Origin of the sequence: Enterobacter cloacae complex sp. P40C2 (genome assembly GCF_014930695.1) — a bacterium.
GTDB classification, from domain to species: domain Bacteria; phylum Pseudomonadota; class Gammaproteobacteria; order Enterobacterales; family Enterobacteriaceae; genus Enterobacter; species Enterobacter pasteurii.
Genome location: NZ_JADBRP010000003.1, coordinates 171,521 through 227,857, shown reverse-complemented (window position 1 = coordinate 227,857; position 56,337 = coordinate 171,521). Strand labels below are relative to the sequence as shown.

57 protein-coding genes (2 of these 57 only partly in view) are annotated in these 56,337 nt (G+C 57.4%); 15 read left to right on the top strand and 42 right to left on the bottom strand.

Annotated features, from left to right (window positions below; genetic code table 11):
* Window positions 1-944, bottom strand: partial view of a murein DD-endopeptidase MepM gene (mepM, locus tag IM304_RS08790; protein ID WP_148418070.1) — the 5' portion only. Its footprint begins 376 nt before the window's first position; only the first 944 of its 1,320 coding nucleotides appear in the window; its start codon is at window positions 942-944; its stop codon lies beyond the left edge, outside the window.
* Window positions 945-959: 15 nt separating this feature from the next.
* Window positions 960-1,904: a zinc ABC transporter substrate-binding protein ZnuA gene (gene znuA / locus IM304_RS08785; RefSeq protein ID WP_148418071.1), complete on the bottom strand. Its 945-nt coding sequence runs from the start codon at window positions 1,902-1,904 to the stop codon at window positions 960-962.
* 77 nt (window positions 1,905-1,981) lie between these two features.
* Here znuA and znuC point away from each other — a divergent pair, with 77 nt between their 5' ends.
* Together znuC and znuB are read left to right on the top strand one after the other, a co-directional pair.
* Window positions 1,982-2,737, top strand: coding sequence for a zinc ABC transporter ATP-binding protein ZnuC (znuC, locus tag IM304_RS08780; RefSeq protein ID WP_148418072.1), 756 nt, complete (start codon window positions 1,982-1,984; stop codon window positions 2,735-2,737).
* Window positions 2,734-3,519 carry a zinc ABC transporter permease subunit ZnuB gene (gene znuB / locus IM304_RS08775; RefSeq protein ID WP_148418073.1) on the top strand — a complete coding sequence of 262 codons (786 nt, stop codon included), beginning with the start codon at window positions 2,734-2,736 and terminating at the stop codon, window positions 3,517-3,519. The genes znuC and znuB overlap by 4 nt, the downstream gene beginning before the upstream one ends.
* 58 nt (window positions 3,520-3,577) lie before the next feature.
* Here znuB and ruvB read toward each other — a convergent pair whose 3' ends face one another.
* From ruvB to aspS, 6 genes are all read right to left on the bottom strand, one after another.
* Entirely contained in the window at window positions 3,578-4,588 is a 1,011-nt protein-coding gene (gene ruvB, locus IM304_RS08770) for a Holliday junction branch migration DNA helicase RuvB (protein WP_003859753.1), read from the bottom strand.
* Between the two features lie 8 nt (window positions 4,589-4,596).
* On the bottom strand, window positions 4,597-5,211 hold the full coding sequence (gene ruvA / locus IM304_RS08765) for a Holliday junction branch migration protein RuvA (RefSeq protein ID WP_193354647.1): 615 nt from the start codon (window positions 5,209-5,211) through the stop codon (window positions 4,597-4,599).
* Window positions 5,212-5,292: 81 nt separating this feature from the next.
* On the bottom strand, window positions 5,293-5,814 hold the full coding sequence (gene ruvC, locus IM304_RS08760; RefSeq protein ID WP_003859749.1) for a crossover junction endodeoxyribonuclease RuvC: 522 nt from the start codon (window positions 5,812-5,814) through the stop codon (window positions 5,293-5,295).
* A gap of 34 nt (window positions 5,815-5,848) precedes the next feature.
* A complete protein-coding gene (locus IM304_RS08755; protein ID WP_006176049.1) occupies window positions 5,849-6,589 on the bottom strand; it encodes a YebC/PmpR family DNA-binding transcriptional regulator in 741 nt (246 codons plus the stop codon).
* A gap of 27 nt (window positions 6,590-6,616) precedes the next feature.
* On the bottom strand, window positions 6,617-7,060 hold the full coding sequence (gene nudB / locus IM304_RS08750) for a dihydroneopterin triphosphate diphosphatase (protein ID WP_148418076.1): 444 nt from the start codon (window positions 7,058-7,060) through the stop codon (window positions 6,617-6,619).
* 1 nt (window position 7,061) lies between these two features.
* Window positions 7,062-8,834, bottom strand: coding sequence for an aspartate--tRNA ligase (gene aspS / locus IM304_RS08745; RefSeq protein WP_176610037.1), 1,773 nt, complete (start codon window positions 8,832-8,834; stop codon window positions 7,062-7,064).
* A gap of 264 nt (window positions 8,835-9,098) precedes the next feature.
* Here aspS and IM304_RS08740 point away from each other — a divergent pair, with 264 nt between their 5' ends.
* The 5 genes from IM304_RS08740 to cmoB are packed head-to-tail and all read left to right on the top strand — an operon-like array spanning window position 9,099 to window position 12,679.
* Entirely contained in the window at window positions 9,099-9,665 is a 567-nt protein-coding gene (locus IM304_RS08740) for a hydrolase (protein ID WP_193354648.1), read from the top strand.
* The gene (locus IM304_RS08735; RefSeq protein ID WP_193354649.1) at window positions 9,662-10,480 is read left to right on the top strand and encodes a DUF72 domain-containing protein; all 819 of its coding nucleotides are present in this window, start codon (window positions 9,662-9,664) and stop codon (window positions 10,478-10,480) included. The genes IM304_RS08740 and IM304_RS08735 overlap by 4 nt, the downstream gene beginning before the upstream one ends.
* A gap of 51 nt (window positions 10,481-10,531) precedes the next feature.
* Window positions 10,532-10,927 carry an MAPEG family protein gene (locus IM304_RS08730; RefSeq protein WP_148418080.1) on the top strand — a complete coding sequence of 132 codons (396 nt, stop codon included), beginning with the start codon at window positions 10,532-10,534 and terminating at the stop codon, window positions 10,925-10,927.
* 40 nt (window positions 10,928-10,967) lie between these two features.
* Window positions 10,968-11,711, top strand: a complete 744-nt coding sequence (gene cmoA, locus IM304_RS08725; protein WP_148418081.1) for a carboxy-S-adenosyl-L-methionine synthase CmoA — start codon at window positions 10,968-10,970, stop codon at window positions 11,709-11,711.
* Window positions 11,708-12,679: a tRNA 5-methoxyuridine(34)/uridine 5-oxyacetic acid(34) synthase CmoB gene (gene cmoB, locus IM304_RS08720; RefSeq protein ID WP_193354650.1), complete on the top strand. Its 972-nt coding sequence runs from the start codon at window positions 11,708-11,710 to the stop codon at window positions 12,677-12,679. The genes cmoA and cmoB overlap by 4 nt, the downstream gene beginning before the upstream one ends.
* 198 nt (window positions 12,680-12,877) lie before the next feature.
* Here cmoB and cutC read toward each other — a convergent pair whose 3' ends face one another.
* Together cutC and IM304_RS08710 are read right to left on the bottom strand one after the other, a co-directional pair.
* Window positions 12,878-13,621: a copper homeostasis protein CutC gene (gene cutC, locus IM304_RS08715; protein ID WP_193354651.1), complete on the bottom strand. Its 744-nt coding sequence runs from the start codon at window positions 13,619-13,621 to the stop codon at window positions 12,878-12,880.
* Window positions 13,622-13,699: 78 nt separating this feature from the next.
* Window positions 13,700-14,260, bottom strand: coding sequence for a VOC family protein (locus IM304_RS08710; RefSeq protein ID WP_193354652.1), 561 nt, complete (start codon window positions 14,258-14,260; stop codon window positions 13,700-13,702).
* A gap of 238 nt (window positions 14,261-14,498) precedes the next feature.
* Between IM304_RS08710 and argS the strand changes: the two genes are divergently transcribed.
* A complete protein-coding gene (gene argS / locus IM304_RS08705; protein WP_176610032.1) occupies window positions 14,499-16,232 on the top strand; it encodes an arginine--tRNA ligase in 1,734 nt (577 codons plus the stop codon).
* 33 nt (window positions 16,233-16,265) lie between these two features.
* Here the strand turns inward: argS and IM304_RS08700 are convergent, their stop codons facing one another.
* The 16 genes from IM304_RS08700 to IM304_RS08625 all read right to left on the bottom strand — a co-directional run bounded on the left by IM304_RS08700 (window position 16,266) and on the right by IM304_RS08625 (window position 34,635).
* Window positions 16,266-17,405: a glycoside hydrolase family 105 protein gene (locus tag IM304_RS08700; RefSeq protein ID WP_148418086.1), complete on the bottom strand. Its 1,140-nt coding sequence runs from the start codon at window positions 17,403-17,405 to the stop codon at window positions 16,266-16,268.
* Between the two features lie 4 nt (window positions 17,406-17,409).
* Entirely contained in the window at window positions 17,410-18,993 is a 1,584-nt protein-coding gene (locus IM304_RS08695) for an MFS transporter (protein WP_193354653.1), read from the bottom strand.
* Between the two features lie 260 nt (window positions 18,994-19,253).
* On the bottom strand, window positions 19,254-19,646 hold the full coding sequence (locus IM304_RS08690; protein ID WP_193354654.1) for a flagellar protein FlhE: 393 nt from the start codon (window positions 19,644-19,646) through the stop codon (window positions 19,254-19,256).
* Window positions 19,646-21,724 (bottom strand): flagellar biosynthesis protein FlhA, encoded by a 2,079-nt coding sequence (gene flhA, locus IM304_RS08685; RefSeq protein WP_148418089.1) that lies wholly within the window; start codon window positions 21,722-21,724, stop codon window positions 19,646-19,648. The genes IM304_RS08690 and flhA overlap by 1 nt, the downstream gene beginning before the upstream one ends.
* The gene (flhB, locus tag IM304_RS08680; RefSeq protein WP_148418090.1) at window positions 21,717-22,865 is read right to left on the bottom strand and encodes a flagellar biosynthesis protein FlhB; all 1,149 of its coding nucleotides are present in this window, start codon (window positions 22,863-22,865) and stop codon (window positions 21,717-21,719) included. Before flhB ends, flhA begins: the two co-directional genes overlap by 8 nt.
* 150 nt (window positions 22,866-23,015) lie before the next feature.
* A complete protein-coding gene (cheZ, locus tag IM304_RS08675; protein WP_148418091.1) occupies window positions 23,016-23,660 on the bottom strand; it encodes a protein phosphatase CheZ in 645 nt (214 codons plus the stop codon).
* A gap of 10 nt (window positions 23,661-23,670) precedes the next feature.
* Window positions 23,671-24,060 carry a chemotaxis response regulator CheY gene (gene cheY / locus IM304_RS08670; protein WP_008500431.1) on the bottom strand — a complete coding sequence of 130 codons (390 nt, stop codon included), beginning with the start codon at window positions 24,058-24,060 and terminating at the stop codon, window positions 23,671-23,673.
* A 17-nt stretch (window positions 24,061-24,077) separates the two neighbouring features.
* Complete coding sequence (locus IM304_RS08665) at window positions 24,078-25,127, bottom strand: chemotaxis response regulator protein-glutamate methylesterase (RefSeq protein WP_148418092.1); 1,050 nt, start codon at window positions 25,125-25,127, stop codon at window positions 24,078-24,080.
* Entirely contained in the window at window positions 25,124-25,990 is an 867-nt protein-coding gene (gene cheR, locus IM304_RS08660) for a protein-glutamate O-methyltransferase CheR (protein ID WP_017384409.1), read from the bottom strand. Before cheR ends, IM304_RS08665 begins: the two co-directional genes overlap by 4 nt.
* Window positions 25,991-26,009: 19 nt before the next feature.
* The gene (gene tap, locus IM304_RS08655; protein ID WP_193354655.1) at window positions 26,010-27,611 is read right to left on the bottom strand and encodes a methyl-accepting chemotaxis protein IV; all 1,602 of its coding nucleotides are present in this window, start codon (window positions 27,609-27,611) and stop codon (window positions 26,010-26,012) included.
* Between the two features lie 44 nt (window positions 27,612-27,655).
* Complete coding sequence (gene tar, locus IM304_RS08650; RefSeq protein WP_193354656.1) at window positions 27,656-29,323, bottom strand: methyl-accepting chemotaxis protein II; 1,668 nt, start codon at window positions 29,321-29,323, stop codon at window positions 27,656-27,658.
* An 86-nt stretch (window positions 29,324-29,409) separates the two neighbouring features.
* A complete protein-coding gene (locus tag IM304_RS08645; RefSeq protein ID WP_193354657.1) occupies window positions 29,410-30,372 on the bottom strand; it encodes a spore coat U domain-containing protein in 963 nt (320 codons plus the stop codon).
* On the bottom strand, window positions 30,369-32,753 hold the full coding sequence (locus IM304_RS08640; RefSeq protein ID WP_193354658.1) for a fimbria/pilus outer membrane usher protein: 2,385 nt from the start codon (window positions 32,751-32,753) through the stop codon (window positions 30,369-30,371). The genes IM304_RS08645 and IM304_RS08640 overlap by 4 nt, the downstream gene beginning before the upstream one ends.
* Window positions 32,729-33,490 (bottom strand): molecular chaperone, encoded by a 762-nt coding sequence (locus IM304_RS08635; RefSeq protein ID WP_148418097.1) that lies wholly within the window; start codon window positions 33,488-33,490, stop codon window positions 32,729-32,731. The genes IM304_RS08640 and IM304_RS08635 overlap by 25 nt, the downstream gene beginning before the upstream one ends.
* A 16-nt stretch (window positions 33,491-33,506) precedes the next feature.
* A complete protein-coding gene (locus IM304_RS08630; RefSeq protein ID WP_176610023.1) occupies window positions 33,507-34,055 on the bottom strand; it encodes a spore coat U domain-containing protein in 549 nt (182 codons plus the stop codon).
* A gap of 7 nt (window positions 34,056-34,062) precedes the next feature.
* Complete coding sequence (locus tag IM304_RS08625) at window positions 34,063-34,635, bottom strand: spore coat protein U domain-containing protein (RefSeq protein ID WP_148418099.1); 573 nt, start codon at window positions 34,633-34,635, stop codon at window positions 34,063-34,065.
* Window positions 34,636-35,061: 426 nt separating this feature from the next.
* Between IM304_RS08625 and IM304_RS08620 the strand changes: the two genes are divergently transcribed.
* Complete coding sequence (locus IM304_RS08620; RefSeq protein WP_148418100.1) at window positions 35,062-36,321, top strand: dicarboxylate/amino acid:cation symporter; 1,260 nt, start codon at window positions 35,062-35,064, stop codon at window positions 36,319-36,321.
* A gap of 103 nt (window positions 36,322-36,424) precedes the next feature.
* Here IM304_RS08620 and cheW read toward each other — a convergent pair whose 3' ends face one another.
* The 6 genes from cheW to flhD all read right to left on the bottom strand — a co-directional run bounded on the left by cheW (window position 36,425) and on the right by flhD (window position 41,830).
* Entirely contained in the window at window positions 36,425-36,928 is a 504-nt protein-coding gene (gene cheW, locus IM304_RS08615; protein WP_003859699.1) for a chemotaxis protein CheW, read from the bottom strand.
* A gap of 19 nt (window positions 36,929-36,947) precedes the next feature.
* Window positions 36,948-38,957: a chemotaxis protein CheA gene (gene cheA, locus IM304_RS08610; protein WP_193354659.1), complete on the bottom strand. Its 2,010-nt coding sequence runs from the start codon at window positions 38,955-38,957 to the stop codon at window positions 36,948-36,950.
* 4 nt (window positions 38,958-38,961) lie between these two features.
* A complete protein-coding gene (gene motB, locus IM304_RS08605; RefSeq protein WP_148418102.1) occupies window positions 38,962-39,891 on the bottom strand; it encodes a flagellar motor protein MotB in 930 nt (309 codons plus the stop codon).
* A complete protein-coding gene (gene motA, locus IM304_RS08600) occupies window positions 39,888-40,775 on the bottom strand; it encodes a flagellar motor stator protein MotA (protein ID WP_003859696.1) in 888 nt (295 codons plus the stop codon). Before motA ends, motB begins: the two co-directional genes overlap by 4 nt.
* A gap of 123 nt (window positions 40,776-40,898) precedes the next feature.
* Window positions 40,899-41,477, bottom strand: a complete 579-nt coding sequence (flhC, locus tag IM304_RS08595; RefSeq protein WP_193354660.1) for a flagellar transcriptional regulator FlhC — start codon at window positions 41,475-41,477, stop codon at window positions 40,899-40,901.
* A 2-nt stretch (window positions 41,478-41,479) separates the two neighbouring features.
* The gene (flhD, locus tag IM304_RS08590; protein WP_209007143.1) at window positions 41,480-41,830 is read right to left on the bottom strand and encodes a flagellar transcriptional regulator FlhD; all 351 of its coding nucleotides are present in this window, start codon (window positions 41,828-41,830) and stop codon (window positions 41,480-41,482) included.
* A 794-nt stretch (window positions 41,831-42,624) separates the two neighbouring features.
* Between flhD and uspC the strand changes: the two genes are divergently transcribed.
* On the top strand, window positions 42,625-43,053 hold the full coding sequence (gene uspC / locus IM304_RS08585; RefSeq protein ID WP_193354661.1) for a universal stress protein UspC: 429 nt from the start codon (window positions 42,625-42,627) through the stop codon (window positions 43,051-43,053).
* 15 nt (window positions 43,054-43,068) lie between these two features.
* On the opposite strand, the gene otsA is transcribed toward uspC, so the two are convergent.
* The 6 genes from otsA to IM304_RS08555 all read right to left on the bottom strand — a co-directional run bounded on the left by otsA (window position 43,069) and on the right by IM304_RS08555 (window position 49,869).
* Window positions 43,069-44,493 carry an alpha,alpha-trehalose-phosphate synthase gene (otsA, locus tag IM304_RS08580; protein WP_193354662.1) on the bottom strand — a complete coding sequence of 475 codons (1,425 nt, stop codon included), beginning with the start codon at window positions 44,491-44,493 and terminating at the stop codon, window positions 43,069-43,071.
* Entirely contained in the window at window positions 44,468-45,271 is an 804-nt protein-coding gene (gene otsB, locus IM304_RS08575) for a trehalose-phosphatase (protein WP_176610019.1), read from the bottom strand. Before otsB ends, otsA begins: the two co-directional genes overlap by 26 nt.
* 153 nt (window positions 45,272-45,424) lie before the next feature.
* Complete coding sequence (gene araH / locus IM304_RS08570) at window positions 45,425-46,405, bottom strand: arabinose ABC transporter permease AraH (RefSeq protein ID WP_176611195.1); 981 nt, start codon at window positions 46,403-46,405, stop codon at window positions 45,425-45,427.
* A gap of 14 nt (window positions 46,406-46,419) precedes the next feature.
* The gene (gene araG, locus IM304_RS08565; RefSeq protein ID WP_193354663.1) at window positions 46,420-47,934 is read right to left on the bottom strand and encodes an L-arabinose ABC transporter ATP-binding protein AraG; all 1,515 of its coding nucleotides are present in this window, start codon (window positions 47,932-47,934) and stop codon (window positions 46,420-46,422) included.
* A 71-nt stretch (window positions 47,935-48,005) separates the two neighbouring features.
* Window positions 48,006-48,995 carry an arabinose ABC transporter substrate-binding protein AraF gene (gene araF / locus IM304_RS08560; RefSeq protein ID WP_017384422.1) on the bottom strand — a complete coding sequence of 330 codons (990 nt, stop codon included), beginning with the start codon at window positions 48,993-48,995 and terminating at the stop codon, window positions 48,006-48,008.
* Window positions 48,996-49,311: 316 nt separating this feature from the next.
* A complete protein-coding gene (locus IM304_RS08555) occupies window positions 49,312-49,869 on the bottom strand; it encodes a DJ-1/PfpI family protein (protein WP_193354664.1) in 558 nt (185 codons plus the stop codon).
* A 504-nt stretch (window positions 49,870-50,373) separates the two neighbouring features.
* Here IM304_RS08555 and IM304_RS08550 point away from each other — a divergent pair.
* Together IM304_RS08550 and IM304_RS08545 are read left to right on the top strand one after the other, a co-directional pair.
* Window positions 50,374-50,877, top strand: coding sequence for a non-heme ferritin-like protein (locus IM304_RS08550; protein ID WP_148418110.1), 504 nt, complete (start codon window positions 50,374-50,376; stop codon window positions 50,875-50,877).
* Between the two features lie 141 nt (window positions 50,878-51,018).
* Window positions 51,019-52,362, top strand: coding sequence for an anaerobic C4-dicarboxylate transporter (locus IM304_RS08545; RefSeq protein ID WP_193354665.1), 1,344 nt, complete (start codon window positions 51,019-51,021; stop codon window positions 52,360-52,362).
* Between the two features lie 70 nt (window positions 52,363-52,432).
* Here IM304_RS08545 and IM304_RS08540 read toward each other — a convergent pair whose 3' ends face one another.
* From IM304_RS08540 to IM304_RS08530, 3 genes are all read right to left on the bottom strand, one after another.
* A complete protein-coding gene (locus IM304_RS08540; RefSeq protein ID WP_003859683.1) occupies window positions 52,433-52,684 on the bottom strand; it encodes a DUF2766 family protein in 252 nt (83 codons plus the stop codon).
* A 107-nt stretch (window positions 52,685-52,791) separates the two neighbouring features.
* The gene (gene azuC, locus IM304_RS08535; protein ID WP_003859682.1) at window positions 52,792-52,875 is read right to left on the bottom strand and encodes a stress response protein AzuC; all 84 of its coding nucleotides are present in this window, start codon (window positions 52,873-52,875) and stop codon (window positions 52,792-52,794) included.
* A 353-nt stretch (window positions 52,876-53,228) separates the two neighbouring features.
* Window positions 53,229-53,867 (bottom strand): RpiB/LacA/LacB family sugar-phosphate isomerase, encoded by a 639-nt coding sequence (locus IM304_RS08530; protein WP_148418112.1) that lies wholly within the window; start codon window positions 53,865-53,867, stop codon window positions 53,229-53,231.
* 245 nt (window positions 53,868-54,112) lie between these two features.
* On the opposite strand from IM304_RS08530, the gene yecR reads away from it, so the two are divergent.
* Both yecR and ftnA read left to right on the top strand, forming a co-directional pair.
* Complete coding sequence (gene yecR, locus IM304_RS08525) at window positions 54,113-54,451, top strand: YecR family lipoprotein (protein WP_193354666.1); 339 nt, start codon at window positions 54,113-54,115, stop codon at window positions 54,449-54,451.
* A gap of 200 nt (window positions 54,452-54,651) precedes the next feature.
* On the top strand, window positions 54,652-55,149 hold the full coding sequence (gene ftnA, locus IM304_RS08520; protein ID WP_148418114.1) for a non-heme ferritin: 498 nt from the start codon (window positions 54,652-54,654) through the stop codon (window positions 55,147-55,149).
* A gap of 36 nt (window positions 55,150-55,185) precedes the next feature.
* Here ftnA and IM304_RS08515 read toward each other — a convergent pair whose 3' ends face one another.
* Window positions 55,186-55,422 (bottom strand): YecH family metal-binding protein, encoded by a 237-nt coding sequence (locus IM304_RS08515; RefSeq protein ID WP_193354667.1) that lies wholly within the window; start codon window positions 55,420-55,422, stop codon window positions 55,186-55,188.
* A 191-nt stretch (window positions 55,423-55,613) separates the two neighbouring features.
* On the opposite strand from IM304_RS08515, the gene tyrP reads away from it, so the two are divergent.
* Window positions 55,614-56,337: the 5' portion of a tyrosine transporter TyrP gene (tyrP, locus tag IM304_RS08510; protein ID WP_148418116.1), read on the top strand. 488 nt of this gene lie beyond the right edge of the window; 724 of the gene's 1,212 nt are visible here — the first part of the coding sequence; its start codon is at window positions 55,614-55,616; its stop codon lies beyond the right edge, outside the window.

Sequence of the window (56,337 nt, the reverse complement as noted above, 5' to 3'; positions counted from 1 at the left end):
CCACGGTGCGGCGCAACGCGTCCGGTGACCGGGTTCAGACGACGCGGATTGAAGTTGGAGGAGACACGGAACTGTTTAGCCGTCGGGAAACGCAGGAAGCCTTTTGCCAGACCGGTACCGCTGCGGTCATAGAACTTGCCGTCTTCCGCGCGGATCGCGTAGTAGTCTTTGCCATCGGAACGCAGGCGCACGCCCACCAGCTGGCTCTGTTCACGCTTACCGTCCAGCATTTCGCGAGACATCAGCACGGAGAAGCGATCGCCTTTCTTCAGCTTGCGGAAATCCATCTGCCACTGCATGGCTTTAATTACCGAGCTGATTTCAGCGCTGGTCAGGCCGGCGTCGCGGGCGCTGGAAACAAAGCTGCCGCCAACGGTTCCGCTCATCACGCTGTTAACCCAGTCGCCCTGCTGCATTTCGCTGGTCATTTTGAAACCGTTTGCGGTGCGATCGTAGGTGCGGGTTTCGCGACGGGACATTTCCCAGGTGAGGCGCTGCAGGTCGCCGTCAGGGGTTAAGGTCCAGGAAAGCTGCTGACCGATTTTCAGGTTACGCAGCTCTTTGTCAGATGCAGCAAGCTGGCTGATGTTGCCCATGTCGATACCGTACTGGTTCAGAACGCTGCTCAGCGTATCGCCAGTAGAAACAACATATTCATGAATGCCGGCTTCGTTCTGGATTTTGTCGTCCAGCTCGTCCTGAGGAATGGCTTCATCTTCCTGAGCAGCCTGGTCGATAGGCTCGCTGGCCTCAGGCAGCAGAGAGCGAATTTCGCTCTTTTCCAGTTCGATGGTTTTGATGATAGGGGCAGAACTCGGGTGGTAAACATAGGGTCGCCATACGGCGACCGCTAATGTGAGAACGGTAAGTGACCCCAGCATAACGCGGTGGGGTCGAGGCAGATTGTTAAATGCCAGGGCGACAGAGCGGGCTATCTGTTGCACGTATTCACTTCCTCGTTAATCTCCTTTCAGGCAGCTCGCATACTGATTCGCCAGTTGGCTGAGGAACTGCGAATAGCTCGCTTTGCTCAACTGGATGTTCGTACCTAGCGGGTCAAGGGTTCCCATGCGCACGGATGTTCCCCTGGCCACGGCTTCTACGACCGCTGGCCTGAACTGTGGCTCAGCAAAAACGCACGTCGCTTTTTGCTCAACCAGCTGTGTTCTGATTTCATGTAAACGCTGCGCACCAGGCTGAATTTCGGGGTTGACGGTAAAGTGTCCCAGCGGGGTCAGACCGTAATGTTTCTCGTAATAGCCGTAAGCATCATGAAAAACGAAATACCCTTTTCCTTTAAGCGGTGCGAGCTCGTTACCCACCTGTTTGTCGGTTGCGGCTAGCTGAGCCTCAAAATCCTTCAGGTTGGCGTCGAGTTGGACTCGACTTTGCGGCATAAGTTCCACTAATTTGTCGTGGATTGCAACCGCTGAAAGCCGCGCTATCTCTGGGGAAAGCCAGAGATGCATGTTGTACTCACCGTGATGGTGATGGTCGTCACCTTTTTCGTCGTGAGCATGCCCGTGGTCGTGTTCGTCACCGTCGTCATCGGCCCCTTTCATGAGCAGCGGTTTTACACCGGACAACCCGGCAATGGCGACCTGTTTATTTGCCGGGACCTTACTGGCCGACTTTTGCATGAAGGCTTCCATCTCCGGACCAATCCAGACGACTAAGTCCGCGTTCTGTAAGCGTTTTACATCCGACGGGCGCAGGGAGTAATCATGCTCCGAGGCGCCGTCAGGCAGCAGCACCTGCGTTTCCGTTACCCCATCAGCGATGGCAGCGGCGATAAAGCCAAGCGGTTTAAGCGAAGCGACAACGGCAGCGTTAACATCTTGTGCGGTTGTCCCCCAAAGTGCAGCGGATAAAGCTGCGAAAAGAAGCGTATTTTTCTGTAACATAATGCGACTAATCATCGTAATGAATGCGTGGAATGTGATATTATAACATTCGATAACTTCTGCAAGCTTAAATTGACATGACGACTTTAGTTTCTCTTGAAAATGTTTCGGTCTCGTTCGGCCAGCGCCGCGTCCTTTCTGACGTGTCGCTGAATCTGAAGCCCGGCAAAATACTGACGCTGCTCGGCCCTAACGGGGCGGGTAAATCAACGCTGGTGCGCGTCGTGTTAGGCCTGGTTGCGCCTGATGAAGGGGTGATTGTCCGCGAAGATAAATTGCGTATCGGCTATGTGCCGCAAAAGCTGCATCTCGACGCCACGCTGCCGCTGACGGTAAGCCGCTTCCTGCGCCTGCGTCCCGGCACCCGTAAAGCGGATATCCTTCCGGCACTGAAGCGCGTTCAGGCGGGCCATCTCGTCGATGCCCCTTTGCAAAAACTCTCGGGGGGTGAAACCCAGCGCGTCCTGCTTGCCCGCGCCCTGCTCAGCAGCCCTCAGCTGCTGGTGCTGGACGAACCCACCCAGGGTGTTGACGTTAACGGCCAGGTGGCGCTGTACGATTTGATCGACCAGCTGCGCCGGGAGCTTAACTGTGCGGTGCTGATGGTTTCCCATGACCTGCACCTGGTGATGGCCAAAACCGACGAAGTGCTGTGCCTGAACCATCACATTTGCTGTTCCGGCACGCCGGAAGTGGTTTCTATGCATCCGGAATTTATCTCCATGTTTGGCCATCGCGGCGCCGAACAGCTGGGCATCTATCGTCATAATCACAATCACCGCCATGATTTACAGGGACGAATTGTCCTGCGTCGGGGAAATGGACACTCATGATTGAACTGTTACTGCCCGGCTGGCTGGCCGGGATTATGCTCGCGTGCGCCGCAGGTCCGCTCGGGTCGTTTGTGGTATGGCGCAGAATGTCCTACTTTGGCGACACGCTGGCCCACGCCTCGCTGCTGGGCGTCGCGTTTGGACTGCTGCTGGACGTGAATCCGTTTTATGCCGTCATTGTCGTCACGCTCCTGCTGGCCGGCGGCCTGGTCTGGCTGGAAAAGCGCCCTCACCTCGCCATCGATACCCTGCTCGGGATTATGGCACACAGCGCCCTGTCGCTGGGGCTGGTGGTGGTGAGCCTGATGGCCAACATCCGCGTTGACCTGATGGCCTACCTGTTCGGCGATCTGCTGGCCGTCACGCCAGAGGATCTGATGTCGATAGCCATCGGCGTGGTGGTGGTGCTGGGTATTCTGCTGTGGCAGTGGCGAAACCTGCTGGCGATGACCGTCAGCCCGGATCTGGCCTTTGTCGACGGCGTGAAGCTTCAGCGCGTGAAGCTCCTGCTGATGCTGGTCACGGCGTTAACCATCGGCGTGGCGATGAAGTTTGTCGGCGCGCTAATCATTACGTCGCTGCTGATCATCCCTGCCGCCACGGCGCGTCGTTTTGCCCGTACGCCGGAACAGATGGCGGGGATTGCGGTGATTATCGGGATGATTGCGGTGACGGGGGGGTTAACCTTCTCGGCGTTTTACGACACGCCCGCGGGGCCGTCGGTGGTGCTCTGCGCGGCGGTGCTGTTCATTTTCAGCATGATGAAGAAGACGGCAAGCTGACCTCGAGGGCGCTGATGCCTTCACCCTGCCCCTCTCCCACGGGAGAGGGAACAGAACGCTACGGCATTGCCGGTGGCGTAATCCCGAAGTGATTCCACGCCCGCACCGTCGCCATACGCCCACGCGGCGTACGCTGCAGGAAGCCCTGCTGGATCAGATAGGGCTCCAGCACATCTTCAATTGTCTCACGCTCTTCGCCAATCGCCGCCGCGAGGTTATCCAGCCCCACCGGCCCGCCAAAGAACTTGTCCAGCACCGCCAGCAGCAGCTTACGGTCCATATAGTCAAAGCCTTCAGCATCCACGTTCAGCATATCCAGCGCCTGGGCGGCAATCTCGGCCGAGATGGTGCCATCGTGCTTCACCTCGGCAAAGTCACGTACGCGACGCAGCAGACGGTTGGCGATACGCGGGGTACCGCGGGAACGCTTCGCCACTTCAAACGCCCCCTCTTCGCTCATATCCAGCCCCATGTAGCGCGCGCTGCGGCCCACAATATGCTGAAGATCGGGTACCTGATAAAACTCCAGGCGCTGCACGATACCAAAACGGTCGCGCAGCGGAGAGGTCAGCGATCCGGCGCGCGTCGTGGCGCCAATCAGGGTAAACGGCGGCAGATCGATTTTAATAGAGCGCGCGGCCGGCCCTTCTCCAATCATGATATCCAGCTGGTAATCTTCCATCGCCGGATAGAGCACTTCCTCCACCACCGGCGACAGGCGGTGGATTTCATCGATGAACAGCACGTCGTGCGGCTCGAGGTTGGTCAGCATCGCCGCCAGATCCCCTGCTTTCTCAAGCACCGGGCCGGAAGTGGTGCGCAGATTTACGCCCATTTCGTTGGCGACGATATTCGCGAGGGTTGTTTTACCTAACCCCGGCGGACCGAAAATCAGCAGGTGATCGAGCGCATCGCCGCGCAGCTTTGCCGCCTGGATGAAAATCTCCATCTGAGAGCGTACCTGCGGCTGGCCGATGTACTCATCCAGCAGCTTCGGGCGGATCGCCCGATCCACCACGTCATCTGGCTGAATGGTGCCTGCCGATACCAGGCGGTCTGCTTCAATCATCCTTTACCTCACAATGCAGCGCGCAGCGCTTCACGAATCAGGGTTTCACTGCTGGCATCCGGTTTAGCGATTTTGCTCACCATCCGGCTGGCCTCCTGAGGTTTATAGCCCAGCGCCACCAGCGCGGCAACCGCTTCCTGCTCGGCATCGTCGTCAGTCGCAGGCGCGCCTGGAGAGGTGAGCACCAGGTCGGCGGCCGGGGTGAACAGATCGCCATGCAGCCCCTTAAAGCGGTCTTTCATCTCGACGATCAGGCGCTCGGCGGTTTTCTTGCCGATGCCCGGGAGCTTAATCAGCGCCGCGGGATCTTCACGCTCAACGGCCTTCACAAACTGCGGGGCCGACATGCCGGATAAAATCGCCAGCGCCAGCTTCGGCCCGACGCCGTTGGTTTTAATCAGCTCGCGGAACAGGGTGCGTTCCTGTTTGTTGTTGAAGCCGTACAGCAGCTGAGCGTCTTCACGCACCACAAACTGGGTAAAGACGGTAGCCTCTTTGCCCGCGTCCGGCAGCTCGTAGAAGCAGGTCATCGGCATATGGACTTCATAGCCCACGCCGCCCACTTCCAGCAGCACTAACGGGGGTTGTTTTTCAATGATGATGCCTCTGAGTCTGCCTATCACGTGACGCTCCTGCGTTCTGGAAAATTTTTGATTTACGACATAATAAAAAAAGGCTGGATAAACATCCAGCCTGATTTCTGATTATCGTAACCTGCCTCGCGCCAGATTGAGCCGCGACTCGCTCATCTGCATCGCGTTCTGGCTGACGTGGCAGTGGGTAATCGCAATTGCCAGCGCGTCGGCGGCATCGGCCTGCGGGTTCGCGGGGAGCTTCAGCAGGGTACGCACCATGTGCTGAACCTGACTTTTCTCCGCGCTGCCAATCCCTACCACCGTCTGCTTAACCTGACGGGCCGCGTACTCGAACACGGGCAGATCCTGGTTTACGGCGGCAACAATCGCCACGCCGCGAGCCTGGCCGAGCTTTAAGGCCGAGTCCGCGTTTTTCGCCATAAAGACCTGCTCGATGGCGAAATAGTCGGGCTGAAACTGCGTGATAATCTCCGACACGCCCGCATAAATGAGCTTCAGACGTGACGGCAAATCGTCCACTTTGGTGCGAATACAGCCGCTGCCGAGATAGGTTAGCTGGCGTCCCACCTGACGAATAACGCCATAACCGGTGACGCGTGAGCCGGGGTCAATCCCGAGGATAATCGACATCACGCGTCTCCTTTAACGGATTTAAACGCTCTCATCAGAGAGTCGCTGCAACCTCATCAGAGATTTCACCGTTGTGATACACTTCCTGCACGTCGTCGCAGTCTTCGAGCATGTCGATCAGACGCAGCAGCTTCGGTGCGGTTTCCGCATCCATATCCGCTTTGGTGGACGGGATCATGGACACTTCAGCGTTATCCGCCTTCAGGCCAGCCGCTTCCAGCGCATCGCGCACGGCACCCATCTCTTCCCACGCGGTGTAAACATCAATCGCACCGTCGTCGTAGGTCACCACGTCTTCCGCGCCCGCTTCCAGCGCCGCTTCCATGATGACGTCTTCGTCGCCTTTCTCGAAGGAGATGACGCCTTTTTTGCTGAACAGGTAGGCTACGGAGCCGTCAGTGCCCAGGTTACCGCCGGTTTTGGTGAACGCGTGGCGCACTTCCGCAACGGTACGGTTGCGGTTGTCTGACAGGCATTCAACCATGACCGCCGTACCGCCAGGGCCGTAACCTTCATAAATGATGGTTTCCATGTTCGCGTCTTCATCACCGCCCACGCCGCGCGCGATGGCACGGTTAAGGGTGTCGCGCGTCATGTTGTTGGACAGAGCTTTATCAACCGCCGCACGCAGGCGCGGGTTAGAGGCCGGATCGCCGCCGCCCAGACGCGCCGCTGTTACCAGCTCACGAATGATTTTGGTAAAGATTTTACCGCGTTTGGCATCCTGCGCCGCTTTACGGTGTTTGGTGTTGGCCCACTTACTATGACCTGCCATAAAAAGTTCTCCAAAAATCGCGCCTTCTCAGGCAGCGTTAATTACAAATTCTTCAATCGCCTGCCGGTTGCTCCATGACTTGGTCAGTGCGGCGGCATCCGCCGCATCCACCCAGCGGTAGGTCAGGTGTTCAGTGAACACGATCTCCCGCTCATGGGGAAGCGCAAGGCAGAACCACGATTCCGTGTTGCGCTCAATTCCCGGCGCGTAGCGATGACGTAAATGGCTAAAAATTTCAAACTCCACCGTGCGCTGACAGTCCTTCAGGGTCAGTTGCTCGCGAGCAACGTCAATGGTGACCTCTTCCTTTACTTCGCGCGCGGCGGCCTGCGGCGCGGTCTCCCCGTCCTCCAGGCTGCCGGTAACCGACTGCCAGAAATCAGGATCGTCGCGCCGCTGCAACATCAGCACCCGCTTCGTATCTTCTGCATAAATGACCACCAGAACCGAAACGGGACGCTTATATGCCATATCAGTTTTTCTCTTCCTTCTTCACCACCTCAATGCCCAGTTCGGCCAGCGCGGCCGGGTTGGCAAAGCTTGGTGCTTCGGTCATCAGACACGCCGCTGCGGTGGTTTTCGGGAAGGCGATAACGTCACGGATGTTATCGGTGCCGGTCAGCAGCATGGTCAGACGGTCAAGACCGAAGGCCAGACCCGCGTGCGGAGGCGTACCGTACTTCAGCGCGTCCAGCAGGAAGCCAAACTTCTCGCGCTGCTCCTGCTCGTTAATGCCCAGAATACCGAACACGGTCTGCTGCATTTCACCGCTGTGAATACGCACGGAACCACCGCCCACTTCGTAGCCGTTGATAACCATATCGTAGGCATTAGCCACTGCATCTTCCGGTGCCGCTTTCAGCTCCGCCGCCGTCATGTCTTTTGGCGAGGTGAACGGGTGGTGCATCGCGGTCAGGCCGCCTTCACCGTCGTCTTCAAACATCGGGAAGTCGATAACCCACAGCGGTGCCCATTTGCTTTCATCGGTCAGGTTCAGGTCTTTGCCAAGCTTCAGACGCAGCGCGCCCATCGCATCGGCAACAATTTTCCTGTTGTCTGCGCCGAAGAAGATCATGTCGCCGTCCTGCGCGCCGGTGCGCTCAAGGATCGCTTCCACGATGTCCGCGTTCAGGAACTTCGCCACCGGGCTGGTGATGCCTTCCAGACCTTTTGCACGCTCGGTTACTTTAATATAGGCCAGACCTTTCGCGCCGTAGATCTTGATGAAGCTGCCGTAGTCGTCAATCTGCTTACGGCTAAGCGCTGCGCCACCTGGGACGCGAAGGGCTGCCACGCGGCCTTTCGGATCGTTAGCCGGGCCTGCAAACACCGCGAACTCAACGGCTTTCACCAGATCGGCCACGTCCACCAGCTCCATCGGGTTACGCAGGTCCGGTTTGTCGGAGCCGTAGCGGCGCTCGGCTTCGGCGAAGGTCATGATAGGGAAATCGCCCAGCTCAACGCCCTTCACGTCGTTCCACAGGCTACGCACCAGCGCTTCCATCACTTCACGCACCTGCTCGGCGGTCATGAAGGAGGTTTCCACGTCGATCTGGGTAAATTCTGGCTGACGGTCAGCGCGCAGATCTTCGTCGCGGAAGCATTTAACGATCTGATAGTAACGGTCGAAGCCGGACATCATCAGCAGCTGTTTGAACAGCTGTGGTGACTGCGGCAGCGCGTAGAATTTGCCTTTATGAACGCGGGATGGCACCAGGTAGTCGCGCGCGCCTTCCGGCGTGGCTTTGGTCAGCATCGGGGTTTCGATATCGAGGAAACCGTGGTCATCCATAAAGCGGCGCACCAGGCTGGTGATTTTCGCACGGGTTTTCAGGCGCTGAGCCATCTCCGGACGACGCAGATCCAGGTAACGGTATTTCAGACGCGCTTCTTCAGTGTTGACGTGGTTGGAGTCCAGCGGCAACGCTTCCGCGCGGTTGATGATCGTCAGATCGGACGCCAGCACTTCAATTGCACCGGTCGCCATCTCGGCGTTGATGTTTTTCTCGTCACGCGCGCGTACCGTGCCCGTAACCTGAATGCAGAACTCATTACGCAGCTCAGAAGCCAGCTTCAGCGCATCAGCGCGATCCGGATCGAAGAACACCTGAACGATACCTTCGCGGTCACGCATATCAATAAAGATAAGGCTACCAAGATCGCGACGACGATTGACCCAACCACACAGGGTGACCTGCTGCCCGACGTGGGACTGACGCAGCTGCCCGCAATATTCTGTACGCATGAGATATCCCTTAATTAGCCGCAGGCTGATTGTCGCCTGTCTCGCAGGCTACGATGTCGCAGCTTTCTGTATGTCACAACTGGATGAAAAAAGGCGGCTATTATACTGGAAATTCTGCCGCACGATAAGAGCGAAGCACGGCCTGACGCGCGTTTGCTGTACTCTTATTGTCTATTCTCACAAAAATTAACAAAATTATCCGACCGATAACAGGCCATCACGTCGTAAGGTGTAGCGGAAGCGATTAATTTGACTGGAGTTAGTATGTTGACACTTGATGCCACCAAAACCGCCCTCGTGGTGATTGATTTACAGGAAGGGATCCTGCCTTTTGCCGGCGGCCCGCACGCCGCTGACGACGTGGTAAGCCGCGCAGCGCGTCTGGCGGAAAAATGCCGTGCCGGCGGTTCGCCTGTGGTCATGGTGCGCGTCGGCTGGTCCGCTGATTTCGCCGAAGCGTTAAAACAGCCGGTGGACGCCCAGGCACCCGCACACGCGCTGCCGGACAACTGGTGGACCTGGCCGGCGTCGCTCGGCAAACGCGACAGCGACATTGAAGTCACGAAACGCCAGTGGGGCGCCTTCTACGGCACCGACCTGGAGCTACAGCTGCGCCGTCGCGGGATTGACACCATCATTCTGTGCGGCATTTCCACCAACATTGGGGTGGAGTCTACCGCCCGCAACGCGTGGGAGCTGGGCTTTAACCTGGTGATCGCCGAAGATGCGTGCAGCGCGGCCTCGGCCGAGCAGCATCAGGGCAGCATGACCCATATCTTCCCGCGTATCGGCCGCGTGCGCAGCACGGATGAGATCCTGAGCGCGCTATGATGTACGTGGGCCTGCCCCAGTGGTCGCACCCGAAATGGGTGCGCCTGGGTATAACCAGCCTGGAACAGTATGCCCGACACTTTAACTGCGTGGAGGGCAATACCACGCTGTACGCCCTGCCCCGCGCAGAGATCGTTGAGCGCTGGCGCGAGCAAACCACCGACGACTTCCGCTTTTGCTTCAAATTTCCGGCCACCATTTCGCACAATGCGGCGCTGCGCAACTGCGATGATTTAACCCACGAGTTCTTCACCCGGATGTCGCCCCTGGCGAACCGTATTGGCCAGTACTGGCTCCAGCTTCCCGCCACGTTCGGCCCGCGCGATCTGCCCGCCCTCTGGCAGTTTCTCGACGCCCTGCCACGCGATTTCACCTACGGCGTGGAGGTGAGGCATCCAGATTTCTTTGCCAAGGGCGACGCGGAGAAAGCGCTGAATCGCGGCCTGCACGAGCGGGCAGTCAACCGCGTTATTCTCGACAGCCGGCCCGTGCACGGCGCGATCCCGCACAGCGAGGCCATTATTGACGCCCAGCGCAAGAAGCCTAAAGTGCCCGTCCACGCGATCGTGACGGCGGAAAATCCGATGGTCCGGTTTATCGGCAGCGATAATATGCAGCAAAATCAGGAGATGTTCGCCGTCTGGCTGCAAACGTTAGCGAAATGGGAACCGACCACCACCCCCTATCTCTTTTTGCACACGCCGGATATCGCCCAGGCGCCTGAACTGGTCGATGCTCTCTGGCAGGCCTTGCAGCAGGCGGTTCCGTCGGTCGGTCCCGCGCCGTCCATCCCACAACAATCTTCTCTTTTCTGAAATCACCCCCTATCATAGAGACGTGCCATCTGCCAAAAACAGGGAGTTAGTATGGTCAGCGCGCTGTATGCGGTGTTAGGTGCATTACTGCTGATTAAATTTTCATTTGATGTTGTGCGCCTGAGAATGCAGTACCGCGTCTCCTACGGTGACGGTGGTTTTTCTGAACTGCAAAGCGCAATCCGGATCCACGGCAACGCGGTTGAGTACATTCCCGTCGCGTTAATTTTACTGCTGTTAATGGAGATGGATGGCGCAGAAACCTGGATGGTGCACGTCTGCGGGCTGCTGCTGATTGCCGGTCGCCTGATGCATTATTACGGTTTTCACCATCGCCTGATCCGCTGGCGCCGTTCCGGCATGAGCGCGACCTGGTGTTCGCTTTTGCTGATGGTGCTGGCTAACCTTTGGTATATGCCGTGGGAGTTGGTTTTCTCCTTCCGTTAGCGCACAATATGCCCCTTTATTTTTCCCGGATTTTTACGTTATGTCAGATCGCGACACGCTTTTTTCCGCGCCTATCGCCAGCCTGGGCGACTGGACCTTTGATGAACGGGTAGCCGAAGTCTTCCCGGATATGATCCAGCGCTCTGTTCCCGGTTATTCCAACATCATCTCCATGATCGGCATGCTGGCAGAGCGATTCGTTCAACCCGGCACGCAGGTCTATGATCTGGGCTGTTCGCTCGGTGCGGCAACGCTGTCCATTCGTCGTAACGTTCATCATGAAGGCTGTAAGATCGTGGCTGTCGATAACTCTCCGGCAATGGTTGAACGCTGCCGTCGCCACATCGACGCCTATAAAGCTCCTACCCCTGTAGAGGTGATTGAGGGCGATATTCGCGATATCGACATCCAGAATGCCTCGATGGTCGTGCTGAACTTTACCCTTCAGTTCCTGGTGCCGGAAGACCGCCAGCTGTTGCTGGATAAAATTTATCAGGGGCTGAATCCGGGCGGCGCGCTGGTGCTGTCCGAGAAATTCAGCTTTGAAGACGCCAGCGTGGGCGAACTGCTGTTCAACATGCACCATGATTTCAAGCGTGCGAACGGCTACAGCGAGCTGGAGATCAGCCAGAAGCGCAGCATGCTGGAAAACGTGATGCTGACGGACTCCGTGGAAACGCACAAGGCGCGCCTGCGTAAAGCCGGATTTGAACACAGCGAGCTGTGGTTCCAGTGCTTTAACTTTGGCTCGCTGGTGGCGCTGAAGGCCGGAGACGCAGCATGATCGAGTTCGGTAATTTCTATCAGCTGATTGCCAAAAATCACCTCTCCCACTGGCTGGAAACCCTGCCTGCGCAAATTGCCGCCTGGCAGCGCGATCAGCAGCATGGTCTGTTAAAGCAGTGGTCAAATGCCGTGGAGTTTCTGCCGGAACTGACGCCGCATCGTCTGGACCTGCTGCACAGCGTGACGGCGGAAAGCGAGGAGCCACTGCCGGCCGGGCAGCTCAACCGCATTGAAACGCTGATGCGTAACCTGATGCCGTGGCGTAAAGGGCCGTTTTCCCTGTACGGCGTGAACATCAACACCGAGTGGCGTTCGGACTGGAAATGGGATCGCGTTCTGCCGCATCTGTCCGACCTGACCGGGCGCACGATCCTGGACGTGGGCTGCGGTAGCGGCTATCACATGTGGCGCATGATCGGCGCAGGCGCGCATCTTGCGGTCGGTATCGATCCGATGCAGCTGTTCCTGTGCCAGTTTGAAGCGGTGCGTAAGCTGCTGGGTAACGACCAGCGCGCGCATCTGTTACCGCTGGGAATTGAGCAGCTACCGGCGCTGAAGGCGTTTGATACGGTGTTCTCCATGGGCGTACTGTATCACCGCCGTTCCCCGCTGGAGCATCTGTGGCAGCTGAAAGATCAGCTGGTCAGCGGCGGCGAGCTGGTGCTGGAAACGCTGGTGATCGAAGGCGACGAACACGCGGTTCTGGTGCCGGGCGATCGCTACGCGCAGATGCGTAACGTCTACTTTATCCCTTCCGCGCTGGCGCTGAAGAAGTGGCTGGAGAAGTGTGGGTTCGTGGACGTGCGCATTGCCGACGTCAGCGTGACCTCTCTCGAAGAGCAGCGCCGTACCGACTGGATGATTACCGAATCGCTGGAGCAATTCCTCGATCCAGCCGATCGCAGCAAAACCGTTGAAGGCTACCCGGCCCCGATGCGTGCGGTGCTGATTGCGACGAAGCCGTAGTATTTATCCCCTCACCCCGGCCCTCTCCCCAAAGGGGCGAGGGTGAAAAGACCGCACCGTGCAGTCCCCTCTCCCCTGTGGGGAGAGGGTTAGGGTGAGGGGCAAGAATAAAAAAAGGCCCCTGTGTAATTGGCAGGGGCCTGGTACAAGCAAGCATCATATTGGGCGACATGATGCGCGGTAAAAATCGGTACGTTGCTACACGTGATGACGTTCAATCAGCGATTTCATTACCGCAACCGACTCTCCATCCACACCGTAGCGCGAGTACTCATCCGCTTCAGCATCCGTCGACATTGACAACCCTGTATTGCGATAGCGCATGGGTGAAGGTGTCCATTTCCCCGCCGAGCTGTGCAGCTCTTCCACCCCTGCGTTTAAAAACAGTTCCAGATTGCTGGCGCGTACTCCTGCGCCCGCCATGATTATTGGAACACCGGAATGTGCTTTTAGTTCCGTAATTAATTGCAGTCCTTTTTCAGCAGAGGACTGCTGGCCCGACGTCAGCACGCGCGCCACGCCCAGTTCCGCCAGCGTTTCAAAGGCTTGCATTGGATGTTTACACATATCAAACGCACGATGAAAAGTAACCGCCATCCCCTGCGCGGCCTGCATAACCTGACGCATGCGCGGAAGATCGATATTACCCTCTTCATCCAGCAGGCCGGTTACCAGACCCGGGAACCCGGCATCACGGACGAAGGCGATATCCTCCAGCATGGCGCTGAACTCCCCCGCCGTGTAGCAAAAATCTCCGCCGCGCGGGCGAATAATCGGGTGCACCGGAATGGTGACGGCCTGTCGTGCCGCGCTCAGCACGCCATAGGACGGGGTTAATCCCCCCTCTTTCGGTGCCGCGCACAGCTCGATGCGATCGGCCCCCTGCCGCTGCGCGGTGACGGCACACTCCACGCTGTAACAGCAAATTTCCAGCAGCGCCATGTCATTCTCCTTACGTTTCACTAAACGGACCATCGTGGCACGTTGCTCGCATCAGGTCCGGGGCGATGCTCACAACGCTTACGCTTCGCTGGCGACAATCTGCTCGATGGTCCAGGGATGGAATTTGACCGTCACGTTTCCATCCGTCACGGCAAGCGTTGGGTTCGGCAAGCGTTCGCGCGCGCCCTTCGGCGAGCTGGTTTTCACAAAAATCCCCGGCTGGCTTAAGCCCTCGTCGGAAAGCAGCGCCAGCGCGCGGGCGTTGAGGGTTTCTGGCTCGCCCGGCAGCACAATTTCGATATGCTCCCAGCCTTCGTGCGGATAACGCTTTTCTCCCGGCCAGGGCAGTTCAACAACGGTAAACTGCCAGTGCGCCACCTTTACCGGCTCGTGAAGCTTAAACAGGCAAATTGGGCGACCGTTAATGATATTCTCTGACAGCAGTTCACCGCACTGCTCAAAGCCGCGCCGCCAGCGTTCGGCCGTGGCGTTCTGGTGACAGCGCAAAGAGATGTGATCGGCATCAAGCGGCGCGATATCCAGCCCGAGACGGGTGGCAAGTTCTGTGAACGCCTGGGTGAAGCGCGGTAAATCTGCGGAAATATCATGCAGTTCGTCAATGGAGTGCCAGTTCGCCATAGGTCAGTCTCGTCTCGTGTCGCAAAGCCGCTAATTTACTCTGTTGCCCCCTTTCGACCAACCGCAGAATCACGCTTTTTTCGACTGCATGTTTATGCACGCTTTCTTAGCCTGGATTCTGAGCGATCTTCGCCCCCCGCAGTGCTGACGCCCGAAGGCATTTGCAGTATACTCCCGCCCTAAATTCTTAAACTGGCGCGGGCGAAGTTTACCCGCATCAAAAACGTAAGGTATCCAGGTGAATATTCAGGCTCTTCTCTCAGAAAAAGTCAGTCAGGCACTGATTGCCGCAGGCGCGCCTGCGGATTGCGAACCGCAGGTTCGTCAGTCAGCAAAAGTACAGTTTGGCGACTATCAGGCTAATGGCGTGATGGCAGTGGCTAAAAAACTGGGCATGCCGCCGCGACAGCTCGCTGAGCAGGTACTGACGCATCTGGATCTCACCGGCATTGCCAGCAAAACGGAAATCGCCGGTCCGGGCTTTATCAACATCTTCCTCGAACCCGCGTTCCTGGCAAGCCACGTTGATGCAGCGCTGAAATCCGATCGCCTCGGCGTGGCCCAGCCCGCGCCGCAGACCGTGGTCGTTGACTACTCGGCGCCAAACGTGGCGAAAGAGATGCACGTAGGCCACCTGCGCTCCACCATCATCGGTGACGCGGCGGTACGCACGCTGGAATTTCTCGGCCACAAAGTGATCCGCGCCAACCACGTCGGCGACTGGGGCACCCAGTTCGGCATGCTGATCGCGTATCTGGAAAAACAGCAGCAGGAAAACGCAGGCGAGATGGCGCTGGCGGACCTGGAAGGGTTCTACCGTGAAGCCAAAAAACACTACGACGAAGACGATGCCTTCGCCGAGCGCGCGCGCAGCTACGTGGTGAAGCTTCAGGGCGGCGACCCGTACTTCCTCGAGATGTGGCGCAAGCTGGTAGACATCACCATGTCCCAGAACCAGCTTACCTACAACCGTCTGAACGTGACCCTGACCCGCGACGACGTGATGGGTGAAAGCCTGTATAACCCAATGCTGCCGGGCATCGTGGCGGACCTGAAGGCCAAAAACCTGGCGGTGGAAAGCGAAGGCGCCACGGTGGTATTCCTTGACGAGTACAAAAACAAGGAAGGCGAACCGATGGGCGTGATCGTCCAGAAAAAGGATGGCGGCTATCTCTACACCACCACCGACATCGCCTGCGCGAAATACCGTTACGAAACCCTGCACGCGGACCGCGTGCTGTACTACATCGACTCCCGCCAGCACCAGCACCTGATGCAGGCGTGGACTATCGTGCGTAAGGCGGGTTACGTGCCGGACTCCGTGCCGCTGGAACACCACATGTTCGGCATGATGCTGGGTAAAGACGGCAAGCCGTTTAAAACCCGCGCGGGCGGTACGGTGAAGCTTTCCGATCTGCTGGACGAGGCGCTGGAGCGCGCGCGCCGTCTGGTGGCGGAGAAAAACCCGGATATGCCTGCTGACGAGCTGGAAAAACTGGCTAACGCGGTCGGCATCGGCGCGGTGAAATACGCGGATCTCTCCAAGAACCGCACCACCGACTATATCTTCGACTGGGACAACATGCTGGCGTTTGAAGGCAACACCGCGCCATACATGCAGTACGCCTATACCCGCGTACTTTCCGTATTCCGCAAAGCCAGCATCGACGAAAGCGTGCTGGCGAACGCCACGGTGACCATTACCGAAGACCGTGAAGCGCAGCTGGCCGCGCGCCTGCTCCAGTTTGAAGAGACCCTCTCCGTGGTCGCCCGTGACGGTACGCCGCACGTTATGTGTGCTTACCTGTACGATCTGGCCGGTCTGTTCTCCGGCTTCTACGAGCACTGCCCTATCCTGACCGCCGAGAGCGAAGCGGTGCGTAACAGCCGCCTGAAGCTGGCGCAGCTGACGGCGAAGACCCTGAAGCTGGGTCTGGATACCCTGGGTATCGAAACCGTAGAGCGTATGTAAAAGAAAACCCGGCAAGCGCCGGGTTTTTTATTATCAGAAATACTTCCGCAAATACTCCGTCAGGCACAGTATCGCCATCGCCTGCCCGTACGGCATCGACGTGAGCGGTATCTGGCGATAAAACTCAAGATCGCTTCCCATCCCGGTCCCGAACGAGGTTTGCAGCAGCTCCCCTTCCGGCGAGATGTTTTTCACGATACCGCGAATCGCTTTCTCCGCCACGTCAGCATATTCTGCGCTAACGTAACGCTTGCGCACCGCTTTCAGAATACCGTAGGCAAAGCCTGCCGTAGCCGACGCCTCCAGATAGGACAGAGGATCGTCGAGCAGCGTATGCCACAGGCCGCTGTCGTCCTGACATTTCGCCAGCGCGGCAATCTGGGCATTCAGCACCTGCACCAGATAGCGGCGCACGGCGCTGCTTTCCGGCAGATCCACCAGTTCGAGAAAGTCCGGGATCACGATGGTCAGCCAGCTGTTGCCGCGCGCCCAGCGGGCATGGGCAAAGTTATGGTTGCCGTCGTAGCTCCAGCCGTGGAACCACAGGCCGGTCTCCCGGTCCATCAGGTTCTGCACGTGCAGCAGGAACTGGTACACCGCTTCCTCAACGTATTCCGGCCTGTTCAGCAGCTTGCCAATTTTTGCCAGCGGCAGCACCGTCATCATCAGCGTGTCGTCCCACATCTGCTGATGGTTCTCTTCCGCCAGGGTGATATGCTGCATGCCGCCGTGTTCGGTGCGCGGCATTTCATTCATCGCCCACTCCGCCCAGCTCTCCAGCCACGGCAGCCAGGCCGGGTTCCGGGTCTCTTCGTAGCGATAAGCCAGCGTCAGGAACGGCGACATGGTATTCACGTTTTTGGTGGTAGCCCCTTCCGCAAAACGGTCAGCAAACCAGCCGTCGATAATGTCGCGCATCCCCTCATCGCCGGTCTGGCAGTAATACTGCCAGATACCGTACAAACCGACGCCGTGCGTCCATTCCCACCCGGCCCAGCCCTTGGTGTCGATCACGCGTCCGTCGTCCAGCCGCAGCAAAAATTCACCCGTTTTGTCGTGGATAGTGACCAGGTTATGCGTCACTTTCTGAATCAGCGACTTCAGCTCATCCCGGGCAATAAAGCGCTCAGGCTGGCGCAGTAGCGGGCTATGTTTGACAGGCCAAACTTTCATAATCTTAACCTCTGTTGTATGTCGAATTCAGTACCGCACGGTCCTTCAGCGAAGGTGCCGCCGGCTTATTGCGATTCAGATAACCGATGTTGTTATTGCCCCACAGGGAGTCGTACGGCATACCGGCCAGCATTTCCACGGTGGCGCGGGCGTGCGGGGTTGCTGCTTCAGGCATCGCGCGGCCGGACTCGCGCATTTTCGCGGTCTCTTCGCGCAGCGTGCTGTGGGTTTGCAGATTGAGCCTGAAGCGCAGGGAGACCAGGAAGCCGCAGAACAGCACCAGAATGGTGCCGACGCTCAGGATCATCAGGATGGTGTGGCTCACTTCCGCAGGCTGCACCTTCTGGCCGCTGACAAAGCCGGACATCTGCATCACAATGCCCACCAGCATCACCGCACCGGCCTGAGACGCTTTGCGGGTCAGGGTCATGATGCCGGCGAAGATGCCCTCGCGACGCTGTCCGGTGATCACTTCGTCCACGTCAGCAATGTAGGTGTAGGTATTCCACGGGACATAGTTGATACCGCCGCGGCCGAGACCGGCAACCGCAGAGATAAGCAGCAGCAGAGCGTAAACGTCGCTCAGGCCCGCGTAATACAGCACGGCGTAAGAGAGCGAAGCCAGGCCAAACAGCACCACCACCATGCGGTAAGACGGCGCGGGTCCAAAGCGAATGCACAGCGGGATCATCCCAATCACGGCGAGGAACTGGAAGATGGCCATCGTGCCCAGCAGGTTAGAGGCCATAGACGCTTCCTGCATCAGCACAAACACCACGTAATAGGTAAATACGGCGTTGAAGACGTCCTGCGCAATGTAGCCGCCGAGGTACATGCCGAGGTGCTGGCGGAAAATCTTGATGCGCAGCGTCGAGCTTAACTCCACGAACAGACGGTTCAGGCTCTGGCCCAGGGTGAGCTTTTTCTTCTCTTCTTCCGCGCGCAGGGCCGCTTCGGACCACTCCTCGCGCGGGCGCTCCCAGGTGAAGAACCAGACAAAGGTCAGCATCAGCGCGCACAGCACCGAGAAGACCAGGCTTGCGTAGAAGAAGGAGATCGCGTTGTCTTTACCGAAATGCGTGAGCAGGATCCCCGGCAGGAATGAGGCCAGAATGGCGGACATCTGCGCCATTGAGATACGAGCGCCGGAGAATTTGGTTTTCTGTTTGAAATCGTCCGTCATCTCCGGGACCAGCGTTTCATAGGGCACCAGGATCATGGTGTAGACGATATCGAAGATCAGATAGGTCAGCAGGTAGTACCAGAAGCTCATGTCCCCTACCCACATCAGCGAGTAGCTGAACACGCAGGGAATACCGAGCAGGATAAAGAACTTACGGCGGCCAAAACGCTTGCCGAGCCAGGTGGTGCCAAAGTTATCGGTTAAAAAGCCCATTAACGGGCTGACAACCGCATCAAGTACCCTTGCGGCGGCGAAGATAAAGGTTGCTTCAATCGGAGTGAGCCCACAGAAGGTGGTATAAAAATACAAAAGCCAGGCCGCCGTCAGCGCGGTGGTACCCGCCCCGAGGAAGTCTCCTGACCCGTAAGCAAGATAATTTGCGAGTCCAATTTTACGTGTTTTCATTGCCGTCAACCCTAATCAGTTTTGGGAGACTCCCTGTAAGCAAACCTCATCCGGGAGCTTTTACACGGCTACAGTAAAAGTATCGACCTGGTGAAACCTTTCTGTTTCTGCCATCACAGGGTGGCGAATGGCAAAAATGCAAAGAGTGTCGATACGCGTGTCACTGATTTATAAAACAGCGTTTCTTTTACATCAAAAGGGAAGGTCAATTTTGCGAGCCAGCCTTCAGAAATGCGGAAGGCTGGCGAAAAGGCAGGCGGCTAGCGGTAGTTAACGAGGACTTCGTTGCGCTGAATCTTCAGCGCCGGGATCAGGCGGCCCCCGCCCGGCACTTCCCAGATGAAGCGTAACGGCTCCTGGGCAGACACGCCGTTGAAGGCCCGGGTAGTACCGTTCTGACCGTCGATTTCCGCGCAGCGGGACAGCGAGCACAGGCGCACCCGCAGCCCGGCAGGCGTCGGTCCGATCGGCGTATAGCTCCACACCACCAGCGTCATCTGCCCGGAGACGGGTTCAGAGGGAGACAGCGGACGGGAAGCGATCGACTCTCCCCGATGGTTAAGCGTCAGGCCGATGCTGCTGGCCTGCCATGACCCCTCGCCTGCGGCCTGCGCCGCGAGCGGGAAAAATAAGATCCACAGCCACTTACGCATTATTTTCCTCCTATGGTCGCCGTCATGCGGATATTGCGGTTGTCGGACAGCTCCATGTTCGACAGCACCACCAGCTGGTTCAGGCTCCGGCGCAGGAAGCGCGACAGCAGCGGACGCAGCGCGTGGTTCACCAGCAGCACCGGCGGCGCGCCCAGCATCTCCTGACGCGCCAGCGCCTCCTGGGTTTGCGCCAGTAATCTGTCCGCCAGGCCGGGCTCCAGCCCGCCACCGCCCTGGAGCGCCTGGAGCAGCAGACGCTCAAGCGGCGTATCGAGGCCAATCACCTGCACCTCGCCGGTTCCCGGGAACCACTGCTGGGTGATGGCCCGGCCCAGCGCCACGCGCACCACCGCGGTCAGCTCGTGCGGATCGTTTTGCAGCGGAGCATGTTCGGCCAGCGTCTCGAGGATGGTGCGCATATCGCGAATAGGCACCTTCTCGTCGAGCAGGTTTTGCAGCACCTTGTGCAGCGTGGTTAAGGTCAGCACGCCCGGCACCAGGTCTTCGGTCAGCTTCGGCATCTCCTGGGTCACGCGGTCGAGCAGCTGCTGGGCCTCCTGTCGTCCGAACAGTTCGGCAGAGAACTGGCCGATCAGGTGGTTGAGGTGTGTCGCCACCACGGTACTGGCCTCGACCACCGTGTAGCCCTGGATCTGCGCCTGCTCTTTCAGGGCGCTCTCAATCCAGATAGCCGCCAGGCCAAAGGCCGGATCGATCGTCTGCTCGCCCGGCAGCGTGCCTGCGGCGGTGCCCGGGTTAATCGCCAGCCAGCGGCCCGGATAGGCGTCACCGCTGCCGATCTCAACCCCTTTCATCAGAATGCGGTAGCGCGCCGGCGGGAGATCCATATTGTCGCGAATGTGGACGACCGGCGGCAGGAAGCCCATATCCTGGGCGAATTTTTTACGGATGCTGCGGATACGGCCAAGCAGCTCGCCATCCTGCTGGAAATCCACCATCGGGATCAGACGGTATCCCACCTCCATGCCCAGTGAATCTTCCAGCTGAACGTCGTTCCAGGTGGCTTCGACCGCCTGGGTGTTCTCGGGCATTTTAACCGGCGCAGGCTCTGCCGCAGGCTGGGTTTCCCGGCCGCGCATCCACCAGGCAAGCCCCAGCAGCGCGGCGGTAAACAGCAGGAACACCAGGTTCGGCATCCCCGGCACCAGGCCGAGCAGGCCGAGAACCGCCGCAGCCAGCAGCATCACCCGCGGGTTGCTGAACAGCTGCCCAACCATCTGCTCACCCACGTCCTGATCGGTGCTGACGCGGGTAACAATTACGCCTGCCGCGGTGGAGATCACCAGCGCCGGGATCTGGGCGACCAGGCCGTCACCGATGGTCAGCAGCGTATAGCTTTCCGCCGCGTGGCCCATGTCCATGCCGTGCTGCAGCACGCCCACCAGCAGGCCGCCGACGACGTTAATCACCATGATCAGAATGCCCGCGATGGCATCACCGCGCACAAACTTACTCGCACCGTCCATGGAGCCGTAAAAGTCTGCCTCCTGGGTCACTTCGGCACGGCGTTTTTTCGCTTCATCTTCCGCGATCAAACCGGCGTTCAGGTCGGCGTCGATCGCCATCTGCTTGCCCGGCATCCCGTCGAGCACGAAGCGCGCGCCCACCTCTGCGATACGGCCCGCGCCCTTGGTGATAACCATAAAGTTAATGATCACCAGGATGACGAACACCACGATACCGATAGCGAAGTTACCGCCCACCAGAAAGTGGCCGAAAGCCTCAACCACCTTACCCGCCGCGGCCGCGCCGGTGTGACCTTCCATCAGGATAATACGCGTGGAGGCAACGTTCAGCGCCAGCCGCAGCAGCGTGGTGAACAGCAGGATCGTCGGGAACGCGGCAAACTCCAGCGTGCGCTGGGTGAACATCGCCACCAGCAGTACCATGATCGACAGCGCGATGTTGAAGGTGAAAAGCAGGTCGAGGATAAATGCCGGCAGCGGCAGCACCATCATCGACAGAATTAGCAGGATCAGAATCGGTCCGGCAAGGATCTGCCATTGCGTCGATTTCAGGTTGCCGGGCAGGCGCAACATTGCCACCAGATTAGCCATCAGTGTCCTTCTCGTTCAAAAAATCCAGTGCTTCAGGCACCGGAAGGTTCTCAGGTTTTACAGGTCGTTGACCGCCTGCTAAACGCCAGCGTTTCAGTTGCCACACCCAGGCCAGTACCTCTGCCACAGCGGCGTAGAGCTGTCCCGGGATCTGCTGTCCTATTTCCGCGTGGCGGTACAGCGCACGCGCCAGCGGCGGGGCTTCAAGGATCGGCACGCGGTTTTCCGTCGCGATTTCACGAATGCGCAGCGCAATCAGCCCTGCCCCTTTCGCCACCACTTTCGGCGCGCTCATTTTGTTTTCATCGTACCGGAGCGCCACGGAGTAGTGGGTCGGGTTGGTGACAATCACGTCAGCCGTCGGCACGTCTTCCATCATGCGACGGCGCGCGGCGGCACGCTGCATCTGGCGAATGCGGCCCTTAACGTGCGGGTCGCCCTCCATCTGCTTGTATTCGTCGCGAATGTCCTGACGCGACATGCGCAGCTTCTTGATATGGGAATAGATCTGGAAGATGACGTCGAAAGCCACCATTGGAATAATGCTGAGCACCACCAGCAGCGAGCATAACCCGGCCAGGTTGAGGGCGTTTTTCATCGCCGTCAGAGGGGATTCGGCGATCAGGCGCATCATTTCCGGCCAGTTGTGCCACAGGAAAAACCCGGCCGTCCCGCCCATCAGCAGCGATTTCAGGATCGCTTTAAGCAGTTCCGCCCCCGTTTGCGCGGAGAACATTTTTGCAATGCCGGGAAACGGATTGAGCTTAGAGAATTTTGGCTGCAGTGACTTACCGCTGAACACCAGACCGCCGAGCATAACCGGGGAGACCAGCGCCACGATGACCACGCCGACGATCAGCGGCAGTAAGGCGATCATCGCGCTTTTCACCAGGTTGATGATCTGAATCAGGATAAGATTAGGATCGTTTACCATGCTGTGGTCAAAACGTAAGCCGGCTGAGAGCATGCCCGCCAGCCTGCGCGCAAGCAACTCCCCGCCCCACCAGATAATGCATACGCCGACCACCAGGATCAGCAGCGATGTCAGCTCCCGGGATCGGGGGATTTGCCCATCCTCACGCGCCTTTTCAAGCCGGTGGGGTGTGGGGGCTTCCGTTTTGTCGTCGTTATCTTCTGCCACTGTGCCTGCTCGCAGCCCATTAATTCACGGGTATCATGCCAGCGCAGAGAAATTCCAATGGCGGGAAAAGCCCGTTTAATCGGGCTCTTTTCACTGATTATGTCATTGACTGCCTCAGGCCGCGTTCGCGACCCGAGGCAGAGCGGGCAATCAGAAACCCAGGCTGTCGAGCAGATCGTCCACCTGGTCCTGGCTTGCCACCACGCCCGCCTTGCTGGCGTCGAGCTGTGGGCCATTGAGCAGGCTTTCGTTCTCGCGTTTCGGGCGGGCGGCTGGTTCGGGAATGTTCTCCAGCAGCACCATCAGCAGCTGACGCTCAATTTCCTGAATCACATCCATCATGCGCTTGATCACCTGGCCGGTGAGGTCCTGGAAATCCTGCGCCATCATGATGTCCAGCAGCTGGGCGTTGGTGAAGCTGGTGTGGCCCGGCACGTCGCCAAGGAACTGGCGGGTATCGGTCACCAGCTCGCGCGCGTCCGCCAGCTCGATGGGGTTTTCAAACCACTCGTCCCAGCGCTGGGTCAGGGCTTTTGCGCCCTTTTCCATCGCGTCCTGGTGCGGCTGCGACGCCTCAACGCTGTTCAGCGCGCGCTCGGCCGCCTGCGCGGTCATCTGCACCACATAGTCCAGACGGTCGCGTGCGTCAGGGATGGCTTCCGCCGCTTCGGCGATAGCCTGGTCCAGCCCCAGCTCTCGCAGGCTGTCGCGCAGCATGCGCGTCAGGCTGCCGATGCGGGCAATGATGTCGCTCGGCGAATGTTCTTCAACGGGTTTCATAGCAGGTTGCATCATAACCAACTCCTCACATGCCGAGTTTCTCGAAGATCTTGCCGAGCTTCTCTTCCAGAGTCGCCGCGGTGAATGGCTTCACCACGTAGCCGCTTGCGCCCGCCTGTGCGGCGGCGATGATGTTCTCTTTCTTCGCTTCTGCGGTCACCATCAGTACCGGCATAGAGGCCATGCCCGCATCGGCGCGGATGGTTTTCAGCAGCTCCAGCCCGTCCATGTTCGGCATGTTCCAGTCAGAAATCACAAAACCAAACCCGCCAGCCTGCAGCTTGTTCAGCGCATCCACGCCGTCTTCTGCTTCTTCAACGTTGTTGAAGCCCAGCTCTTTCAGCAGGTTGCGCACAATGCGTCGCATGGTGGAAAAGTCATCCACAACCAAAAACTTAAGCTCTTTATCCGCCATAAAATAATACTCCTGAGTCAAATACGTATTGCCTGTCCGGCACTGATTTTCGCCAGCATCTGCTGGCTTACCTGGCTAAGATCGACCACTTCGCTCACGCCACCCATGTTGATGGCCTCGCGCGGCATGCCGAACACCACACAACTTGCTTCATTCTGCGCAATCGTCCAGGCGCCAGCCTGGTGCATCGCAAGCATTCCGGCGGCGCCGTCGTTGCCCATCCCCGTCAGGATCGCTCCCACGGCGTTGCGCCCCGCATGTTTCGCCACCGAATGAAACAGCACATCCACCGACGGACGGTGCCGGTTAACCGGCGGCCCGTCATGAATTTTGATTTGATAGTTCGCCCCGCTGCGCGCCAGCTCCATATGCTTGTCCCCCGGCGCGATATACGCATGCCCCGGCAGCACGCGCTCGCCGTCCTCCGCCTCCTTCACGCTAATCTGGCACAGCTTGTTAAGGCGCTCCGCGAACGAGCGGGTGAAGCCTGGCGGCATATGTTGCGTAATCAGGATACCCGGGCTTGAGAGCGGCAATGGCTGGAGTACATGGCGAATTGCCTCTGTTCCTCCGGTTGACGCGCCAATCACCAGCAGTTTTTCCGAGCTGAGCAGCGGCCCCGCCTTCAGCGCTGCCGGAGCCGCCATCGGTTTGTGCGCGGCGAGCTTCGCCCGGGACGCGGTGCGGATCTTCTCGGCGATCGTTTCGCTGTACGCCAGCATGCCCTCGCGAATGCCGAGCTGCGGCTTGGTGACGAAGTCCACCGCCCCCAGCTCCAGCGCGCGCAGGGTAATTTCCGAGCCCTTCCCGGTCAGGGAGGAGACCATCACCACCGGCATCGGGCGCAGGCGCATTAATTTTTCCAGAAAATCGATGCCATCCATGCGCGGCATTTCGACATCCAGCGTCAGCACGTCGGGGTTATATTTTTTGATTAAATCCCGCGCGACCAGCGGATCCGGCGCGGTAGCCACCATCTCCATATCGCTGTGGCTATTGATGATTTCGGTCATGATCTGGCGCATCAGCGCCGAATCATCGACTGACAATACCCTGATTTTACTCATGCTTTTTCCTTACTCAGCGCATATACCGTTTGCCCACGCAGGCTAAACTCACGCACGAGGTTGCTGAAGTTTTCCGAGTGCCCGGCAAACAGTAAACCGTCAGGCTTGAGCAACGGAACAAAGCGACGCAAAATGTCCTGCTGCGTCGTTTTATCAAAATAAATCATCACGTTACGGCAAAAAATGGCGTCAAAAGGCCCCGGGACGTTGTACTGCTTATCCAGTAAATTAACGGGGGCAAATTCCACGCAGTTCGCCAGCTCCTGGCGTACGCGCACCAGGCCTTCGTGCGGGCCGGTGCCGCGCATGAAGTAGCGCTGCAGCTGCTGAGGAGAGAGCGTTTTCAGCTCATCCTGGCGATAAACGCCGTTGCGCGCTTTTTCCAGCACTTCGGTGTCGATATCGCTGGCGTACACTTTCCAGCGGCCCGGCGCCATGCCCAGGGTGTCTGCCAGGGTGATGGCCAGCGAGTACGGCTCCTCGCCGGTAGAAGCCGCAGCGCTCCAGACGCGATACTCTCCGCTACGGCGACGGGCGTGCTCCGCCAGCACCGGGAAGTGATGCGCTTCGCGGAAAAACGCGGTCAGGTTGGTGGTCAACGAGTTGATAAATGCCTGCCATTCGGCGCTGTTCTGGTTCGCTTCGAGCATGCTCAGATAGCGACCAAAATCGTCCAGCCCCAGCGTGCGCAGGCGCCGCACCAGCCGGTTATAGACCATGTCTCGCTTATGGTCCGCAAGCACGATCCCCGCACGCTGGTAGATTAACTGACATATCCGACGAAAATGCGCGTCGGACAGCGCGAGGCGCTGTGTCATCTGCAACAGTAATGACGTTTGCCCTGAGGGCATGGGTGATGTCATAGCGCCTTCTTAATCACATTCAGGTTACAACGGGCACGGCCTGTGGCCGTCCGACTTCGGTTACTGCTTCAACGTGCTCTTTCAGATTAAATATGGCGACCAGCCCGGTAAGGTGGTCAGCCTGGTTTGCCAGCTGTTCGGTTGCCGCCGCCGCCTCTTCCACCAGCGAGGCGTTCTGCTGCGTTACCTGATCCATCTGGGTCACGGCCTGCGCTACCTGTTCAATGCCGCGGCGTTGCTCATCGGACGCCGAGGCGATTTCCCCCATAATGTCGTTAACCCGCGTCACGGAGGTGACAATCTCGTGCATGGTCTGCGCTGCCGTATCCACCAGGGCCGAGCCCTGCTGAACGCGGGAGACCGACTCTTCAATCAGCCCTTTTATCTCTTTCGCCGCGTTGGCGCTGCGGCTGGCAAGGTTACGGACTTCCCCTGCGACCACCGCGAACCCGCGCCCCTGCTCGCCGGCGCGCGCCGCCTCCACCGCGGCGTTCAGCGCCAGAATGTTGGTCTGGAACGCGATACCGTCGATAACGCTGATAATGTCGCCAATCTTCTGCGAGCTGGCGGCGATGTCCTGCATAGTGCTGGCGACGTGAGAAGCCTGATCGCCTCCGCGCTTCGCCGTCATCGCCGCCTGTTTCGACAGATCGGACGCCTGGCGCGCGTTATCGGCGTTCTGGCTTACCGTCGCGGTTAGCTGCTCCATGCTGGCCGCCGTCTGCGCCAGCGAAGCCGCCTGCTGCTCGGTGCGTGACGACAGATCGTTATTGCCCGCCGCAATCTCTGAGATCCCGGTGTGCATGGCGTGGCTGCCCTGCCGCACGTCGCTTACCGTTTCCCGCAGCGAGCCCTGCATGGCCTTAAGGCTTGCAAAGATCGCGGATATCTCATTTTTCCCGTACACGGCAACCGGACGCGCCAGGTTGCCGCCCGCAATGCTGTCGAAGTGGCTGCTGACGACCGCCAGCGGCTGCACGATCGTCCTGCGCGCCCACCACAGCGAGCCGCCGGTTAACAGCGCCGCCAGGACAACCATGGTCAGGAAAATCACCCCCGACGTGCGGTAGCTGGTCCGGCTGTCCGCGCCGGCACGCGCGACAAACTGGTTAATGTCCTGCTGCCACGCGTTGAAGCTGCCGTCGAACGCCGCCTGCGAGTCCTGCACCGGCGCGGTCAGGAAGTCAGAAAGCTGGTTGTTCTCCAGCCACGTTGCCTGATGTTCCAGATCGCCGTACCAGGCATCAAAGTTCTTCTTCATGGCGCCCTTCAGCGCTTTCTCTTTTTCACTTACGGCTTCCTGCGCCGTAAATGCCCTAAACTGCGCGTCGGCCTGCTTCAGGCTGCTGCGGGCAATCGCCATCAGCGCCTTAATATCATCCGGCGGATAGCTCAGCGCGGTTAACGTCCCGGCTTTGTTCAGCGCGGTGCTTGCCTGCAACAGCACGGCACGCGTTTGTGCCAGCGCGGAGCGCTGCTGATTACTCGTCTCAACTTCCTGCAAATTCTGATAGCCATCGCGAAACGCCCAGAAAGACAACCCGTTACTGCCAACCTGCAACACCCCACACAGGATCAGAATCAAAAACAGTGTGGTCGAGATACGAATACGATTTAACATCCACGCTCCCATCAAGCGGCAAGCGGCCGCGGTTTAACTGTCAGTCAAAATGTTTCCCAGTTTTCATCTTGTCCGGTCACCGCTGCGCGCGGGCGTGTCGCCGCGGGCGCCGGGGCTGCGTCGTCGTACGCGGTACGCGCGCTGACCGTATTTGTCATTGTTGAAGTAAGACGGAACGCCGAGACGGCCATTTTCAGGCGGCTCGCCTGGTCCTCCAGCGCGGCAGCCGCGGCGGCGGACTCCTGCACCAGCGCGGCGTTTTGCTGCGTCACACGATCCATTTCCGATACCGCCAGGGCGACCTGGTCAATACCGCGACTCTGCTCGTCCGATGCAGAGGCGATTTCACCCATGATGTCCGTCACGCGAGTCACGGCATTCACGATGTCATTCATGGTTTCACCCGCGCTTTCCACCAGCACCGAGCCGGTATCGACGCGTGAAACAGAGTCTTCAATGAGGGCTTTGATCTCTTTCGCCGCATTGGCGCTGCGGCTGGCGAGGTTACGCACTTCACCGGCGACGACCGCAAACCCGCGCCCCTGCTCGCCCGCCCGCGCGGCTTCCACGGCGGCGTTCAGCGCGAGAATGTTGGTCTGGAAGGCGATACCGTCGATAACGCTGATGATGTCGGCAATTTTCTTCGAGCTGTCGGCAATGTCGTGCATGGTTTTCACCACGCCGTCGACGACCCGCCCGCCGCGCTGGGCGGTGTCGGAGGCGCTTTCCGCGAGCTGAGACGCCTGACGGGCGTTGTCGGCGTTTTGCTTCACGGTTGCCGTGAGCTGCTCCATGCTGGCCGCCGTCTCTTCAAGGGCCGACGCCTGCTGTTCGGTACGGGATGAGAGATCGTTATTGCCCATCGCAATTTCGCTGGTGCCGGTATAAATGGCATCCGCCCCCTCACGCACGTTCGCGACGGTCTCAATCAGCGAACGCTGCATGCGATCGACGCTGGTTGCCAGCTCGGTGATCTCGTTGCGCCCGGAAATAACCAGCGTTTTCGTCAGGTCGCCGCGACCAATCTCGCGGATATGGGCAATGACGCGGCCAAGCGGGTTAAGAAGGATATGGCGAATGCCGTACCACACGGACATCAGCACGATGACCAGCGCGAGGGCGAGAACCGCCATCTGCCATTTCGCAAAGCGGTAATCGTTCTGGCTCTGCGTAAACGCGGAGTGATAAAGCTCGCCGCTGGCCTTAGCGTACTCCCCGAGCGCCGCGCCGAGGGCGTTCTGCATCCCCTGGGTCGGCTGGGCGAAATAGGCCTCCATGTTGCCGTTCTCCAGGAACTGCACCAGCTCCGTCAGGCCAGCGAAGTAGGCCTGATATTTTTCATCTATGTTTGCGCTCGCCTGCGCCATTGCTGGCTGAGGGGCGATTTTTTTGAAGGCGTCGTAGTGTTTTGCCGCGTCGGCCAGCGTCGCGCGCGCGTTCTTCAGCAGTTCCGTTTTCGCGCTGCTCTGCTGGTTGCCGGGATCCATCATCATGCGGGCGGACGAGCGGCTCAGGTTGATACGCGTCTGCAGCAGCAGATCCCAGGTCGTGGTCAGCTCGCTCTGCTGCATGCGCACATCGTTCGAGGCCGCGAAGCTGTCCTGGTTTTGTTTTAACGACGAGAAAAAGAGGCCGCCGGAAATAAGCTGAAGAAGTGCGAAAATGACCAGCACCAACATAAGCATTGTGACAACGCGGATACGGTTCAACATACAACACCTTCTCATAGATTTATTAACGGTGTTATCGGCACAGGCCACGGGAACTTTACATTTGCGAAAGGGAAAAGCGCGGGGAGTCAGAACGCAACGTCAACGATCAGCGTGTCGGTGTAGGTACCTGCCGGCGGCGTGGCCTGATTGGTCAGGACCTTAGCGGTGTAGTTGTAGGTGCGCAAAAGCCCGTCGGTGCTGACCTGGGAGGAGCTGGCGCTGGCCCAGCGCTCGCTGCCGCTGCCGCCCCAGCGGTTGCCCGACGCCTCTTTAAAAATGTCGTAGCTCATAAAGTTACTGCCGCTGACCATACGGCGAACGTTGTTCAGGGCGTTGGCACCATTGTTAATGCCTATGGTGTAGGTGCTGCCCTTGGTGCAGGTTACGGCAACGGACTGTGAGACGGTGGGAAAGTTTTGCACCAGCGGCGCGCTGTTGAAGTTGACGTCCGGCGTGCTCATGGTGCTGCAATCGTTGGTCACGTTCATGTTGAGCAGAATGGAGGTGGTCGCCGTGCCGGTTTGCGGCGTCAGGCATAGTCCGGCTGCGCCAACGGCACAGACGTTGTAACTGATGCTGAACGTTAACAACACCTGGTACGGCCCGGCCGTGACGTTCTGCCCCGGCACGGTACGGAAATAAAGCGGAATATTGTAGCGCCGTGACCCCAGCAGCCCGAGCAGCGTGTTGCCGCTCCAGCTATAGGTTTTACTGATTTGCACTTCACTGTTTGCCCCGCAGCCTGAGGTACCGCACAGGCGCGCAGGAATAACGTCAGCGATGGCCGCGTTGTCGGTACGTTTCATGGTGGCGCGGCTGTTGGCGGCTATCGACGCCGAGGTGTAGGTCAGCGTCACCGAGTCGTTGGTGAGCAGGTTGAGGACCGTATCGCAGGCCACCACCAGCGTGCCGGTGGTTTGCACCTCCCCCGTACCGCTAAGGGCGAACGAGGTGACGCTGCCAAACGCGGCATTCACCGTACTGACGGTGCAGGCCGCCCAGCTGCCGCCGGAGAACAGCAGCAGGAGCGCGATAAGCAGGCGCTTCACGGCGCCTCCCGGCAGGTCAGCGGACCGAAGGTTTGCAGCTTATGCCCGGGGTTTTCGCCCACGGTCAGCGTGGCGGTACAGCGTTTGCCGTCCGGCGTGGTGACCTCCAGCGGGTTCACGTCGTTCAGGTTTTCCAGCCAGGCGATGCCGTCATAGCCTACCACCGCATTGCTGCGGGAAGCGCGCCTGACCTGGCTTCCCACCGGAACGGCATTCCCCTGCGCATCGTGAAGGATCACGCTGGCGACGCGCTCCTGCTCCATCGGAAAATCCACCAGATAGCCGTTGTGGCGGCGAATCGCCACCCGCCTCTCGGTCTCTTTCAGCCGGGTATCCGCCGGCAGGTTCAGGGTATCGATGCGGTAGCTCGCCGGATAATAGGCTGACACGCCGCTGACCAGCAGATAGCCTTTGTTATTGGTCTTTCCGACCGGCTGGTTTTCGTAGCTGACGGGCACGTCCGGGTGACCGTCGGTGCTAATCACCACAAACGCGTCGTTGATTTTATTCGCCGCAAACAGCTCACCGTCCATCAGCACGATGGAGCCCATCGCCTCGCCCCACCACGTCATCATGCCCTGCTCGCCGTAGCCGCCCCCCTGAAGCTCAACGTTATTGTTGCGCCAGCCGAGCGTGGCCTGCTGGTAGTTGCTCGAGCGCGACTGGTTGGCCCAGGCCATATTCCAGCTAAAGCCGCCGTCCGAAGGCATCGAGTGGTTATAGTTGACGCGCTGGGTGCTGCCCGCGTCCGGGGTATTTTCAAAGGTGACGGCAGCGCTGTCCCGTTCGCCCAGCGGCACCTGAAGCGACAGCGCGACCGTCCAGTCGCCCCGCTGCTGGTCGCGGCTGGCGGCCAGATAAATACTGCTTGAGCCCCACAGGTTTCGGCTCCAGGAGAGGTTGAGCAGCTCGGTTTTCTGGCTGTCAAAATTCTCCACGCCGATCCACGCCGCGCCGATATTGCCGTAATCCCCGAGGTTAAAGGTCAGGGAGTACTGATCTGTGTTGCGGCTCAGGCTCGCGACGGGGTTATCATATTCATCATAAACGGTGGGCCGATCGTAAAGAGCCAGGTTGCCGAAGCCGCGGTCGCGCCGGGTATGCTGGGTTGCCACGCTAAACTCGCTGGTGCTGTACTGATAGCCCCAGTTCATCTGCCCCCCCTCGTCGCCGCGCATCCGGCTTTGGGTGTAAGAGGTATTGACCACCCCAAATCGCCCGAGCTTCACCACCGTGCCCGCACCGCCGAGCGCCAGCGACTCCGCCCCCTCCGCATGGCCTTCCAGCGTCAGCCAGTCCGTAACACCGTAGCGATACGATCCGCTGCCCGCCGCCGGGCCATAATCGAAATTCTCGATGCCGTAGTTGCGCCGCAGGCTACCCAGCGTCACTGCACCGTCGCTCAGCCCCTGCTTCAGCACATCGCTGCTGACGTAAAACGGCAGCGTGGTGCTCACCTGCCGCCCCAGCGCGTCGGTGGTGACCAGTACCGCATCCCCCGCGCCGTTAATATAGGGCAGATTGGTCAGGGTAAATGGCCCCGGCTGAAGACGGGTAGAGCCGGAACGGTAGCCGTTGATAAACAGATCGACCGAGGTAGGCACCGCCGCCTCACCGGAAAATTCCGGAAGCGGCCAGGTCACCAGATCCGGGCGCAGGGAGAAGTCGCGCCCGTAGCTGATCCCGCCCATGCGCACGCTGCTGCTCCAGCTCAGCGCATCGCTGATGACGTCCCCGGCGGTCCAGGTGGTGGCATCGTCCTCGTTGGTGATGAGCAGGGTTGAGTCGTAGCGCACGTACCCCTCCTGCTGCCCGCTGCTTCCGGCGAAATTCTGTCGCGCGTACCCTGTCGAAGAAAATGAATAGTCTTCGTTGAAATAGCGGAACTCATGCCACACCGACGCCTGGCCGCCCGTGTGCTCGGTATGGTTGGTATAAACGTCGTAGTTGAGCAGCGCGCCCCGGCCATAATGCGGCTTGCTTTGCGCGCTCTGACCGTTAAACGAGGTGACCCGCGCCGCTACCCACTCCCGGGGGACCGTCAGCAACAGCCGCTGGGCGCTGCTGTCATACTCCACGCGCACCGATGAAAGCGTTGAAAGGTTCACCTCTCCGGCAGGCACGTGCTCCGGCGGCAGCCCGGCGCGAAGCAAATCCGCCCCCGAAATAAACCAGGCGCCCCCGCGCTGCGTCACGGGCACGACCTGGCCCGTGTCATAGTGGTTCAGCACCAGTGCGAGCTGGAACACGGCTTCGCCGTTCATCGACCGCGCGTCCGGCGGCGGCGGTAAACTGTCGTCGCCGCCTTCGGCCCACGAGCTGGTACTGACGCAAAGCAGGATCATCATTGCCGGTTTCAGCTGTCGGGGGTCGATTGCCATTGCGTATCCCTGGCATTGATTTGCGCGCTCATCCGGTTCGGCTGGTAAATACCTGCCGGAAGCGGCCAGCTTCGGGTGCTGCCCGGCAGCACATAGCCCAGCAGCCCCTCGGCAACCGTGCGTTTTTGCCCGCCCTGCTCAACCGCAACCTGACTAAGCCTGACGTGAACGTCCCCCTGATTGCGCACCTGCAGCGCGGGTTTACCCTGCTCCTGAATGACCCGCCAGCTCAGGTTGCCGGGGTTTACCAGCGCATGATGCGCGCCTTCGTTGATGGTGGGGATCCCCTGACCGTAGACGAATAAAGGAATGGAGTAGCGCATTTGCAGCTTGAGGCCCATGGACGGTTCGGCTTTGGCATCCGGCTGGGGCAGTTCATCCACGATAATGCGGTAGGCTTGCTCGACGCCCGACGGGATCGTCCCCTGCCTGATCAGGCGAATCAGCTGTTTATTGCCCCTGCCGATGGTCACGATTGGCGGGCTGGCGACCACGTCCTGCTGCGCCGTATAGCGCTCATACCCGCCCTCCTGCTTCCAGCGCACAATGCGCACCTGCATTGTCGTGGCGCTGTTTCCCTGATTCTGGATCCACAGCTCCGTTGCTTTGGCGTCTGCCGAAAGCCACGGATCGATGGGCCACAGGAGAATGGTTGCCGCTGCCCGCGCCTGACCCGCCGCGAGGGCCGTCGTCCCCAGCAGCCCCGCCAGGCATAACCGCCTGAAAAATGGCTTCATCAATGCTCTCCCTTTCCTACCATGACAAGGTCACGGTGAGTTGATCTGAATAAGTTCCCGGCAGGCTGAACCCCGTCAGGAGCGCGACGCCAAATAAAGGCAGCGCGATGTTATTGCTGTTGGTATAGGTAACGGGTATGGCCTGGTTAACCCCTATTTCACTGTTTGCGGCCAGCGAGCTGCTGCTGTAGAGGCGGTATCCGACCACCTCTGTCCCGCCTGAACGGGTCATCCGCCGCACCGAGCTGTAGTTCTGCCCGCCGTTAATGCTCATGCTCAGCGCCACGCCCGGCGTACAGGCGATGGACAACGCGCCGTCGGCGACAAAGCTGGTGCTCACCGGCGTGTTTTTCACGCCGCTGTGGGTCCCGAAGTCAAGCGTCCCGAAGCGTCCGCCCGTGCCGGTGCTCACCGAGCAGCCCGGTACAACCGTCGCGCTCACCCTGAATGACTGGGTGGTCACCGCCCCGGCGCCGGGGATCATCATCAACCCGGCGACCAGGGCTAAAAAAGGGTGCACGACGCCCTCTGCGCGCTCGCGCAGACATGAACACAACGCCTTCATGGCTGAACTAGTAGGTTACGCTGACGTTAATCGTGTCGGTGTAGGTTCCCGGTACGACCGTCACGCTGTTGCCGCCGCCCGTTATGCGTGCGTAGAGGGTGTAGCTATCCACCCCACCCGCCGTAGAGGCGACCGGCAGCGCGGCGTTATTTGCCACCACGTTGTTGTAACCGCTATCGCTGAACAGGCTGTAGGCCACGCCCTGCGCCGCGTTGGCGGTGTTGATCAAATAGCGGCCCGGCGTACCCGGGGTGCCGACAACGGTACCGGGCGCGGTGGCGTTGGTGTTGCCGGTAATCGCCACCGTATAGCTGGCGGTGGTGCATTGAATGGTAAAGGTGTTACCTCCGCTGGCGCCGGTCAGCTGCGTTGTCAGCGTGGAGAAGGTAGCCGGATGGGTCCCAAAATCGAGTGTCCCGAAGTTAATGCCGTTTTGCGTTGGCGAGCCGTTGATTAAGCAACCGTTAGTCAGCGTGAGCGTCGCACCGATAGTGCCGCTACTGGTGACCGCCAGGGCCTGGCCGACGGTCGTCGCCGCCAGCAGCGTGCCCGCGCAGATAACAAGAAGTTTTCTTTTCATTTACCGCCCTCCGGGAGAAATTCTGGTTCGCTTGCCATATTTTATTCATACTGTTCAGTATGTTAGCCCCGCTTAAACATCCCTCACCGCGGTTACTGAGAATTTAGTTTATGGATACTGCTTCAACCACTTTCGCCGCTCTGACGGCAATACGCCCTGAATTAACAGACTATTAACAAATATTACAAAGAGTTAGGAAAATAAAACGGGCATTATTCTTGCTTGCCCTGAAGATATATCGCTTAAAGTGTGATCTCGATCACGATATATCGGCGAAGCAAAAACAACTAATTCGATAAAAATTAAAAACAAGTTGTATGTGACGCAGCTTTACTTCAATTTATGCCCTGAATATTTTCCTGTGCTTAAATAAAAAATTTGCATGTGTTGGCACAGGAGCTCTTTTAGTGCATAGAGGATCTTTTTGTGGCAAGTGCAAATAAACTCACGCTCTTCATCGTGATTTTCATGCTGGCGGGTATTCTTTCAGGCGCGGCGATCCACGAGTATGCTTCGCCCGACGCGATTCAGGCCTGGTCGGAGAACATTACGCTGCTGACCGACATTTTCCTGCGGCTGATTAAAATGGTGATTGCCCCGCTGGTGTTCAGCACCCTGACGGTGGGCATTATGAAGCTGGGTGAAACGTCGACTATTGGACGCGTGGGCGGCAAGGCGATGGTGTGGTTTATCAGCTCATCCGTGCTGTCGATCCTGGTGGGGCTGTTTATTGTTACCCTGGAACAACCCGGCAGCGGCCTGAACCTGAGTATTCCGGCAGAGACGGTTGATACCGGCCTGGCCGTTAGCGGCATGTCGCTGAAGGCCTTCGTATCGCACACGATCCCCACCAGCATTGCGGGCGCGATGGCGAACAATGAGATCCTGCAAATTGTGGTCTTCTCGATGTTCTTCGGCATCGGCGGCGCGTCATTAGGCCAAAAATTCAACGCTCCGCTGGTTGCGGCGCTGGACGTGGTATCGCACATTATGCTGAAGGTGACGGGCTACGTGATGTACGTTGCGCCGCTGGCCATTTTCGCGGCGATTTCGTCCGTCATTGCTACCCAGGGTCTGGGCATTCTGCTGAACTATGCCTCCTTTATCGGCGGTTACTACGTGGCGATCCTCCTGACCTGTATGGTGCTGCTGGCGGTGGGCTACATGGTGCTGAAGAAAAACATTTTCCGCCTGGTGACCATGCTGAAAGATCCGGTGCTGGTTGCGTTTACCACCAGCAGTTCCGAAGCGGCGTATCCTAAAACGCTGGAACAGCTGGAACGCTTTGGCTGCTCACGAAATATCGCCTCTTTTGTCCTGCCCATCGGCTACTCGTTTAACCTGGTTGGCTCTATGGTGTACTGCTCGTTCGCCTCCATGTTTATTGCCCAGGCGTACAATATTCACCTCAGCTTTACCGAGGTGACGGTGCTGATGTTAACCCTGATGCTGGCGTCAAAGGGAATAGCGGGCGTACCGCGCTCGTCGCTGGTGGTGCTGGCGGCAACGATTCCGAGCTTTAATATTCCGGTGGCCGGGATCCTGCTGCTGATGGGGATCGACCATTTCCTGGATATGGGGCGTTCGGCTATCAACGTGCTGGGGAACGGCATTGCGACGGCGATGCTGTCGCAGAATGAAGGCGCGCGCGAGGCACAAGCGGAGCTGGTGGAGCAGGAAGCGTAAGGGTGTAAAAAAAGGTGAGGCCTGTTGTCCTCACCCCGTTCCTCTCCCACGGGAGAGGTTGCAAACGCGAATAACGGCAACCGGGTTGCCGTTTTGCGTTTACCTATGCCACGTGATTGGCCGCGATATCCAGCAGCGCCATCTCTTCGCTGTTCAGCAGCTTCTCGATATTCACCAGAATCAGCATACGCTCGCCGAGCGCGCCCAGCCCCGTCAGGTATTCCGTTGACAGCGTGACCGCAAACTCCGGCGCGGGACGGATCTGATCGGCGGTGAGCGACAGCACGTCAGACACGCCATCCACCACGATGCCCACCACGCGCTGCCCGAGATTCAGGACAATCACCACCGTGTTGTCGTTGTACTCCACATCGCCCTGGCTGAACTTCACGCGCAGGTCCACGATTGGCACAATCACGCCGCGCAGGTTGGTCACACCCTTGATGAACGCAGGCGTGTTGGCAATGCGCGTTACCTGATCGTATCCGCGAATTTCCTGCACTTTCAGGATGTCGATACCGTACTCTTCGTCACCTAAAGTGAAAACCAGGAATTCCTGCCCAGATGGCTCGCCCGCCAGTTTCGTTACGTTACTCATACCGGTCATGTTATTACCTTCTACTTAATCAGGCGGCTGTGTACGCCACACGTTGTTCACGATTTAATCCCTGAAGTGCCGATACATCGACGATCAGCGCGACGCTACCATCCCCCAGAATGGTGGCAGCGGAGATCCCCGGCACTTTGCGGTAGTTACTTTCCAGGTTCTTAACCACCACCTGATGCTGGCCAATCAGCTGATCGACCAGCAGCGCATAGCGGCGTCCGGCGCTTTGCAGGATCACAACGATTCCCTGCGTGGCCTCGGTTTTGGCACCGTCCACTTCGAACACTTTCCACAGCTCCACCAGCGGCAGGTACTCGCCGCGGACTTCGAGGACGCGCTCGCCGCCCGCCAGCGGATGCAGATCTTCTTCGCGCGGCTGGAGTGATTCCATCACCGCGTTCAGCGGCAGAATAAACACCTCGTCCGCCACCTTGACGGACATTCCGTCCAGGATGGCCAGCGTCAGCGGCAGCAGGATACGGATAGTTGTGCCCGCGCCCTGTTTGGACTGGATCTCAACGTGGCCGCCCATCTCCTGAATGTTACGTTTCACCACGTCCATGCCCACGCCACGGCCGGAGACGTCGGTGACCTGCTCCGCGGTTGAGAAGCCCGGCGCAAAGATCAGCATGCCCACTTCTTCATCGGTCATGTTTTCGTTAACGGCCATGCCCTGCGAAACGGCTTTTGCCAGAATGCGCTCGCGGTTCAGCCCCGCGCCGTCGTCGGTCACTTCGATGCAGATGTTGCCGCCCTGGTGTTCCGCTGACAGGATCAGGTTTCCAACCGGTGACTTCCCGGCCGCCACGCGGTTTTCAGGCAGCTCGATGCCGTGGTCGAGGCTGTTACGCACCAGGTGCGTTAACGGGTCAATAATGCGCTCGATCAGGCTCTTGTCCAGCTCGGTGGAGCTGCCCATCAGCGTCAGCTCGATCTGCTTGTTGAGCTTGCCCGCCAGGTCGCGAACCAGACGCGGGAAGCGGCTAAAGACGTATTCCATCGGCATCATGCGGATGGACATCACCGACTCCTGCAAATCGCGGGCGTTACGTTGTAACTGACCCATGCTGGTGATGAGATCGCCGTGGGTAACCGGGTCCAGCTCGTTGGAGCGCTGGGCCAGCATCGACTGAGTGATCACCAGTTCGCCCACCAGGTTGATCAGCTGATCCACCTTCTCTACCGCCACGCGAATGCTGGTGGACTCGCTGGAGCGCGCCGCCGGTTTTTCACCGCGCGCGGGCGCCGCCGTCTCTTTTGGTACCGCCTTCAGCGCCGGCGCGGCGGGCACCGCGGCAGGAACGTCCTCTACCGGCGCGGGGGCTTCAGCGGCCGCGTCTTCGGTTTCAAACGCGATTTGATCGGCTTCAATAACGAAGCACAGCACCGCCACGATATCGTCCTGACCAATGCCGCCGTCGAGCGTCGCGGCCAGGCTGTCTTTGCCCTTCACCACGTTGCTTAACGTCGCCAGATTGCCCAGCTCGTCTTCCAGCAGGTTGACTTCGTTCTCTTTCAGGCGTGACAGCACAACCCGAAGCTTGCCCGCGGGTGCGGCAGGCGCAGCATCCGTCCCGGCAACCGCATCGACAACGCTCAGTTTTGCCGCAGGGACAACCGGCGCGGACGCCTCACCTTTGGCTTCCAGCGCTAGCTGACGAAGCGCATTGCAGATGTATTCAAAGCTGGCGGCATCAGGCTCTGCCGAACTTTTATAGGCGTCGAGCTGTTCCTGCATAATATCTTTCGTTTCCAAAAACAGGTTGATAATGTCGGTATTGAGCTGCATCTCACCGCGTCGGGCGTCATCAAGCAGGTTTTCCATTAAATGGGTTGTTTCCTGCAGGACGGTAAAACCAAAGGTACCGGCCCCGCCTTTGATGGAGTGCGCCGCACGGAAGATGGCATTAAGCTGCTCGGAATCCGGTGCCTCAGGCACCAGGTCCAGCAGGTGTTGCTCCATGTCAGCCAATAGTTCATCGGCTTCATCGAAAAATGTCTGGTAAAAATCGCTAATATCCATGCTCACGCTATCACCTCGGATTGGCTGGTGGCGATGTTGGAACGGCAGCCGAAGGGACGGCCCCAGGCTGTTTTAAATCGTCCAGTGACTCACTCTGACTTTCGGCGTTTTCATGCAGGATGGCCTGCTCCGCCTGCTGGTTCAGCACTAAAAGACTGATACGACGGTTGATGGCGTCATCCGGCCCGCGGTCGGTAACGCGCATGGTTGCCGCCATGCCGACCACGCGCAGTACCTTGCCATCATCAAGCCCACCCGCCACCAGCTCGCGACGCGAGGCGTTGGCGCGATCGGCAGAAAGCTCCCAGTTGCTGTATCCCTTTTCTCCCGAGGCGTACGGGAAATCGTCCGTGTGTCCGGACAGGCTGATGCGGTTAGGAATGCCGTTCAGCACCGGCGCAATGGCGCGCAGGATATCGCGCATGTAGGGCTCAACGTCGGCGCTGCCGGTTTTGAACATCGGCCGGTTCTGGCTGTCGATGATCTGAATACGCAGACCTTCCTGAACGAGGTCGATCTTCAGGTGCGGGCGCAGCGCGCGCAGTTTCGGATCGGCCTCTATCAGCTGATCCAGATCGCCGCGCAGTTTTTTCAGGCGCGCCTGCTCCATCCGTTTTTTCAGCTCGTCGATGTTAGGCTGCTTTTTGACTTCGCCCTGCTGCTGGGTGTAATCGTCACCGCCGCCGGGAATCGGGCTGTCGCTGTTCGAAATGCGCGGCCCGCCGCTCACCGCCGTTGCCAGCGGGGTTCGGAAATATTCCGCAATCTGGATAAGCTCTTTCGGGCTGGAGATGGAGATCAGCCACATCACCAGAAAGAAGGCCATCATGGCGGTCATAAAGTCGGCGTAGGCGATTTTCCAGGAGCCGTGAGAACCGTGTCCGTGCCCCTTATGCTTGCGCTTTTTGACGATGACGATCGGATGGGACTGGTTTTTCATGCGTCCTCAGTTGTCGTCTGTTGGTTTGGGTTTTTCACCGCGCGCACGTGCTCTTCCAGCTCGATGAACGACGGACGTTCGCTGGAGTAGAGCGTCTTACGACCAAATTCGACGGCGATCGGTGGCGCATAGCCGTTGAGGTTAGAGAGCAGCGTAATCTTCACGCACTGCATCATTTTGGTGGTTTCGGCGCTCTTCTGGCGCAGAACGCTCGCCAGCGGGGAGATAAAACCGTAGGCCAGCAAAATACCGAGGAACGTCCCCACCATCGCGTGGGCGATCAGCGCGCCCAGCTCTGCCGCCGGGCGATCCGCCGAGGCCAGGGCATGCACCACGCCCATGACCGCCGCCACGATCCCGAAGGCCGGAAGCGAGTCGCCCACCAGCGCCAGGCTGTTTGCCGGCACTTCGGATTCGCTTTCGTGGGTTTCGATCTCTTCGTCCATCAGGGCTTCAATTTCGAAGGTGTTCATGTTGCCGCTGATGATCAGGCGCAAATAATCCACGATAAAATCGAGCATCATCGCGTCGGCAAGAATGCGCGGGTAGCTGGCGAAAATTTCGCTCTCTTTCGGGTTTTCAATGTCCCGCTCAAGCGAGAACATCCCCTGCTGGCGCGACTTCGCCATCAGGCGATAGAGCAGCGCCAGCAGATCCATATACATGCTTTTGGTGTATTTTGAGCGACGAAACAGCAGCGGAATCGCCTTCAGCGTGCCCTTGATCGATTTACCGTTGTTACCAACGATAAAAGCCCCTACCCCTGCGCCGCCGATGATGACAAGTTCAGCCGGTTGATAGAGTGCTCCAAGGTGCCCGCCGGTCATCATGTATCCGCCGAAAACTGTACCGAGAACTACCAGGTAACCTAATAAGATAAGCACGACATCATCCTTCCGCTAGTGACTATGGCAGGACGTTCAGTTCGAGCGCGTTACCGGAACGCAGGGTAAAAAAAAGCAGCGGTAATCGCTTACCGCTGCTGGAATCTTGCCCACAGGTTCGGGTTAAACAGCGTGTTCGATCTGTTCATCCAGCAGTTGTGGAATAATATCGGCAGCATCCCGGGAAAGTTTACGTCTTTTTACGGCCCGGGACGGAGGCTGGCACAAACTACAGGCAAAGCTGCCCGCAGGCTGGTGCGCGTGGGTAATAAAATTGCCGTCGCAGCAGTTGCAGCGCGACAGTTCAAGCATTCCGCTTTCAACAAAACGCACCAGCGTCCATGCGCGGGTTAGCGCCAGCAGGGGCCCTTCTTCCTGCTGTGGGCATTGCTCAAGGTAAAGTTTGTAGGCTCTGATAACGGCATCAACGCCGCTGCATAAGCCCGTTTTAAGCAGGTACTGCCAGGCGTTACAGAACATGGAGGCATGAATGTTCTGTTCCCAGGTCATGAACCAGTCTGTCGAAAACGGCAGCATACCTTTCGGCGGCGGGCTTCCGCGTAATTCTTTGTACAGCTTGATCAGACGACCACGGCTCAGCTGCGTCTCGCTTTCCAGCATCTGTAAACGAGCACCCAGCGTAATGAGTTCCATCGCCAGCTGTATATCACGGGCTTCCTGAACAATGCTTTTTTCGCTCATTGTTAAGCCCTTTTCTTCCGGGCTACGTCATCAGGCTGGCTGATTTCGCTGAGCAGGCGGGTGGAGAGAAGAATACCGGTGTGGATCTGTTGCAGATCGTCCACGCGGGATTCCTGAGTCAGACGCGTGATGGTCTGCGGGTTATCAAAGCGGAACTGGCAAACCAGTTGATTAGTTTCAGCCAGCTTGACCATTTGCGGGAGCGTTAATCCACCCAGCATGGTTGCCATCTCTTCGGTAACACCCAGACGAAACATCGCTGATGCCTTATCCTGACTAATCAAACGCTGCGCGAGCAGTAAATACGACAAATTGATGTCATAAATATGTTTTAGCAACTCGGATGTATGCATTTTTCCCATCCCGAATAACCAACTATTATTTTTATGCGGTAAGACCGCACCCCGTGATGTCGCCGGGAAATCACCCGGTATAAAAAGAAAAGGCTAAATGCATAGTTGAATTAAGGTTTGTACGTCGTAAAGCGCGTGACCGGCTGACATGGCCCAAAAGTCGGTTACACATTTTATCTTTTCTTACAAATAACTAAGATTTTTCCTAATTCGACGCAAACTCTACTCGTCAGTTTTGACACATACAATGCAGCCCCCCCTGAAATTTAAAATAAATGTGATCCACGTCACATAATTTACGCGAATGTAACCTATAAATCCATCAGCACGACTTGTAATTTGTCTACTTTTCGAACAATCGAAGCTGATTTATATTCTTATTGATCGAATACCCATGCAGAGGAATGGCGGATCGGGCACGGAAATTGCCTGCCAGCGTAAACCCGCTGCCCTTTCGCCTTTTGGGTATACCCCTATAGAAAACAGGTGTAGTTAATTAAGTAAAAACAGTAGGTTATCGTCGATGAAAGGAAAGGTAGTTTCGCAGGGTAATTATCGCACCCGCGTTGAGTATCGATTAAGGCGATTTAACAGCACGGAAGGTTAAATGTGTGATTTGCGTTAAGTTGTTAATTATTTTCATTTAGGGCGGCGTTTTAGTTATTCTTCTTATAAGAATAATTAATGAATAATTATGATAAGCTTCACATTTCTGTCGTATGCCCCTCTTGCAGCAGCGCCAGATTCGCGGTAAAGCTGGGAAAACGCGTCATTCTGACATAAAGGAGTGTGTGATGAGTTACTCCCATCTTCTTGTTTCCGTTGCTGTTTCGCCTGAAAGCCACCACCTTGTCGCCCGCGCCGTTTCCATCGCCCGCCCGAGCAATGCCCGCATTAGCCTGATCACGCTGGCCGCTGAACCTGAAATGTATAATCAGCTGGCTGCGCCGATGCTGGAAGATATTCGTGAGGTTCTTCAGGAGGAAACGCAGCAATTTCTGCGCGAGCTGGCAGAGAGGGCAAACTATCCCGTTCACCAGTCGGTAATCGCCACCGGGGAGTTAAGCGAACATATTCTCGCCATGTGCAGGAAGGAGAATATTGACCTGGTTATCTGCGGTAATCATAACCAGAGCTTTTTTTCCCGGGCGGCGTGTTCGGCAAAATCTATCGTTTCGTCAAGCCAGGTGGATGTGCTGCTGGTGCCTCTCGGGGGCAGTTAATGCCCCCGGAGAAAATCACGCCAGTTTAGGGAATGTCGCGATCTTTTTTTGCAGGTCACCTTCCTGACTTTGCGGCTGGATCGCGCGCAAATCGTCGATAAAACGCGCCTGCCAGCGGTTAATATCATTCTTCACGATGGTCTCCATCATTTCCGAATGACGTGAAATACGTTCCGCAAGCGGCATGGTTAACGCGCGGTTCAGCGCATTTGCCACGTCATCGCGATCGTACGGGTTTACAATCAGCGCCGAGGTTAACTCGTTCGCCGCACCGGCAAATTGCGACAGCACCAGCACGCCCGGGTCAGCAGGATCTTGTGCTGCTACATACTCTTTTGCCACCAGGTTCATCCCGTCACGCAGCGGCGTAACCAGCCCGACGTCCGCATAACGGAACACCTTCATCAGGATCTTGCGCTCAAAATGCTGATTTAAATAGAAAAGTGGCGTCCAGCCGAGCTGCCCGTAGCGCCCGTTAATGCGCCCTGCTTCGGTCTCCAGCTGGTGACGAATATCCTGATAGGCCTGAACCTCCCCGCGCGACGTTGGGGCGATCTGGGTATAGCGAATTTTGCCGTGATGCTGCGGGAACTTATCCAGCAGGGTTTCGTAGGCGAGGAAGCGCTCCGGCAGGCCTTTGGAATAATCCAGTCGTTCAACCGAAAAGATATTCTTAACGTGCTTAAGTTCATCCTTAAGCTGGGCAAGCTTCGGCGGCAGCGGGCCGGAGGCCTGCTCGGCAATTTCGTCAGGCTCAATGCCAATCGGGTAAACTTCGGTATGGAAGTTCCGTCCCCACGCCGTGTGGGATTTGCCCCCGTGCGTCACCAGCCGCGTTTTACCCGACACGCTGTCGAGGAAGGCCAGCCTGTCGTTTTCCGTCTGGAAGCCCAGCAGGTCGTAATCAGACAGCGCTTCCAGAATCTCATCATGCTGCGGCAGCGCGGTAAAGATCTCCGGCGTCGGGAACGGTATATGCAGGAAGAAGCCGATGCGGTTATTCACGCCACGCTTACGCAGCTCCCTTGCAAAAGGCAGCAGATGATAATCGTGGATCCATAAAATATCGTCTTCTTCGATAAGCGGCAGCAGTTTATCCGCCAGCAGCGCGTTGACGCGCATGTAGCCTTCGTAGGACTCACGCTGGAACTTCACCAGATCCAGACGATAGTGAAACGCCGGCCACAGCACGGCGTTTGAAAACTCGGAATAGTATTCATCGTAGTCCTTCTCGCTCAGGGCGAAGGAGGCCCACGTAATATTGCCCCGTGACACCTTTTTTAGCGGTTTCTCATCATTGCTGATTTCTCCGCTCCAGCCAAACCAGAGGCCACCGGCGGCTTTCAGGGCACCTAATACCCCGACCGCCAGGCCACCCGCGCTGGCTTTTTTATCATCCGGCGGTGCGATGCGATTAGAGACGACGACTAAGCGACCCATAATGATTTCTCCCGTTGTTTTGCGCTATTTGTTGTTGTTGCTGGTTAGCGACGTCAGATATCCACTGCCAGACGCTGGCGACGTTTTCCAGACGCCATGCGGCAGTAGTTTCGCCAGGTCCAACCTTGACGGACATACCGTCGGCCTGGTTTACCACCCCAAACCCGGCCTCGTCGGTCAGGTCATCCCCAAAAAATACCGGCGTGCGCCCCCGGAACGGCGGCTCCGCCATGAACGCCGCAATGGCAGCGCCTTTGTTAATCCCTGCTGGTTTAATCTCGACCACGCATTTACCCGGCTGAAGCGCCAGCTCCGGATGGGCGTCCGCCACGCTTCGCGCCACCGCAAAAATAGCCGCCTCATGATGGGGTGCCTGACGGTAGTGCAGCGCAAAGGCCATGCCTTTGGCTTCCAGTTCCGTACCGGGAAGCATTTCCAGAGCCGAAGTGAGTTGCGCGTGCAGCGCCTGAATCAGCGTATCGGGGAGTGAAACTATATGCAGTTGATCATGGATATCGCGGCGCTCCGCTCCGTGTACACCGGCCAGCGGAAAGTGATAAGGACTGGCGAGCACGTCCAGCTCGGCCATTGAGCGCCCTGAAATCAATGCCAGTGCCCCCTCGTTCAGTCGGGAGAGCTGCTGCAAATTCTCTAACACCGTATCCGGTACTACAACGTCATCGGGATGCGGTTCAATCCCGGCGAGCGTCCCGTCGAGGTCAAAAAAGAAAGCAAATTTTCCGGGCAGTACAGGCGGTGCGGTTAACAAGTCAGCCACCCTAATCCTCCTTACGGTTAGCAAAACAGCCATGTAAGTATAGACAGTGTGACGGCGCTCGCCATTTAGCAACCGGCCCGTCAGCGAAACTGGCGGGCCGGTCCGGGGGTCAACTATGGTTAATAGTTGAGCATAGCGGTGATGAAAAAAGAATCAAACGGTACGCTTCGCTTTTTGCTTGTAACGGTCGAAGATCACCGCTGCCAGCAGGATCAGGCCGCGAACGACGTACTGAGAGAAAGGCGAAATATTAAGCAGGTTCATCGCGTTCTCCACGGTCCCCAGAATCAGGATACCCGCCACCACATATGAGATTTTTCCGATGCCTCCCTTGAGGGAAACGCCCCCCAAAACGCACGCAGAAATGACAATCAGCTCATATCCGATAGAGGTCATCGGCTGACCGCTGGTCATGCGGGACGCCAGAATAATCCCCGCCGCCGCCGATACCAGCCCGGAAAGCACGAAGATGATGATTTTGGTTCGCACGACCGGGACGCCCGCCAGGCGCGCCGCTTCCTCATTACCGCCAATCGCCAGGGTGTTACGGCCAAAGGTGGTGCGATTAAGCAGGAAACCGAACAGGATCAAACAGGCTACCGTCAGCCAGATTGGCGCCGGCAGGCCCAGCCAGTTGGCATAGCCCAGCGTGAAGAAACGCTCGTCTTCAATCCCAACCGCCTTACCGTCGGAGATGATATAGGCCAGACCGCGCACGATCTGCATGGTTGCAAGCGTCGTGATCAGGGCGTTGATCTTCAGGCGCGCAATCACAAACCCGTTCACCAGGCCGCTCAGCACGCCGAGCATCAGCCCGGCAAATACGCCGATCCACAGGCTTTCGGTCATGTTGATGACCACGGCGGTGGTGACGCCGGCACAGGCAATTACCGAGGCGACCGACAGGTCAAAATCGCCGGAAGCCAGGCAGAACAGCATGCCGCAGGCCACCATGCCGGACATGGAGATCGCCAGCCCCAGCCCCTTCATATTAATGAACGTGGCGAAGTTCGGCACAAAAATTGCGCAGGCGACGAACAGGGCGGCAAAGACCACTAGCATGCCGTACTGGTCCCAGATACGGCCAAAACTGAAAGCCGACTTCGGCGCTCCGGATGTAGTAACAGAGGACATCATTGACTCCTTACTCAGGCGACAGCCTGGCTAACTTTAGGCATGGCGAGACTCAACGCCTGTTGTTCATTCGCCTGTTCATGCAGCAATTCACCGGCAATTTCACCTTCGCGCATCACAACGATGCGGTCGGCGACGCCCAGCACCTCGGGCAGATCGCTTGAAGCGAACAGCACCGCCACGCCGCGTTTTGCCAGTTCATAGATGACGTTATAGATTTCGTGTTTGGCCCCCACGTCGATACCGCGCGTTGGCTCATCCAGCAAAATGACCTTCATGTCTTCCGACAGCCAGCGGCCCAGAATGGCCTTCTGCTGGTTGCCGCCGGAGAGGTTCATGATCAGCTGTTCAGCGCCGGGGGTTTTGATGTTCAGCGAACGGATATGGTGCTCCGCGTTGCTCGCCTCCCAGCCATCGTTAATCAGACATCCCGCGCGGATGAACTTGCGCCGGGCAGAGATGTTGATGTTGTCGCGCACCGAGTGCACCGGGATGATGCCCTCGGCCTTTCGATCCTCCGGACAGAGCATGATGCCCGCGTTAATGGCATGCGCGGGCTTCTGAATATCGACCTTTTGCCCGTCCACAAACACCTGCCCCTGGGTAATGCGCGTGCCGCCGAACAGCCCTTTCATCAGCTCGCTGCGCCCTGCCCCGACGAGACCAAACAGCCCGACGATTTCCCCGCTGCGTACCGTGAGCGAAACGGGCGTGCGGACCCCGGGCGCTTTGACGTTATCCAGACGCAGACGCTCCGGGCCGTACTCGCGCGGTTTCCAGTGGTAAATATCCCCCAGATCGCGTCCAACCATCGCCTGCACCAGCTGGTCATGATCGACCTGCTGCATATCGCTGAAGGTGCGCACGTAGCGGCCATCCTTAAATACGGTGATGGCATCGCTTAAGGCAAAAATCTCTTCCATACGGTGAGAGACATATAAGATGACGCGGCCTTCCCTGCGCAGCTCGCGGATCACGCGAAAGAGGTTTTCAATCTCGCGCGCGGAGAGCGAGCTGGTCGGCTCGTCGAAAGCGATGATTTTGGCGTTGCGCGCCAGCGCCTTGGCAATTTCCACCATCTGCCACTGGCCGATGGAGAGATACTTAAGGGGCGTTTGCGGATCGACATCCAGCCCGAGGTGTTTCAGCTGCAGGCCCGCTTCATAGTTGAGCAGCGAGCGGTTAACCACGCCGCTTTTGTGCGGAAGCTGGCCCAGATAGATGTTCTCCGCCACGGTCATCTCAGGAATAAGGTGCAGCTCCTGATAGATGATGGCGACCCCGGCGTTCAGCGCCGCCGTGGTGTCGGCAAAGGCCACCTCTTCGCCACGCAAGGCCAGCGTGCCGGTGGTGGGCGTGTAGTTGCCGCTGAGTATTTTTAACAGCGTGGATTTTCCCGCGCCGTTCTCCCCCATCAGGGCGTGAACCTGTCCGGCATAGCAGTCGAAGCTGATATCGGTCAGCGCGTTTACGCCGGGGAACGTTTTACCGATGCCGCGGAAAGAGAGGTACGGATCAGACTGTTGCATAACGACTCCGTGATTCCTGTAGTGTGTACGTCTGGCCCCTCACGGCGCGTAAGGGGCACAATCACAGCGTATTACTTACCGCCCAGTCCTTTTTTCGCCAGCTCCTCTTTGAAGTTATCGCGGGTGATCAGCACCACGTCGGTCACTTCGGTGAATTTCGGCGGTTCAACCCCTTTGGTCACCCAGTTGTAAAGCATCTCGCTGGATTTATAGCCGTGTACGTCCGGGCTCGGCAGCAGAGAGCCGTAGAAGCCGGTCGCCTGCGCTTTGGAGAGTTCGCTCACCGCGTCAACGCCGTTGATGCCGATGCCGATCACGTCCGGCGCCTTAAAGCCCTGTCCTTCGGTTGCGCGTACGCCACCCAGCACGGTGTTGTCGTTCATGCCGACCACCAGCCAGTGCTTCACCTCAGGGTGCTGAACGAGCATGGAGTTCGCCGCATCAAAGGCGCCGGGGATATCGTTAGATTTGGTAGGCACTTTGTAGATCTGTTTTTCCGGGAAACCTGCGGCTTTCAGCGCGTCCATGGACCCGGTGGTACGACGACGCGCGGTATCCAGTTCGTCCGCGGTGATGGCCATGACGGCGGTCTCTTTTACATCCCAGCCGCGTTTCTGCATCTCTTTATAGAGCTCCTGGCCCTGACGCTCGCCGATTTTGGTTGCCGCCATCATTACCAGCGGTACGGTATCCATCGGCTTGCCTTTGGCATTCACGAACTGATCGTCCACGGCGATCACTTTCATATCGTAGCCGCGCGCTTTCGCGGCAATGGCGGAACCCAGTTTGGGATCCGGCGTGCAGATAACGAAACCTTTCGCGCCGCTGGCCGCCAGGCTGTCGATGGCGTTCAGCGTTTTCTCACCGTCAGGCACGGCGATTTTGATCACCTCAAAACCTAAATCTTTCCCGGCTTTATCAGCAAATTTCCATTCGGTCTGGAACCACGGCTCTTCAGGCTGTTTGACCAGAAAACCGAGCTTTAAATTTTCAGCGATAGCGGATTGTGACATAACGGCAGCCAGGCCGATGGCCGCCAGCGCTTTAGTAAATTTGTGCATGGTAAACTCCAGCTTTAGCATTCTTTTCTGTAGGGAATAATGACGAACGTCTTATTTAATCGGACTTAAAACAAGGCATTAGCGCCTACCTCGTTATAAGCGTTAGTGCTGGTGATAGTTTTAGCGGGAAATTAATCATCCATAAGAGAGCGCCATCACACCGCAGAATTACAGTAATTGCGTACATAAATTCAGCGGAAAATGACATAAAAATGGGCAGAATTGTCCTACAAATAGCGAGGGATTAAGCAGAATAATCCATAAGGTCAGCTAAGGAGTCCCTGTTAACCGGACGCACGGGCGCCCGGTGGAAAGTTTACCAGGGGTAATAGATGTGTTCGGCATGCTCGCGGACGGGAGCGTCGTCTCCCAACAAACGCGCGGCAAGGGCCAGCGCAAAGTCAAAGGCGTGGCCAAGGCCTTTGCCGCTGATCAGGTTGCCGTCCTCAACGACCGGGGCATCCACGTATTCTCCGTCCCGTACGGTTTGCCATAAGTCACCGGAACAGACGTAGCGCCGCCCCTTCAGTAACCCGTTGCCGCCCAGGACTCGCGCTGCCGCGGAGCAGATAGGGCAGATCAGCCTGCCGCTCTCGTCATGCGCGGCAACAAAGCGGATAACGTCGCGGTTGGCCGCAAGATTCATGCTCCCCTGCGGGCCGCCGGGTAACACCACCGCGTCATACAGCGTGTCGATGCGCTCCGCTAGCGTACCGTCTGCGACCATGGGAATGTTGTGATAGCTCACCACCGCCCGCGACGCCGCGCAGGCCAGCGTTTCTACCTCAATCTGCAGGCGACGCAGAATATCAATGGTGATAATTGCCTCTGCCTCTTCAAAACCAGGTGCCAGCAGCACCGCAACCTTAGCCATCGTAAACCTCAGCGAATGAAAGAAGATAAAACATCGTTTCATTTTCATCATTTACCGGATGGCAATCTTACGACGCGATCACAGAACGGTATATTTAATAAAAATTGATTTAGCTCAAATTAGCAGCGGCAGGATATATTCATGAATATTAAATCCATTTTAACTCTTTCACAGAATTTCTCGCCAAAGAACGTTTCCCGAAACGACAGAAATGAGCGAAATGTTATTATAAATTACTAATATCAACAGGTTAACTGATGGTACATTTGTTTACCTGTTTATAATTCTCAACTATATTTAATTTTGTAATGTATGGTAAACACAGCCCAATTAAGAGTTTTCTTAAGCGAAAGAGAAGCGTATGCTTATTCGTATCGAACACAGGAAGTGAATATTCGAACGCTTACACCTTGCAGAAAATTTATTCTGCCATTCAGTCGTCAATACCTGCCGGGTCAGGTTAAGTAGCGGACATCATGTCCAACAGTCAATAAGGATATTAGTATGACTACCCCAACGATGATGCAAAAACTCAACGCCCAGATGAACCTGGAGTTTTACGCTTCCAATCTGCATCTGCACCTGAGCGCGTGGTGTTCCAGAAAAAGCCTGAACGGCACTGCCACCTTCTTTCGTTCACAGGCGCAAAGTAACGTCACGCATATGATGCGCGTGTTTAACTTTTTGAAGGCGCTTGGTGCAAATCCCACCGTCAAAGAGCTTGAAACGATTGAAGATAACTACTCTTCGCTGGAAGAACTGTTCCAGAAAACGCTGGAAGAGTATGAGCAGCGCTGTGCAAGGCTGAGCAAGCTGGCCGATGAAGCCATGGCGCAGCAGGACATCGCAACCCTCAAATTCTTACGTGATATGGATAAAGAGCAGCAGCAGGATGGCATGCTGCTGAAAACGCTCGCAGATGAGATCCGCAATGCAAAACGCGCGGGTCTTGGTCTGGAGCAGACGGACCGCCATCTTCTCGACCTCGCCACCGTTCAACACCACTAAGCCCGTCTCGCCCGCTTCCGCCCGGAAGCGGGTATCAACTGCCTGCTTTTGCTGACATTTAACAAATCCGATCTCGCTCCCAATGAATAACCACACAACGTGTAATGATTTGTTAATTACAATCGTTGACGAGGGAGCAGCATGATCACCATTGAGTTTATTGTCATTATCCTCTGCCTGCTGACGGGCACACGCTTCGGCGGCATGGGGCTTGGGCTGATAAGCGGCATCGGCCTGTTTATTTTGAGTTTCGTTTTCGGGCTACAGCCCGGTAAACCCCCGGTGGACGTAATGCTCACCATCCTTGCCGTCATCGGCTGTGCCGCCACGCTCCAGACCGCCGGTGGCCTGAATGTGATGATGCAGTTTGCGGAGCGCCTGCTGCGTAAACATCCGCAGCACATCACCCTTCTCGCGCCGTTTACCACCTGGATGCTGACCTTTTTCTGCGGAACCGGTCACGTCGTCTACACCATGTTTCCCATCATTGCGGATATCGCGCTAAAAAAGGGCATTCGCCCGGAGCGCCCAATGGCGGTCGCCTCGGTGGCGTCTCAGATGGCCATCACCGCCTCTCCCGTCTCCGTCGCCGTCGTGTCGCTGGTTTCCATTCTGGGTGCGCAGCACGGTATTGGCCACGGATGGGGGATCCTCGAAATTCTGGCCGTCTCCGTGCCGGCCTCGCTGTCCGGGGTTGCCATTGCCGCGCTGTGGAGCTTACGCCGCGGAAAAGATCTGGCAGACGATCCGGAGTTTCAGGAAAAACTGAACGATCCGAAACAGCGGGAGTTTATTTATGGTGGAACGGAGACGCTGATGAATCAGCGCTTCCCGAAACAGGCTTACTGGTCAACGTGGATCTTCTTCGCCGGTATTGCCGTAGTGGTGCTGCTGGGAGCGCTGCCAGCGCTGCGTCCGGCCTTTGAAATCAAAGGCAAAATGACCGCCCTGTCGATGAACCTTGTCATACAGATGATGATGCTGATTGCCGGTGCCGTAATGCTGATGACCTGCAGGGTAAATGCGTCGGCGATTTCAAACGGGGCGGTGTTTAAGGCGGGGATGGTCGCGATCTTCTCGGTGTTCGGCGTGGCGTGGATGAGCGATACCTTTTTCCAGGCGCATCTCGACGAGCTGAAAATGGCGCTGGAGGGGATAGTGAAAAGTCATCCGTGGACGTACGCCATCGTGCTGTTTTTGGTTTCGAAACTGGTCAACAGCCAGGCTGCGGCCTTAACCGCCGTCGCCCCGATGGGATTGATGCTGGGTATCGATCCGAAAATGCTGGTTGCCTTTTTCCCGGCGTCGTACGGCTACTTCGTGCTGCCAACCTATCCGAGCGATCTGGCCTGTATCGGATTCGATCGTTCCGGCACGACCCGCATCGGTAAATTCATCATCAACCACAGCTTTATCGTGCCGGGGCTGATTGGCGTGAGCTGCGCCTGCGTGGTGAGCTATCTGCTGGTGCAGACGTTCTTCTGATCTTTCTGCGGGCGACAGGCTCTGTCGCCCTTCGGCGTAAAATCAGAAAGGGGGTCTGATTTCGGTTTACCTAGTGCGATTCACCCTGCGGCGTGAAGCGCAGCTCAATCAGGGCGATAGCTTTCTGGATTGCGCGGAGCGTAACCGGGTCAGCCGCGGCGGGGTGGTTGGTGAAATCGATGTTTTTCAGCTGGGTCGACATCTTTTCGCGTACTTCTACCGGCGCGATAACGTCAATTACGTCAAGGATCTGTTTGATGACCAGCTGGCAGGCGACGACGTCAGATACCAGTTCCTGATCGGCGCTCAGATTTTGTGACATGGGGATTCTCCTTATTCAAAGGCCGCCATAGTAGCAAAACAGAGACCCTTCCATCTCCCTCTCGTCGTACGCAGACGTAAAAAAACCTGCCGAAGCAGGTTTTTTTATCAGAACATCGCGCCCGGTGGGACGTCTTTGAAAGTTGTGCAGTAATTAGCCCACATGCTTTTCAGGATTTTGCGCAGTTTCATCGTGTTGCTCCAGTAACGTGTTATGCAGGTGTTATTGTCGACACGCTTATAATATGACCACCATCACAAAAATCAACCATTTTGTGACGCGCATCACACTCAGAAAGACTGCATTGCGGCGGGAATGTTAAAAAAAGTAGCGATAAATCCGCAGGTTACGGGCTTATAAATTCCAGTAAATTTTTATAAAATTTTTTGAACAGGAAGGAACGCAAGGGATGAAGTGGCGATTGCTGATACGTCAGCAGGGAGGGATGACACGCTGCGCCTGGCACGGGATGCGGGCAGCGCGGTATCTTCAAAAACGTAATGCGGCATGACGGGCAGGTATAGCCCTGCCCGGCAAAGCGGAATCAGCCAACAATGGCGCGGACAAAAGCTTCAATCTCTTTGTCCTGACAGTTCTCGAAGAAGCACTGCTGGAAGCGCTGGCCCGAAACGGCGGTTTTAACCAGCTCGGGATCGATGGCACGCAGGGTATCCAGATAGTTTTCTTTCACCACCGCCGCTTTCACCTGGTTTAGAATACCGGCGTTGCGCACCTGCGGCTCTTTACGCTCTGGTGGATAGCCTTCGCCATTGCGCCCGGTAAACGCTTTCTCGAAGATAAAGCGCACGTTCAGTTCAGCGCCCCAGCCAAAGCCTTTCGCGAACGGCAGGGAAAGCGCGTTGCCGTTGTTGATCTGCGCGAACAGGAACGCGTCAGCAGGATCGATGCAGTAGCCGCAAATTACGCCTGGATGAATGTTCAGGGACATCAGCGCGCCCTGCCCGGTTCCGCAGCCGGTCACAACAAAATCGACGGCTTTTGAATTGAGCAGAATGCTCGCCATGATGCCAAGGTGAATATAGGTAAGGTGGTGATCGTTTTCATCACTCATACCGACGTTATAGACCGGGAAACCTTTCTCATCGGCAACGGCCTTCAGCTCATTAAGGATGATGGCATTTTTAGCGGCCTGGCTGTTTTCCATCATCAGTGCAATTTTCATCTTGTCTCTCCTGAATGCATGGCGGGCGTTCCCGCTGTGGATAGCTTTTCACCTTAACCTTACTATCAAACAAACGCACTTTCAAATTAAGTGAAAACTTGTTTTAAAAAACAAAGATGCGCTCACAGTTTGGCGAGCTGGCCCGGTTCGTTGCGAAGTGTAAGGGGAGATCTTCCGGCTATTCCGCCCATTGCGGCCTGCGGATCGGCTTACAATAGCGTATTTCCCGTCATGCAGAGTTAACTATGAAAAGAGTAATCCTGGCCGCAACGATCCTGATGCTCGCGGGGTGCAGCATTAACCGTCAGGCGGAGATAAGCAGTGTAGACGCCCCGAACGGGATTGTGCGCCTCGACTACGGTCAGGCGCTGCTTCAGAACGCCTGGTCTGACGACTATGTGAATAACGGTACGGCAGCCAAAGCCTGTCAAAACATGGGGTATGCCACCGCGTCCGCCTACGGGCAGCCGATAAAAACCTGCACCCTCATCAGCGGCTCGCTCTGTCTGAACGAAAGCGTGACCATTCAGTACAAATGCATGGGATATGCCGTTACCTCCGCAAACCAGAACCCATGGTATTAACGGGTGCTGCCAGCCACGCTGGCAGCCTATTTAATAAGAACAAAAACAATTCTCATTAATTAATATAAAGAGTGGCAATGCGTGTTATTCCCATTCGTATTTTTAATAAAGAGATATTTATTTTACTTTTTGCAAATAATTAAATAACAAATTATAGTGTCGCTCATCGTGAACCAGTAATAATAAACCGGAGCTGCACCATGCTAAAAACCGAAATGATTGAAAAGCTCAATGCGCAAATGAACCTTGAGCTTTTTTCATCCCTCCTTTACCAGCAGATGAGCGCCTGGTGCAGCTATCACAGCTTTGAAGGTGCGGCCGCGTTCCTGCGTCGCCATGCTCAGGAAGAGATGACGCACATGCAGCGTCTGTTTGATTATCTTACGGATACCGGCAGCCTGCCGCGCATTGACAACGTGGCATCGCCTTTCGCCGAATACGGCTCTCTGGATGAACTGTTCCGCGCCACCTACGAGCATGAACAGCTGATCACCCAAAAAATTAATGAACTGGCTCATGCGGCGATGACCAGCCAGGATTATCCAACCTTTAATTTTCTTCAGTGGTATGTTGCTGAACAGCACGAAGAAGAGAAACTGTTTAAATCCGTCCTGGATAAATTATCTCTGGCGGGTAAATCCGGTGAAGGTCTGTACTTTATTGATAAAGAGCTGTCGACCCTCGACGCGCAGAATTAATGTTAAAACGGTGCTGACCCGTCAGCACCGTTTTATTTAATGGCGGCATATTTTACTTTCGTGAGTAGAAAAACCCTCTTCTTCCGGAATAAATTTTCCCCGCGCCGCCAGAAACGCCACCAGCTCCGCCGCTGACATATTCGAAGCCGAACAGGTATGGAACCGCGCATCTTCGCCAAAGCGGGCACCTATCGCCGCCACCAGGCTTTGCTCCGTATAGCGTTCACCCGATTCAATCATCATATTAAGCACATCGTGTCCGTGAATTGACATGGTTACCTCTCGCAAATAAAAGGCAGACTAAACGCTTCCTCAGCCACGCGCCTTGCGCTGGCGCAGGTTCCCCTTTTCTTTTTGTAAATTAATCATTACACCCTATGTAACGGTGATTTGACGAGATGGGGCTTTTCCCTTACTCTGCGCCGCAGAATAGGTTGCGGTATCGAAGGGTTGTAGAGGAAAGCGTGAAGAACAGAACTCTGGGAAGTATTTTTATCGTCGCCGGAACGACAATTGGCGCAGGAATGTTGGCCATGCCGCTGGCTGCCGCGGGCGTCGGGTTTGGCGTAACCGTACTGCTGCTGGGCGGCCTGTGGGCGCTGATGTGTTACACCGCGCTGCTGCTGCTGGAAGTCTATCAGCACGTCCCCGCCGATACCGGCCTGGGCTCGCTGGCGGCACGCTACCTTGGACGCTACGGGCAGTGGATCGCCGGTTTTAGCATGATGTTCCTGATGTACGCGCTGACTGCCGCCTATATTAGCGGCGCCGGAGAGCTGATTGCGTCAAGCATCAATGACGGCTTCGGGACATCGATTTCGCCGGAGACGGGCGCCATTGCCTTTACGCTGACTGGCGGCGGCGTGGTTTGCGCCGGAACGTCGCTGGTCGATCTCTTTAACCGCTTTTTGTTCAGCGCCAAAATCCTTTTTCTGGCTGCGATGCTGGTGCTGCTGGCGCCGCACGTCCACAAGATCAACCTGCTCGCCATGCCGCTGGAGAAAGGCCTGGCGCTTTCGGCGATCCCGGTCATTTTCACCTCGTTCGGTTTTCACGGCAGCGTACCGAGCATCGTCAGCTATATGAACGGCGATATCCGCAAGCTGCGCCGCGTGTTTATCATCGGCAGCGCCATACCGCTGATTGCGTACCTTTTCTGGCAGTTGGTAACGCTGGGCAGCATTGACT

Excerpts from the sequence above, each read along its gene's own strand:
- znuA (WP_148418071.1), bottom strand. The coding sequence starts at position 1,904 with ATGTTACAGAAAAATACGCTTCTTTTCGCAGCTTTATCCGCTGCACTT.
- znuC (WP_148418072.1), top strand. The coding sequence starts at position 1,982 with ATGACGACTTTAGTTTCTCTTGAAAATGTTTCGGTCTCGTTCGGCCAG.
- znuB (WP_148418073.1), top strand. The coding sequence starts at position 2,734 with ATGATTGAACTGTTACTGCCCGGCTGGCTGGCCGGGATTATGCTCGCG.
- ruvB (WP_003859753.1), bottom strand. The coding sequence starts at position 4,588 with ATGATTGAAGCAGACCGCCTGGTATCGGCAGGCACCATTCAGCCAGAT.
- ruvC (WP_003859749.1), bottom strand. The coding sequence starts at position 5,814 with ATGTCGATTATCCTCGGGATTGACCCCGGCTCACGCGTCACCGGTTAT.
- IM304_RS08755 (WP_006176049.1), bottom strand. The coding sequence starts at position 6,589 with ATGGCAGGTCATAGTAAGTGGGCCAACACCAAACACCGTAAAGCGGCG.
- nudB (WP_148418076.1), bottom strand. The coding sequence starts at position 7,060 with ATGGCATATAAGCGTCCCGTTTCGGTTCTGGTGGTCATTTATGCAGAA.
- aspS (WP_176610037.1), bottom strand. The coding sequence starts at position 8,834 with ATGCGTACAGAATATTGCGGGCAGCTGCGTCAGTCCCACGTCGGGCAG.
- IM304_RS08740 (WP_193354648.1), top strand. The coding sequence starts at position 9,099 with ATGTTGACACTTGATGCCACCAAAACCGCCCTCGTGGTGATTGATTTA.
- IM304_RS08735 (WP_193354649.1), top strand. The coding sequence starts at position 9,662 with ATGATGTACGTGGGCCTGCCCCAGTGGTCGCACCCGAAATGGGTGCGC.
- IM304_RS08730 (WP_148418080.1), top strand. The coding sequence starts at position 10,532 with ATGGTCAGCGCGCTGTATGCGGTGTTAGGTGCATTACTGCTGATTAAA.
- cmoA (WP_148418081.1), top strand. The coding sequence starts at position 10,968 with ATGTCAGATCGCGACACGCTTTTTTCCGCGCCTATCGCCAGCCTGGGC.
- cmoB (WP_193354650.1), top strand. The coding sequence starts at position 11,708 with ATGATCGAGTTCGGTAATTTCTATCAGCTGATTGCCAAAAATCACCTC.
- cutC (WP_193354651.1), bottom strand. The coding sequence starts at position 13,621 with ATGGCGCTGCTGGAAATTTGCTGTTACAGCGTGGAGTGTGCCGTCACC.
- IM304_RS08710 (WP_193354652.1), bottom strand. The coding sequence starts at position 14,260 with ATGGCGAACTGGCACTCCATTGACGAACTGCATGATATTTCCGCAGAT.
- IM304_RS08700 (WP_148418086.1), bottom strand. The coding sequence starts at position 17,405 with ATGAAAGTTTGGCCTGTCAAACATAGCCCGCTACTGCGCCAGCCTGAG.
- IM304_RS08695 (WP_193354653.1), bottom strand. The coding sequence starts at position 18,993 with ATGAAAACACGTAAAATTGGACTCGCAAATTATCTTGCTTACGGGTCA.
- IM304_RS08690 (WP_193354654.1), bottom strand. The coding sequence starts at position 19,646 with ATGCGTAAGTGGCTGTGGATCTTATTTTTCCCGCTCGCGGCGCAGGCC.
- flhA (WP_148418089.1), bottom strand. The coding sequence starts at position 21,724 with ATGGCTAATCTGGTGGCAATGTTGCGCCTGCCCGGCAACCTGAAATCG.
- cheZ (WP_148418091.1), bottom strand. The coding sequence starts at position 23,660 with ATGATGCAACCTGCTATGAAACCCGTTGAAGAACATTCGCCGAGCGAC.
- cheY (WP_008500431.1), bottom strand. The coding sequence starts at position 24,060 with ATGGCGGATAAAGAGCTTAAGTTTTTGGTTGTGGATGACTTTTCCACC.
- IM304_RS08665 (WP_148418092.1), bottom strand. The coding sequence starts at position 25,127 with ATGAGTAAAATCAGGGTATTGTCAGTCGATGATTCGGCGCTGATGCGC.
- cheR (WP_017384409.1), bottom strand. The coding sequence starts at position 25,990 with ATGACATCACCCATGCCCTCAGGGCAAACGTCATTACTGTTGCAGATG.
- tap (WP_193354655.1), bottom strand. The coding sequence starts at position 27,611 with ATGTTAAATCGTATTCGTATCTCGACCACACTGTTTTTGATTCTGATC.
- tar (WP_193354656.1), bottom strand. The coding sequence starts at position 29,323 with ATGTTGAACCGTATCCGCGTTGTCACAATGCTTATGTTGGTGCTGGTC.
- IM304_RS08640 (WP_193354658.1), bottom strand. The coding sequence starts at position 32,753 with ATGGCAATCGACCCCCGACAGCTGAAACCGGCAATGATGATCCTGCTT.
- IM304_RS08635 (WP_148418097.1), bottom strand. The coding sequence starts at position 33,490 with ATGAAGCCATTTTTCAGGCGGTTATGCCTGGCGGGGCTGCTGGGGACG.
- IM304_RS08630 (WP_176610023.1), bottom strand. The coding sequence starts at position 34,055 with ATGAAGGCGTTGTGTTCATGTCTGCGCGAGCGCGCAGAGGGCGTCGTG.
- IM304_RS08625 (WP_148418099.1), bottom strand. The coding sequence starts at position 34,635 with ATGAAAAGAAAACTTCTTGTTATCTGCGCGGGCACGCTGCTGGCGGCG.
- cheW (WP_003859699.1), bottom strand. The coding sequence starts at position 36,928 with ATGACCGGTATGAGTAACGTAACGAAACTGGCGGGCGAGCCATCTGGG.
- motB (WP_148418102.1), bottom strand. The coding sequence starts at position 39,891 with ATGAAAAACCAGTCCCATCCGATCGTCATCGTCAAAAAGCGCAAGCAT.
- flhC (WP_193354660.1), bottom strand. The coding sequence starts at position 41,477 with ATGAGCGAAAAAAGCATTGTTCAGGAAGCCCGTGATATACAGCTGGCG.
- flhD (WP_209007143.1), bottom strand. The coding sequence starts at position 41,830 with ATGCATACATCCGAGTTGCTAAAACATATTTATGACATCAATTTGTCG.
- uspC (WP_193354661.1), top strand. The coding sequence starts at position 42,625 with ATGAGTTACTCCCATCTTCTTGTTTCCGTTGCTGTTTCGCCTGAAAGC.
- otsA (WP_193354662.1), bottom strand. The coding sequence starts at position 44,493 with ATGGGTCGCTTAGTCGTCGTCTCTAATCGCATCGCACCGCCGGATGAT.
- araH (WP_176611195.1), bottom strand. The coding sequence starts at position 46,405 with ATGTCCTCTGTTACTACATCCGGAGCGCCGAAGTCGGCTTTCAGTTTT.
- araG (WP_193354663.1), bottom strand. The coding sequence starts at position 47,934 with ATGCAACAGTCTGATCCGTACCTCTCTTTCCGCGGCATCGGTAAAACG.
- araF (WP_017384422.1), bottom strand. The coding sequence starts at position 48,995 with ATGCACAAATTTACTAAAGCGCTGGCGGCCATCGGCCTGGCTGCCGTT.
- IM304_RS08555 (WP_193354664.1), bottom strand. The coding sequence starts at position 49,869 with ATGGCTAAGGTTGCGGTGCTGCTGGCACCTGGTTTTGAAGAGGCAGAG.
- IM304_RS08550 (WP_148418110.1), top strand. The coding sequence starts at position 50,374 with ATGACTACCCCAACGATGATGCAAAAACTCAACGCCCAGATGAACCTG.
- IM304_RS08545 (WP_193354665.1), top strand. The coding sequence starts at position 51,019 with ATGATCACCATTGAGTTTATTGTCATTATCCTCTGCCTGCTGACGGGC.
- IM304_RS08540 (WP_003859683.1), bottom strand. The coding sequence starts at position 52,684 with ATGTCACAAAATCTGAGCGCCGATCAGGAACTGGTATCTGACGTCGTC.
- azuC (WP_003859682.1), bottom strand. The coding sequence starts at position 52,875 with ATGAAACTGCGCAAAATCCTGAAAAGCATGTGGGCTAATTACTGCACA.
- IM304_RS08530 (WP_148418112.1), bottom strand. The coding sequence starts at position 53,867 with ATGAAAATTGCACTGATGATGGAAAACAGCCAGGCCGCTAAAAATGCC.
- yecR (WP_193354666.1), top strand. The coding sequence starts at position 54,113 with ATGAAAAGAGTAATCCTGGCCGCAACGATCCTGATGCTCGCGGGGTGC.
- ftnA (WP_148418114.1), top strand. The coding sequence starts at position 54,652 with ATGCTAAAAACCGAAATGATTGAAAAGCTCAATGCGCAAATGAACCTT.
- IM304_RS08515 (WP_193354667.1), bottom strand. The coding sequence starts at position 55,422 with ATGTCAATTCACGGACACGATGTGCTTAATATGATGATTGAATCGGGT.